This is a genomic window from Alteromonas sp. LMIT006, assembly GCF_024300645.1.
Classification (GTDB): domain Bacteria; phylum Pseudomonadota; class Gammaproteobacteria; order Enterobacterales; family Alteromonadaceae; genus Opacimonas; species Opacimonas immobilis.
In genome coordinates, this window is sequence record NZ_CP101291.1 from 2,479,873 (window position 1) to 2,533,120 (window position 53,248).

Annotated in this window: 56 protein-coding genes (1 of these 56 cut by a window edge); 19 read left to right on the plus strand and 37 right to left on the minus strand. The window is 43.4% G+C overall.

All coding sequences use genetic code 11. The features are described 5' to 3' along the window. On the minus strand, nucleotides 1-50 hold the 5' portion of the coding sequence (locus tag NLG07_RS11600) for a UDP-glucose/GDP-mannose dehydrogenase family protein (protein WP_254855602.1). Its footprint begins 1,291 nt before the window's first position; only the first 50 of its 1,341 coding nucleotides appear in the window; the start codon lies at nucleotides 48-50; the stop codon falls past the left edge of the window. A gap of 177 nt (nucleotides 51-227) precedes the next feature. Here NLG07_RS11600 and NLG07_RS11605 point away from each other — a divergent pair, with 177 nt between their 5' ends. From NLG07_RS11605 to galE, 3 genes are read left to right on the plus strand one after another with little or no spacing between them, the layout of a single operon-like run. Then, nucleotides 228-1,751 carry a peptide MFS transporter gene (locus NLG07_RS11605; RefSeq protein ID WP_254855603.1) on the plus strand — a complete coding sequence of 508 codons (1,524 nt, stop codon included), beginning with the start codon at nucleotides 228-230 and terminating at the stop codon, nucleotides 1,749-1,751. Between the two features lie 15 nt (nucleotides 1,752-1,766). Next, complete coding sequence (locus NLG07_RS11610; protein WP_254856872.1) at nucleotides 1,767-2,063, plus strand: DUF6170 family protein; 297 nt, start codon at nucleotides 1,767-1,769, stop codon at nucleotides 2,061-2,063. A gap of 59 nt (nucleotides 2,064-2,122) precedes the next feature. Next, nucleotides 2,123-3,145 carry a UDP-glucose 4-epimerase GalE gene (galE, locus tag NLG07_RS11615; RefSeq protein WP_254855604.1) on the plus strand — a complete coding sequence of 341 codons (1,023 nt, stop codon included), beginning with the start codon at nucleotides 2,123-2,125 and terminating at the stop codon, nucleotides 3,143-3,145. A 43-nt stretch (nucleotides 3,146-3,188) separates the two neighbouring features. On the opposite strand, the gene NLG07_RS11620 is transcribed toward galE, so the two are convergent. The 12 genes from NLG07_RS11620 to NLG07_RS11675 form a co-directional block, all read right to left on the minus strand. Further along, nucleotides 3,189-3,989 (minus strand): VacJ family lipoprotein, encoded by an 801-nt coding sequence (locus NLG07_RS11620; protein ID WP_254855605.1) that lies wholly within the window; start codon nucleotides 3,987-3,989, stop codon nucleotides 3,189-3,191. Further along, nucleotides 3,986-5,227 (minus strand): c-type cytochrome biogenesis protein CcmI, encoded by a 1,242-nt coding sequence (ccmI, locus tag NLG07_RS11625; RefSeq protein WP_254855606.1) that lies wholly within the window; start codon nucleotides 5,225-5,227, stop codon nucleotides 3,986-3,988. The genes NLG07_RS11620 and ccmI overlap by 4 nt, the downstream gene beginning before the upstream one ends. 11 nt (nucleotides 5,228-5,238) lie before the next feature. Beyond that, on the minus strand, nucleotides 5,239-5,682 hold the full coding sequence (locus tag NLG07_RS11630) for a cytochrome c-type biogenesis protein (RefSeq protein ID WP_254855607.1): 444 nt from the start codon (nucleotides 5,680-5,682) through the stop codon (nucleotides 5,239-5,241). Continuing rightward, nucleotides 5,682-6,275, minus strand: a complete 594-nt coding sequence (locus tag NLG07_RS11635; protein WP_254855608.1) for a redoxin family protein — start codon at nucleotides 6,273-6,275, stop codon at nucleotides 5,682-5,684. The genes NLG07_RS11630 and NLG07_RS11635 overlap by 1 nt, the downstream gene beginning before the upstream one ends. Beyond that, nucleotides 6,265-8,271 (minus strand): heme lyase CcmF/NrfE family subunit, encoded by a 2,007-nt coding sequence (locus NLG07_RS11640; RefSeq protein WP_254855609.1) that lies wholly within the window; start codon nucleotides 8,269-8,271, stop codon nucleotides 6,265-6,267. The genes NLG07_RS11635 and NLG07_RS11640 overlap by 11 nt, the downstream gene beginning before the upstream one ends. Nucleotides 8,272-8,273: 2 nt before the next feature. Beyond that, nucleotides 8,274-8,738, minus strand: a complete 465-nt coding sequence (gene ccmE, locus NLG07_RS11645) for a cytochrome c maturation protein CcmE (protein WP_254855610.1) — start codon at nucleotides 8,736-8,738, stop codon at nucleotides 8,274-8,276. Nucleotide 8,739: 1 nt separating this feature from the next. Continuing rightward, nucleotides 8,740-8,943 carry a heme exporter protein CcmD gene (gene ccmD / locus NLG07_RS11650; protein WP_254855611.1) on the minus strand — a complete coding sequence of 68 codons (204 nt, stop codon included), beginning with the start codon at nucleotides 8,941-8,943 and terminating at the stop codon, nucleotides 8,740-8,742. After that, entirely contained in the window at nucleotides 8,943-9,689 is a 747-nt protein-coding gene (locus tag NLG07_RS11655; RefSeq protein ID WP_254855612.1) for a heme ABC transporter permease, read from the minus strand. The genes ccmD and NLG07_RS11655 overlap by 1 nt, the downstream gene beginning before the upstream one ends. Continuing rightward, on the minus strand, nucleotides 9,689-10,354 hold the full coding sequence (gene ccmB / locus NLG07_RS11660; protein ID WP_254855613.1) for a heme exporter protein CcmB: 666 nt from the start codon (nucleotides 10,352-10,354) through the stop codon (nucleotides 9,689-9,691). The genes NLG07_RS11655 and ccmB overlap by 1 nt, the downstream gene beginning before the upstream one ends. Further along, complete coding sequence (gene ccmA / locus NLG07_RS11665; protein ID WP_254855614.1) at nucleotides 10,351-10,953, minus strand: cytochrome c biogenesis heme-transporting ATPase CcmA; 603 nt, start codon at nucleotides 10,951-10,953, stop codon at nucleotides 10,351-10,353. The genes ccmB and ccmA overlap by 4 nt, the downstream gene beginning before the upstream one ends. A 179-nt stretch (nucleotides 10,954-11,132) precedes the next feature. Continuing rightward, entirely contained in the window at nucleotides 11,133-12,161 is a 1,029-nt protein-coding gene (recA, locus tag NLG07_RS11670; protein WP_254855615.1) for a recombinase RecA, read from the minus strand. A 198-nt stretch (nucleotides 12,162-12,359) separates the two neighbouring features. Further along, nucleotides 12,360-12,857 carry a CinA family protein gene (locus tag NLG07_RS11675; RefSeq protein ID WP_254855616.1) on the minus strand — a complete coding sequence of 166 codons (498 nt, stop codon included), beginning with the start codon at nucleotides 12,855-12,857 and terminating at the stop codon, nucleotides 12,360-12,362. 88 nt (nucleotides 12,858-12,945) lie between these two features. On the opposite strand from NLG07_RS11675, the gene mutS reads away from it, so the two are divergent. The 10 genes from mutS (at nucleotide 12,946) to NLG07_RS11725 (ending at nucleotide 25,154) form a co-directional block, all read left to right on the plus strand. Continuing rightward, nucleotides 12,946-15,504, plus strand: a complete 2,559-nt coding sequence (mutS, locus tag NLG07_RS11680) for a DNA mismatch repair protein MutS (RefSeq protein WP_254856873.1) — start codon at nucleotides 12,946-12,948, stop codon at nucleotides 15,502-15,504. A gap of 141 nt (nucleotides 15,505-15,645) precedes the next feature. Then, the gene (locus NLG07_RS11685; protein WP_254855617.1) at nucleotides 15,646-17,277 is read left to right on the plus strand and encodes a CTP synthase; all 1,632 of its coding nucleotides are present in this window, start codon (nucleotides 15,646-15,648) and stop codon (nucleotides 17,275-17,277) included. A gap of 21 nt (nucleotides 17,278-17,298) precedes the next feature. After that, a complete protein-coding gene (eno, locus tag NLG07_RS11690; RefSeq protein ID WP_254855618.1) occupies nucleotides 17,299-18,591 on the plus strand; it encodes a phosphopyruvate hydratase in 1,293 nt (430 codons plus the stop codon). A gap of 65 nt (nucleotides 18,592-18,656) precedes the next feature. Beyond that, the gene (locus NLG07_RS11695; protein WP_254855619.1) at nucleotides 18,657-19,064 is read left to right on the plus strand and encodes a YchJ family protein; all 408 of its coding nucleotides are present in this window, start codon (nucleotides 18,657-18,659) and stop codon (nucleotides 19,062-19,064) included. Nucleotides 19,065-19,101: 37 nt separating this feature from the next. Then, nucleotides 19,102-19,707, plus strand: coding sequence for a hypothetical protein (locus NLG07_RS11700; RefSeq protein ID WP_254855620.1), 606 nt, complete (start codon nucleotides 19,102-19,104; stop codon nucleotides 19,705-19,707). A gap of 246 nt (nucleotides 19,708-19,953) precedes the next feature. Continuing rightward, nucleotides 19,954-21,507, plus strand: coding sequence for a 2-isopropylmalate synthase (gene leuA / locus NLG07_RS11705; RefSeq protein ID WP_254855621.1), 1,554 nt, complete (start codon nucleotides 19,954-19,956; stop codon nucleotides 21,505-21,507). Beyond that, nucleotides 21,508-22,602: a 3-isopropylmalate dehydrogenase gene (gene leuB / locus NLG07_RS11710; RefSeq protein ID WP_254855622.1), complete on the plus strand. Its 1,095-nt coding sequence runs from the start codon at nucleotides 21,508-21,510 to the stop codon at nucleotides 22,600-22,602. A gap of 4 nt (nucleotides 22,603-22,606) precedes the next feature. Next, on the plus strand, nucleotides 22,607-24,007 hold the full coding sequence (leuC, locus tag NLG07_RS11715; RefSeq protein WP_254855623.1) for a 3-isopropylmalate dehydratase large subunit: 1,401 nt from the start codon (nucleotides 22,607-22,609) through the stop codon (nucleotides 24,005-24,007). 3 nt (nucleotides 24,008-24,010) lie between these two features. Next, entirely contained in the window at nucleotides 24,011-24,610 is a 600-nt protein-coding gene (gene leuD / locus NLG07_RS11720; RefSeq protein WP_254855624.1) for a 3-isopropylmalate dehydratase small subunit, read from the plus strand. 55 nt (nucleotides 24,611-24,665) lie between these two features. Further along, on the plus strand, nucleotides 24,666-25,154 hold the full coding sequence (locus NLG07_RS11725) for a DUF3391 domain-containing protein (protein WP_254855625.1): 489 nt from the start codon (nucleotides 24,666-24,668) through the stop codon (nucleotides 25,152-25,154). Here the strand turns inward: NLG07_RS11725 and hemW are convergent. Genes hemW through NLG07_RS11895 form a run of 4 tightly spaced genes read right to left on the minus strand, consistent with a single transcriptional unit; the run spans nucleotide 25,151 to nucleotide 29,272 of the window. After that, nucleotides 25,151-26,290: a radical SAM family heme chaperone HemW gene (hemW, locus tag NLG07_RS11730; protein WP_254855626.1), complete on the minus strand. Its 1,140-nt coding sequence runs from the start codon at nucleotides 26,288-26,290 to the stop codon at nucleotides 25,151-25,153. The genes NLG07_RS11725 and hemW overlap by 4 nt on opposite strands. Then, nucleotides 26,283-26,882 (minus strand): RdgB/HAM1 family non-canonical purine NTP pyrophosphatase, encoded by a 600-nt coding sequence (gene rdgB, locus NLG07_RS11735; protein WP_254855627.1) that lies wholly within the window; start codon nucleotides 26,880-26,882, stop codon nucleotides 26,283-26,285. The genes hemW and rdgB overlap by 8 nt, the downstream gene beginning before the upstream one ends. A gap of 2 nt (nucleotides 26,883-26,884) precedes the next feature. Beyond that, nucleotides 26,885-28,126 carry an ATP-dependent RNA helicase SrmB gene (gene srmB / locus NLG07_RS11740; protein WP_254855628.1) on the minus strand — a complete coding sequence of 414 codons (1,242 nt, stop codon included), beginning with the start codon at nucleotides 28,124-28,126 and terminating at the stop codon, nucleotides 26,885-26,887. 42 nt (nucleotides 28,127-28,168) lie between these two features. After that, on the minus strand, nucleotides 28,169-29,272 hold the full coding sequence (locus tag NLG07_RS11895; RefSeq protein WP_303049210.1) for a CCA tRNA nucleotidyltransferase: 1,104 nt from the start codon (nucleotides 29,270-29,272) through the stop codon (nucleotides 28,169-28,171). 132 nt (nucleotides 29,273-29,404) lie between these two features. On the opposite strand from NLG07_RS11895, the gene NLG07_RS11750 reads away from it, so the two are divergent. Both NLG07_RS11750 and NLG07_RS11755 read left to right on the plus strand, forming a co-directional pair. Next, nucleotides 29,405-30,319 (plus strand): ExeA family protein, encoded by a 915-nt coding sequence (locus tag NLG07_RS11750; protein WP_254856874.1) that lies wholly within the window; start codon nucleotides 29,405-29,407, stop codon nucleotides 30,317-30,319. Continuing rightward, nucleotides 30,312-31,391: a general secretion pathway protein GspB gene (locus tag NLG07_RS11755; RefSeq protein WP_254855629.1), complete on the plus strand. Its 1,080-nt coding sequence runs from the start codon at nucleotides 30,312-30,314 to the stop codon at nucleotides 31,389-31,391. Before NLG07_RS11750 ends, NLG07_RS11755 begins: the two co-directional genes overlap by 8 nt. A 24-nt stretch (nucleotides 31,392-31,415) precedes the next feature. Here the strand turns inward: NLG07_RS11755 and NLG07_RS11760 are convergent, their stop codons facing one another. From NLG07_RS11760 to NLG07_RS11855, 20 genes are all read right to left on the minus strand, one after another. Next, nucleotides 31,416-32,087: an LrgB family protein gene (locus NLG07_RS11760; protein WP_254855630.1), complete on the minus strand. Its 672-nt coding sequence runs from the start codon at nucleotides 32,085-32,087 to the stop codon at nucleotides 31,416-31,418. Continuing rightward, nucleotides 32,080-32,463, minus strand: coding sequence for a CidA/LrgA family protein (locus tag NLG07_RS11765; protein ID WP_254855631.1), 384 nt, complete (start codon nucleotides 32,461-32,463; stop codon nucleotides 32,080-32,082). Before NLG07_RS11765 ends, NLG07_RS11760 begins: the two co-directional genes overlap by 8 nt. Further along, nucleotides 32,456-33,610, minus strand: coding sequence for an alpha-hydroxy acid oxidase (locus tag NLG07_RS11770; RefSeq protein WP_254855632.1), 1,155 nt, complete (start codon nucleotides 33,608-33,610; stop codon nucleotides 32,456-32,458). Before NLG07_RS11770 ends, NLG07_RS11765 begins: the two co-directional genes overlap by 8 nt. A 58-nt stretch (nucleotides 33,611-33,668) precedes the next feature. Beyond that, nucleotides 33,669-34,244 carry a hypothetical protein gene (locus NLG07_RS11775; protein ID WP_254855633.1) on the minus strand — a complete coding sequence of 192 codons (576 nt, stop codon included), beginning with the start codon at nucleotides 34,242-34,244 and terminating at the stop codon, nucleotides 33,669-33,671. A gap of 304 nt (nucleotides 34,245-34,548) precedes the next feature. Further along, on the minus strand, nucleotides 34,549-35,124 hold the full coding sequence (locus NLG07_RS11780) for a hypothetical protein (RefSeq protein ID WP_254855634.1): 576 nt from the start codon (nucleotides 35,122-35,124) through the stop codon (nucleotides 34,549-34,551). 162 nt (nucleotides 35,125-35,286) lie between these two features. Then, nucleotides 35,287-35,505 (minus strand): hypothetical protein, encoded by a 219-nt coding sequence (locus tag NLG07_RS11785; RefSeq protein ID WP_254855635.1) that lies wholly within the window; start codon nucleotides 35,503-35,505, stop codon nucleotides 35,287-35,289. After that, nucleotides 35,489-36,577 (minus strand): RHS repeat-associated core domain-containing protein, encoded by a 1,089-nt coding sequence (locus tag NLG07_RS11790; protein WP_254855636.1) that lies wholly within the window; start codon nucleotides 36,575-36,577, stop codon nucleotides 35,489-35,491. The genes NLG07_RS11785 and NLG07_RS11790 overlap by 17 nt, the downstream gene beginning before the upstream one ends. A 203-nt stretch (nucleotides 36,578-36,780) precedes the next feature. Then, on the minus strand, nucleotides 36,781-37,218 hold the full coding sequence (locus NLG07_RS11795; RefSeq protein WP_254855637.1) for a hypothetical protein: 438 nt from the start codon (nucleotides 37,216-37,218) through the stop codon (nucleotides 36,781-36,783). Between the two features lies 1 nt (nucleotide 37,219). Beyond that, nucleotides 37,220-39,796, minus strand: a complete 2,577-nt coding sequence (locus tag NLG07_RS11800; protein ID WP_254855638.1) for an RHS repeat domain-containing protein — start codon at nucleotides 39,794-39,796, stop codon at nucleotides 37,220-37,222. A 2-nt stretch (nucleotides 39,797-39,798) separates the two neighbouring features. After that, entirely contained in the window at nucleotides 39,799-41,886 is a 2,088-nt protein-coding gene (locus NLG07_RS11805) for a hypothetical protein (RefSeq protein ID WP_254855639.1), read from the minus strand. Next, on the minus strand, nucleotides 41,879-42,526 hold the full coding sequence (locus NLG07_RS11810) for a hypothetical protein (RefSeq protein WP_254855640.1): 648 nt from the start codon (nucleotides 42,524-42,526) through the stop codon (nucleotides 41,879-41,881). The genes NLG07_RS11805 and NLG07_RS11810 overlap by 8 nt, the downstream gene beginning before the upstream one ends. 25 nt (nucleotides 42,527-42,551) lie before the next feature. Beyond that, nucleotides 42,552-42,902: a hypothetical protein gene (locus NLG07_RS11815; protein ID WP_254855641.1), complete on the minus strand. Its 351-nt coding sequence runs from the start codon at nucleotides 42,900-42,902 to the stop codon at nucleotides 42,552-42,554. Nucleotides 42,903-43,587: 685 nt separating this feature from the next. Further along, nucleotides 43,588-45,123, minus strand: a complete 1,536-nt coding sequence (locus NLG07_RS11820; protein WP_254855642.1) for an IS66 family transposase — start codon at nucleotides 45,121-45,123, stop codon at nucleotides 43,588-43,590. Nucleotides 45,124-45,196: 73 nt separating this feature from the next. Then, nucleotides 45,197-45,544: an IS66 family insertion sequence element accessory protein TnpB gene (tnpB, locus tag NLG07_RS11825; protein ID WP_254855643.1), complete on the minus strand. Its 348-nt coding sequence runs from the start codon at nucleotides 45,542-45,544 to the stop codon at nucleotides 45,197-45,199. Next, entirely contained in the window at nucleotides 45,541-45,939 is a 399-nt protein-coding gene (locus NLG07_RS11830) for a transposase (protein ID WP_254855644.1), read from the minus strand. The genes tnpB and NLG07_RS11830 overlap by 4 nt, the downstream gene beginning before the upstream one ends. A gap of 36 nt (nucleotides 45,940-45,975) precedes the next feature. After that, a complete protein-coding gene (locus NLG07_RS11835) occupies nucleotides 45,976-46,224 on the minus strand; it encodes a hypothetical protein (RefSeq protein ID WP_254855645.1) in 249 nt (82 codons plus the stop codon). A 120-nt stretch (nucleotides 46,225-46,344) separates the two neighbouring features. Beyond that, entirely contained in the window at nucleotides 46,345-47,502 is a 1,158-nt protein-coding gene (locus NLG07_RS11840) for a tyrosine-type recombinase/integrase (protein ID WP_254855646.1), read from the minus strand. A 67-nt stretch (nucleotides 47,503-47,569) separates the two neighbouring features. Continuing rightward, nucleotides 47,570-48,241, minus strand: a complete 672-nt coding sequence (locus tag NLG07_RS11845; protein WP_254855647.1) for a recombinase family protein — start codon at nucleotides 48,239-48,241, stop codon at nucleotides 47,570-47,572. Nucleotides 48,242-48,504: 263 nt separating this feature from the next. Beyond that, nucleotides 48,505-48,903, minus strand: a complete 399-nt coding sequence (locus tag NLG07_RS11850) for a hypothetical protein (RefSeq protein WP_254855648.1) — start codon at nucleotides 48,901-48,903, stop codon at nucleotides 48,505-48,507. Between the two features lies 1 nt (nucleotide 48,904). Next, entirely contained in the window at nucleotides 48,905-49,216 is a 312-nt protein-coding gene (locus NLG07_RS11855; protein WP_254855649.1) for a hypothetical protein, read from the minus strand. 192 nt (nucleotides 49,217-49,408) lie between these two features. Between NLG07_RS11855 and NLG07_RS11860 the strand changes: the two genes are divergently transcribed. The 4 genes from NLG07_RS11860 to NLG07_RS11875 all read left to right on the plus strand — a co-directional run bounded on the left by NLG07_RS11860 (nucleotide 49,409) and on the right by NLG07_RS11875 (nucleotide 52,853). Further along, nucleotides 49,409-50,917 (plus strand): hypothetical protein, encoded by a 1,509-nt coding sequence (locus NLG07_RS11860; RefSeq protein WP_254855650.1) that lies wholly within the window; start codon nucleotides 49,409-49,411, stop codon nucleotides 50,915-50,917. Between the two features lie 467 nt (nucleotides 50,918-51,384). Further along, on the plus strand, nucleotides 51,385-51,810 hold the full coding sequence (locus NLG07_RS11865) for a hypothetical protein (RefSeq protein WP_254855651.1): 426 nt from the start codon (nucleotides 51,385-51,387) through the stop codon (nucleotides 51,808-51,810). A 30-nt stretch (nucleotides 51,811-51,840) separates the two neighbouring features. Next, nucleotides 51,841-52,389 (plus strand): RHS repeat-associated core domain-containing protein, encoded by a 549-nt coding sequence (locus NLG07_RS11870; protein WP_254855652.1) that lies wholly within the window; start codon nucleotides 51,841-51,843, stop codon nucleotides 52,387-52,389. An 8-nt stretch (nucleotides 52,390-52,397) separates the two neighbouring features. Continuing rightward, on the plus strand, nucleotides 52,398-52,853 hold the full coding sequence (locus NLG07_RS11875) for a hypothetical protein (RefSeq protein WP_254855653.1): 456 nt from the start codon (nucleotides 52,398-52,400) through the stop codon (nucleotides 52,851-52,853). Nucleotides 52,854-53,248 lie beyond the last annotated feature (395 nt).

Here is a 53,248-nt window from a genome sequence, read left to right on the forward strand (position 1 = left end):
GCGGCTTGGACTAGTCCCACATAACCAATACCAAATACGGTAACTTTCATACTCATCCTTAAATCTAAATCCAATAACTTTTGTTATCGGCACATTTCCATCAATTTAAAGACAGTCTGGTTTCACAATTATGAAAGAAAAAAGACAGAACAATTAAACCTACCATCAAATAGCAGTTTCCCCTATTATATGCATTGATTTTTCATGTCATATAAGAAGGTATAAGAATGACAACAAAAAACCTCGACAAATCTCTCGACACCGGCTTCTTTGGCCATCCTATGGGTTTGCAAACCCTGTTTATGACAGAAATGTGGGAACGTATGTCCTACTATGGGATGCGCGCATTACTGGTCTTATATATGACGGCTTCTTTGCAAGAAGGCGGCTTAGGTATTACCGTTGCCATGGCAGGTGCTATTTACGGCCTGTATACAGGTGCTGTATATTTTATGGGATTACCTGGAGGCTGGTTAGCTGACCGCCTCATTGGTGGACAAAAAGCCGTATGGTATGGCGGTATTATTATCATGCTCGGCCATATTATTTTGGCCATTCCTGCCGCAAGTTCATTTTACATAGGGTTGACCTTTGTTGTGGTCGGAACCGGTTTACTCAAGCCGAATATCGGTGCAATCGTTGGGCAGCTGTATAGCGCCCAAGATCGCCGTCGTGACTCAGGATATACCTTGTATTATATGGGTATTAATATTGGGGCCGTGATTGGTTACACTGTGTGCGGTTACCTACAAGTCGAATTCAGTTATCATCACGCATTTGGTGCAGCTGCCGTGGGTATGTTTATTGGTTTAGTGCAATATAAGCTTACTCTAAAAAATCTTGGCTCTGTCGCTGCAGCTCCTATCCAACCACTTACACCAAGTGCGCAACGCAACACCTATGGGGCAATCATGGCATTCTTAATTATCGTCGCGGTTGTCACTGCCATGGCGATGTCTGGTGCAATTGTGATTGACCCAGTTCCGGTGGCCAAATCGGTTGCTGTGATATTTTGTCTGATCTTTTTGGGCTACTTTGGTGCGATTTATTTTGGTGGAAACCTGACCCCGAATGAGAAAAAAGGCATGAATGCATTGTTCTTAATTTGTATCGCATCGGCCTGTTTCTGGTCTGGTTTCGAACAAGCGGGTTCATCTTTGAACTTATTTGGTCGGGATTATACTGATCGTATGTTGGGCGATTTTGAAATTCCAACGGCCTGGTTCCAGTCTGCCAACTCGTTTTTCATCATTATTCTGTCACCTTTCTTTGCGGCATTATGGATAAATCTTGCCAAGCGCATGATCACGCCAAGCTATACCGTCAAATGTGCGATTGGTTTAATCATTATGGCCTCTGGTTTTATTGTGATGTTCTTTGCCTCACAATACGCAGCAGCGGGTCTTAAAGTAGCGCCATATTGGTTAGTGGCAACGTATTTCTTGCACACGGTAGGTGAGCTCTGTTTGAGCCCAGTCGCATTATCCGCTGTATCAAAACTCTCTCCTCAACGTTTCTTGGGACAAATGATGGGCGTATTTGTTTTGACTTACTCAATTGGTAATGTGATTGCAGGTCTTTTATCAGGTAATTTTGATCCTAATAATGTCGAGCAAATGCCGAATCTGTACTTACAAATTTCACTGTTTGGCATCGGCGTCGGCATTATTTTGGTACTCTTAGCATTCAAATCAAAGCTATGGGAACAAGCTGCTGAGGCGGAAGCAGAAGCCAACGCCCAAAAGGCCTAAGTTAATATTTTTATGATGAAATTTTATTTTTCAACACAATCCATCGACAGTCTGCGTCAGTATCCACTGACGCAGCGCATGGCTTATCTCGATGAAGCCGCAAAAAAAATGACAATACCCGAGAAAACTTTATTAAATGTACTAAAGTTAATTGTGATAGTCCCCGTTTTCATTTTGCTGTTACGCGTTGTGAACGATTGGACATCACTTTTATGGGCGGGATTGGTTTTGCTACTTTATCCTCTGCTCGTTCGGCCGATACAACATTCAATGAGTGTAAAATACCTACCTAAGGTGTTGCCCAAAGAGTAGACAGGGTGGCATAGGATGTTCCTTAGGTAGTCTTTTGACAACCAAACAAGGAAGTACCTATGCAGACGATTCTCGTTACTGGTGGAGCCGGTTACATTGGCTCTCACACTGTTTTACAATTACTTGAACAAGATTACCGCGTTATCGTTTTAGATAACCTTTCCAATTCTTCCGCTGAATCTCTCAAACGCGTATGCGAATTGACCCAAAAAGATCTTACCTTTATTCAAGGTGATATTCGTGATAAAGCGTGTTTACATGAAATCTTTGCGCAAAATGAAATTGATTCAGTGATTCACTTTGCCGGATTAAAAGCGGTTGGAGAGTCTGTCGAAAAGCCCCTTAACTATTATGAAAACAATGTCTATGGCACCGTTTGCTTGACCCAAGTCATGGGCACATATGGGGTCAAAAACATTGTATTTTCATCTTCGGCAACCGTATATGGTGACCCAGTTGAACTGCCTTTGCGGGAAGATATGCCAACAGGCTCCCCCACCAACCCCTACGGCAAAAGCAAATTAATGGTAGAGCAAGTCTTACAAGATTTATACATCTCAGATAATCAATGGCAAATCGTCATATTGCGCTATTTCAATCCCGTTGGCGCACATGAATCCGGTTTAATCGGAGAAGATCCGAACGGGATCCCAAACAACCTAATGCCATTTGTCAGCCAAACGGCTATGGGTAAACGAGAACGCGTCAGTGTATTTGGTAATGACTACCCGACTGAGGACGGAACGGGTGTGCGTGATTATATTCATGTTGTAGATTTAGCAGCAGGTCATCTGCAAGCCTTACAGCGATTTAGCCAGGATATTGATCTCGATATTATCAACCTTGGTACCGGTATTGGCTACAGTGTCATGCAAATGCTAGATGCTTTTGGCCAAACGTGCGGCCACCCTGTACCCTTTCAAGTTGTAGAACGCCGACCAGGTGACATCGCAGCCTGCTGGGCAGACCCGAGCACAGCATTAAGCAAATTAGGTTGGGAAGCGAAGCGAGGGATTACCGAAATGTGCGCCGACGCATGGCGCTGGCAATCCAATAACCCCAATGGATACAAATCAGTTTAATGCTATCTGTAATGTCGACGACTTGCGTAGTCGTCGGCATAAGTTATTGAACTGGAGGAGTGTCTTCCAACAAATCATCGAAAGCCTCAAAGTCATCTAATAATTCATCATCCACTTGGGACTCAATCTGTCCATCTTTAACTTGGAACTCTAAGTTCTGGAAGTACGCATCTTTGACTAAGGAATATGGATCTAATGAGCTTTGTAAGTTAGCTTCTTGTTCTAGAGCGCGAGCTCGCCCTTCCAAAACACTAACTAATAACGTGGCAAGATTAAAATTACTGTTCAGCGCCTGCATTGGAAACACTTGTGAATCGACCACATCTCCGGTAGTAGAGCGAATATCCGTTGGACCTCGTGCTGGTAACATCAAATACGGTCCAGTTTCCAATCCCCATACTGCCAGAGTTTCCCCAAAACTTTCTTCCTTGGCTGGTAATTCCATCATGTCAGCCACATCAAAGACACCTAACACCCCCACGGTAGAGTTAATCAAAAACCGGGCAAGTGAGACCATAGTGCCGTCTAATTTACCTTGCGCAGCATTATTCAGTAAGTTTGCTGGCTCTTCAAGGTTCTCGACCGCGTTGCGCAAACCACTGCGAACCGGAGTTGGTGTGATGGCAACATATCCTTGGGTAACGGGCTTCAGGAAAAATCGGTCTAAGACTTCATAATTGAAATCCCACATGGTGCGGTTGAAACCTTCCAATGGGTCGCGCGGATCGCCTTGAACTTGGTTAGTTTGGGCTGAGGATGCTTCCTGCTTTGTCGAGGCACAGCCACTCCCGAGTATCAGTATTACAGCCAATAAAATACTCTTACCTAAAGTTAATCCTTTCACTTAATTTCCTCTTTAATTGTAATAGTCGCAGCTTGGATTTGTTCTTTTCGTACCGGCATCACAATACTTCCGGTAAACTCACCTGGCGCAGGAGCAACGTTATCGTCATAAGACAAACGCACAATTAATTCCACTTCTTCGACGTTTTTGAGTGACCAATTCGCCACCATTGCATCAGTATGAATTAAGTTCACTACGCTTGGCAGCGAAGTCAGGTTTAGTTTTTTAACCGCGACCGGCAAAGGTCTTGACCCAGCGGCATCGCGAGCAAAGACAAACATGGTCGTTGGCGTCAATTGATTGTCCGCTTTCAACCGACGATTAATCATATCAGTTGCATTGATTTTGATGGCAAACCCCGTTGGTTTGACCTTACCTCGCGCGTTGAGCTCATTAATTTTGGTTCGAATTTGCACCACTGCTGGGTTATCTTCAGGTAGCAAACCTGATACTTGCGCCAAATACAACTCTGCTGTTTCAGCATCATCCAATTGAGAAGCCGTTAAGGCCAACATGAGCGCGGCGTTATTATTCTGCGGTTCACGTTCAAGAATATACTCTAATTGGGCTCTCGCTCGACGAAGATAATCAAGTTGATTAGGCATCATCAACGCTTGCGCATAATTTTCACGCGTATCCATGTTATCCGGAGCAATGGCTAAAGACTTATCATAAGCCTGATAGGCCTCTTCGAACATTTGCATACTTGCGTAAAGACGCCCCAATAACATCCACCCAGTGCCGTCTTCATTTTCTGGATCGATGCGTGTGCGGATGGCAAGACTAAAATCGCGAACGTCCTGTAATGTAATCTCGCCCCCCTCACCCATGATGATCTTTTGCGTCAGTTCATCCATGCGCTGATGAACATCATAGACATGGGCTAGTTTATCTACACTATTAATATGCAGATACAGACCGACACTCAGTCCTACTAATATCAAAAAACTGCCCCACACAAGCATCGAGCTTTGGGTAACAGACACCTTGTCTTGAGTATTGCTCTCATCGACTAGAGCAAGTTTTAATTCTTTTATGGCTAGCTTTTTGTGCTTTTCTGTCATTACGCCTTGTGTGACTTCTTCTTCAAGCTCCGCGATGCGTTGTTTAATCAAACGAGTATTAGATAATTGATAATCTGAATCATCTAAAGTTTGACGACGTCGCCATAAAGGGATGGCGAAAAACACACCCGCAAGCATCATTAGGCCTACGCCAATAATCAAAAATGTTTGCATGAAAGATGTTCCTATTTATCTTCGTCAAGCAATGCTTGGGCTTTGGCTAAAGCAGCTTGCTCGTCTTGTGCAGTAAGTTTGTTGGGCTTTCTTCTTAAAATAACCACGATACCTAAAAGAACCACAAATATAGGTAACAGCCACAACCAAATTGTCGTGCGAGTAACTGGGGGTTGATAATAAACAAAATCGCCGTATCGAGATTTCATAAATGCGACGACTTGATCGTGATCCTGACCTTGGGTAATTAACTGATATACTTTGCGGCGCATATCATGGGCAATCATGGCATCTGAATCGGCAATATTTTGATTTTGACACATTGGGCAACGCAAGGTTGCGGTGAGTTCTTTGAACAAGGCTTGCTGTTCGGGCGTGTCAAACTGATAGTTTTCCTGCGCCGCAAAAGAAGATGAGCTTAAGAGAAGGAACAAGGCCACGACCATATATTTCATTACTCGGCCACTCCGTTAATCATTTGCCCCGTCAACTCGAAGTAAACATCGGCAAACTTGTTTTGCCAAACGCGATGGTTGACATCACCAATATGATGCACGCGAATAATACCATTTTGATCAATCAGCAAAGACTCAGGGGCACCGGTAACTCCTAAATCAAGTGATGTATCTCGATACACATCAAAAATATTATAAGCAAAAGGATTGCCAAGACGGTCTGTTATATCAATGACTTCTTGTTGCACTCTTGCGAGGGTTTTAATCCCAAAATCTGGGTCGAGGTCTTGGTCGTAATACAAGCCAACAATATGCACCCCTTGTTCGGATAATGCGGTCAAATAAGGTAATTCTACCTGACACGTTACGCACCAGACGCCCCAAACATTGAGCAAAGTAACTTTGCCTTCAAACACATCCTGTGTATACATAACTTCTGGTTGCATTAGATCAGGTAAAGTAAATTCTGGCATTGGGCGATCTAAGGTCATCGCATCTCGCGCTTGCGGATCAGAATATAGCCCCTGAAACAAAAACACACACAACCCTAAAAAGAACACTAAAGGAATCGCAAATCTCAGCTTATTTTGCATGACTAGGCTCCGCTTGCGCTGTCTCTGATTTCTCCGCAAAAGCCCCTTTTAATTTGGCAATGCTGGCGAGGCGATACCGTCTATCCGCCATTGAGAATACGCCACCAAGTGCCATGATTCCAGCACCTAGCCAGATCCATACTACATAAGGTTTGTAATACACTCGTACTGCCCAGGCGCCGTTGTCTAATGGCTCACCCATGGCAATAAACAAGTCTCGAACGAGATTTGAATGAATCCCAGCCTCGGTCATTGTGGTTTGTTGCACAGGATAAAGGCGTTTTTCCGGTTCAAGATGGACCACAAATTCGCCATTTTTGTACACATCAAAAATCCCCCGATCCGCAGTGTAATTTGGACCCTGAATGGCTTTTACTTCATCAAAGCGCACTTCGTAACCAGCAATCATCACGCTATCACCGAATTGCATACGGACATCGCGTTCTGTCTCAAAATTACTCACCAAGGTAATGCCGATCAAAGATACTGCAAACCCTACATGTCCTAACACCATTCCCCAATGAGAGCGTGTCAAACGTGCAAGACCTGTGAGCAAAGTGACGTTTTGTTGTGCGTTCACCCGCTGATAAATTTCTTGTATCGTCGATACTAAAATCCAAAACGCGAGAAGCATACCTAATGTTGCTAGATATTTTTCACCATCATAGGCATTTACAATCAATAACGAAGCACTTAACGCAAGACCAAAAGCAACCAACAACTGATTGCGCAAAGCGGTTAGAGATTGCTTCTTCCAGCGACTCAAGGGGCCAATCGCTAGGAACATTACAAATGGCACAATCAGCCAAGTGAACATTTGATTAAAAAACGGTGCCCCGATTGATATTGAACCCAGACCCAATTCTTTGTGAACTAATGGAAACAGAGTCCCTAATAAGACTACAACCGTTGCAGCACATAATAGTATATTATTACCCAGCAACATATTTTCACGTGACAGCAATGAAAATTGTGTACGCGACTGTAATTGTGATGCTCGTACAGTGTAGAGCAGTAGTGAGCCGCCGATCACAATCACGAGCAAACCTAAAATAAACATGCCTCGCGATGGGTCAGCAGCAAACGAGTGCACCGACACCAAAATGCCTGACCGTACCAAAAACGTACCAAGCAAGCTCAACGAAAATGCCGCTATTGCGAGTAACACAGTCCATGATTTGAACGCTTTACGCTTTTCAGTAACCGCTAGGGAATGCATTAACGCCGTGCCGACAAGCCAAGGCATGAATGAGGCATTTTCAACTGGGTCCCAGAACCACCAGCCGCCCCAGCCGAGTTCGTAATATGCCCACCAAGAGCCAAGTGCTATGCCGACCGTTAAGAATGCCCACGCAGCAATTGTCCATGGGCGAGACCAGCGCGCCCAAGTTGAATCTAATTGTCCCGATATTAAAGCAGCAATAGCGAAAGCAAAAGCCACAGAAAACCCCACATACCCCATATAGAGCATAGGGGGATGAATGATCATGCCAAAATCTTGTAACAATGGATTTAAGTCTCGTCCATCTACTGGAATGTAAGGCAGCAAGGTATTAAAAGGATTAGACGTCAGGAGCATGAACAAGTAAAAACCGATCGAGACCATACCTAAAACAGACAGAACCCGAGCGAGCATCACTGCCGGGATCCCTTTACTGAATATAGCCACTGCAACCATCCATACCGCAAACGTCAATACCCATAATAAGAAGGAGCCTTCATGCCCCCCCCAAACAGCGGTCACTTTGTAGTACCAAGGCAACATACTATTGGAGTGATTAGCAACATATGCGATGGAAAAATCGTCATTGAGAAAGGCTTGAGTTAAGCAAACGTAGGCAATCAAAGTAAAAAACAACACGCCATAGGCAAGAGGTTTGGCACTTGCAATCATCCATTTTTGTCCTGAGAAACTGCCCCACATTGGGTAAACAGCTAAGCTCAACGCCATCAACATCGCCAGCACACTGGCTAGATTTCCAATTTCAGAAAACATGCTCAATAACCTGCTGCAGATGGCTTAACGTGCTTGATGCCTTTCATTTGCTCAGCTAACTCTGGCGGCATGTATTCTTCATCGTGCTTAGCGAGGACTTCATCGGCAATGATCAAGTTACCCGCTTGCAACACGCCGGTTGCCACAATGCCCTGACCTTCTCGAAACAAGTCAGGCAAAATTCCATTGTAACTCACCGTTACCAGAGGTCCTGTATCGACCAAATCAAACTCTACCGCTAAAGATTCTTGATTGCGCGCAACCGAACCTTCAACCACCATTCCACCAATGCGCAAGCGTTGGCCAATTTGGGGTTTTTGACCGTCCTTACCATTAATGACCTCTGATGGTGTATAAAATAAATCAATATTGTTGCTTAATGCATAGAGCATTAACCCAATCGCACCCGCTAACAAAACCCCTATTGCAGAGACAGTGATTAAGCGTTGTTGACGTCTAGGGTTCATGTTACTTTTCCTGTAATTGCTTTGCTGCCGCAATTCTCGCCTCGCGAGCTTGCTGTGCAACAACATGTTGCGTTAACTGTCTTTTTTGACGTTTCACATAAACGATATAAAGCACGATACTCAAAAAACTGACACCATAAGATAGCCACACAAAGAAGCCATAGCCACCCATTGCAATAAAATCAGCAAAACTATCAAATGCCATTATTTTGTCTCCTGCTGACTTAATAGTTGCTTAACCCAAGGACGATGCAGTTCTCGCTCAATGATCACATTTTTGAGCTGCATTAGAGTCAAGGTACCAATTAATCCCATAAATCCAGTAATTGATACAAGTAATGGCCATTTCATAGACGGGGCAATAGAAGGTTTTCCTATTTTGGTGATGGTCGAGCCTTGGTGTAGGGTATTCCACCATTCGACAGAGTAATGAATGATAGGGATATTTATCACACCGATTAAGGCAATAACTGCAGCAGCCTTGCCTGCTTGATGACGGTCATTGAAGGCATAGTACAACGCCATAACGCCAAAATATAAGAACAATAAAATAAGCTGAGAGGTGAGTCTTGCATCCCAGATCCACCAAGTCCCCCACATTGGTTTACCCCACGCAGCACCAGTAAATAAAGATATGAAACACATTAATGCCCCCACTGGAGCCATCGCAATCATACTCATGTAAGCGGTTTTCCACTGCCACACTAGGCCAACTAATCCAGCAATCGCCATCGCCACATAGGTACCCATAGACAAAATTGCTGATGGCACATGAATATAGATAATGCGAAACGAGTCACCTTGTTGATAATCGGAAGGCGCAAATAGCATCCCCCATACCAGACCGACGCTGAGTCCTAAAACCGCAGCAGATAAAAAATATGGCATAAGCGTATTGCATAGAGCATAAGCTCGCTCTGTTTTTGCATAAGGATGTAACCAGACAAACATTATTGATGACTCACTCTAATCGCATAACTCATCGCCATGGGCGTCAATGCCATAGCGATACACAACATTGCCGCAATAATAGCAAGTTGTGGTAAATAATTTAATCCAAATAAGGCCGTGTCTACCGCAGAAGTGGCGAAAATCAGTAAAGGGATAAATACAGGAATTATGATCAAAGATAATAAAATCCCGCCTTTTTGTAACCCCACGGTCAACGCAACCGCAATAGATCCCAGCAAAGACAAAATCGGCGTACCTAATAATAACGTTGCAAGGAGTGCCCAGTACATTGGCATGGTCAGATTTAAGAACAACGCCAATAACGGTGATATCAGGATCAATGGCACAATAGTAAGTAACCAATGAGTCATGACTTTGGCGAACATAATCCATGACAAGCTCAAGTTAGACAGCTGCATCTGCTCTAACACACCATCGTTAAAATCATCGCGGAATAATCGCTCCATACCCAACAACGCAGATAAAATCGCAGCTACCCAAATGACTCCAGGGCCAATTTTTTGTAACGTTTCAGGTGCCGGACCCACGGCGATTGGAAATAAGGTAAGAACTAACACAAAAAAGGTAAGCGGTTGAAAAATATCCGCTTTCTGTCTCATTGCAAGAGTGATATCACGATGGATAACACTGTACAACGGACTCATATTTGATACTCCAATGCCAGTTCTCTGACCTGATGGGATGATGATAATGCTTGATGAGAAGTCATAATGACACAACCTCCATGAGAGACGTATTCGTCTACACGCGCCTGAATAAATGCAACACCTGTCACATCCAGCGACGTATATGGTTCATCTAAGACCCATAATGGCGCTTGCACTAACTCCGTTCGCGCGAGTGACACCCTGCGTTGTTGGCCTGCAGAAAGTTGTCCGGTGGGCAAATCTTCTAAGCCAACTAATTGATATTGAGCCAAAATGTTGTAAAGCGACTCTACGGAAGGATTCACTCGCTGCAATGCTGCCCAATAAGTAAGGTTTTCTATGGCAGATAAGTGTTTATTTTGCGCGAGTTTATGCCCAAGGTACAGCAACGGAACATCATAAGTATCGGCACTATTAATGTGCACTGAGCCAGTTTCTGGATAGGCTAGGCCTGCTAGAATTCTCAATAGACTTGTTTTGCCAGCCCCATTAGGTCCGGTCAGATGGACGAGTTCCCCTGCACGTAAAATCACATCCAGGTCAGAAAATAACACCCTATCTTGTTTTACACAGGTTAATGACTGGGCAATTAACACGTCCAACAATCAGTTACTCTATCCACTTTAAAAACATGCAGCATATTATCATAAATGAATGTTTTTTGACTATTTGTTGTTGGGCAATTAGTGGTATGTTGGTGTGTATTTAAAGATGCTTAATCGACTTCATACTAAAAAGCCCGAGTAAAACTCGGGCTCTTTTTATCCTACGTGACTTATTCGGCGTCTTCAGTCTCTTCTTCAACTGGCTTGGCCTTACACAACAGCTCTGCGCGGATTTTCTCTTCTATCTCAGCAGATATAGCTGGGTTTTCTTTTAAGAACCGTGTCACGTTGGCCTTACCTTGACCGATGCGGTTACCATTGTAGCTATACCATGCCCCCGCTTTTTCGACCAACTTCTGCTGGACGCCTAAATCGATCAATTCGGCTTCTTTACTGATCCCTTGACCATATAAAATTTGGAATTCAGCTTGCTTAAATGGCGGAGCTACTTTGTTCTTCACCACTTTGACTCGAGTTTCGTTACCAACCACTTCATCGCCTTCTTTAATAGCACCAATGCGACGAATATCTAAACGAACCGATGAATAGAATTTCAGTGCATTACCGCCAGTAGTGGTTTCAGGGTTACCAAACATCACACCAATTTTCATACGAATTTGGTTAATGAAGATACACAATGTATTTGAGCGCTTGATGTTGGCCGTCAGTTTTCGCAAAGCTTGAGACATTAAACGAGCTTGAAGACCGACGTGAGAATCCCCCATGTCACCTTCAATTTCGGCTTTTGGTGTCAACGCTGCAACTGAGTCCACAATCACCACATCCACTGCACCAGAGCGCACGAGCATGTCTGTGATCTCTAATGCTTGTTCCCCAGTGTCTGGCTGTGATACCAATAACTCATCAATATTTACGCCAAGCTTCTCTGCATAGATGGGATCCAGAGCATGTTCCGCATCCACGAAGGCACACGTTTTGCCCACTTTCTGTGCCTCAGCAATAACTTGCAACGTCAATGTCGTCTTACCTGATGACTCTGGGCCGTAGATTTCAACGATACGACCACAAGGCAAGCCGCCTATACCTAATGCGATATCAATGGTGAGTGAACCAGTTGAGACGGATTCAATGTCCATCGCTTGGTTGTCACCTAGCTTCATAATGGAACCCTTGCCGAATTGCTTCTCAATCTGACCTAGGGCGGCGGATAGGGCGCGTGCTTTGTTATCGTCTGACATAGTGACTCAACCTTAATATTCTTAATAATATTCGCTGTAAAAGCGTTGTTATCTACTTAGTGATTCGGATTATAATACTGTATGATTATACAGTTCAAGTTTTTTTACTGTATTTATATACATGCATTCCTATGTGTATCTTTATGCAACACATATTAGATGGATTGACGCCCCTTGTCAGCTGTCCTTTATAACTGTTTACGTAATCAGTGTGTTTGCGATCAGTGTAATGGCGTGTTCAATGGCTGCCATTCTTACCTCACTGCGCCCGCCGGCAAAGACTTGTGAATCAGTTATCAGCTTTCCTCGATAACATAAACCAAACCACACCAAGCCAACAGGTTTGTCAGGTGTGCCACCACTCGGTCCTGCAATACCGCTGATACCAATACCCAGATCACAACCATAACGAGACACTAAGCCTTGTGCCATTGCCTTAACTGTTTGTTTTGACACTGCACCATGCTCTTCTAAAGTTACTTCGGGTACACCAACCAAAATTTCTTTAGCACTATTTGCATACGTCACAAAACTTTGTTCAAACCATGCTGAGGCACCGGGCAGTTCCGTCAAATAGAAGGCCAAGCCACCCCCTGTACATGACTCTGCGCAGCTAATGGTCAATTTCTGAGCATTGCAGTGGCGCGCGATGGCCTCAAGCTGATATTTTGTATTTTCTTTTAGATTGCACCACATTTTTTTAGTATGCTTTAATTAACTAAACAGTCGTCACAACTTATAACAAAAGCCAAAAGTGAGTCAATTGAAAACCACCCATACCCCAATGATGCAACAATACCTAGCTATTAAAGCAGAGCACCCTGAAGAGCTTTTGTTTTATCGTATGGGGGATTTTTATGAGTTGTTTTACGACGATGCGGTTCGCGCAGCTAAGCTCATCGATCTGACTTTAACCGCTCGTGGCAAAGCCAATGGTGCCCCTATTCCAATGGCGGGTGTACCTTATCACGCGGTAGAAGGTTATCTTGCGCGATTAGTCGAGATGGGTGAAGCCGTGGCGATTTGTGAACAAATTGGCGACCCCGCCACTAGTAAAGGTCCCGTTGAACGACAAGTACAACGCATTGTTACCCCAGGTACCGTGACCGATGATGCGCTTCTCAACGCCAAGCAACACACACTCATAGCTGCAGTGTTTGCTCACCAGACTCGAGGTAAAACGCAATTTGGCCTTGCCAGTCTTGCGCTGAGTACCGGTGAATTTACTTTATCTGAAGTATGCTCAGAACAACGTTTAGTCGCTGAGTTGGAACGCTTGAGACCCGTAGAGATTTTATATCCTGAGCAATTCGCATTCGAATCGATACTGCAATCGTACAGCGGTTTACGGCGTCGTCCCGGGTGGGAATTTGATTTAGACTCTGCTCTGCACTTGCTTACACAACAATTTGGCACTAGAGATTTAAGCGGATTTGGGATCCCAGAGGGACATTTTTCACTAACGTGCGCGGGTTGTATTTTGCAGTATATTAAAGATACCCAGCGCTGTGCTTTGCCTCATATCAACAAACTGATGTTAGACAAACCGCAAGATACAGTACAACTGGATGCTGCTACTCGGCGCAATTTGGAGCTCACTCGAAATTTGAGTGGCGGCATCGAGAATACTTTATTTTCTGTATTGGACAGTTGTCAAACCGCAATGGGGTCACGTCTTTTACAACAGTGGATCCAGCGGCCAATTCGCGACCATTTTCGACTCAACCAACGCTATGATGCTGTAGCTGAGTTAAGCGCAAGCGAGTTGAGTGAACTCACGCAACACCTCGACAGCATCGGTGATATACAACGCATTTTGGCTCGATTAGCTTTGCGCAGTGCGCGTCCTCGCGATTTTGCCAAATTACAGGCGTGTTTTAATGAACTGCCTTTATTACATATCACTTTATCTCAATTTTCAGCACCTAAACTGACGGCATTAACTCAACAAATCGGTACTTATCCTGATTTTGCCGATTTGCTCAACCAAGCGATCTGTGACAATCCACCTGTGGTTATTCGTGACGGCGGTGTCATTGCAGATGGTTACAATGCCAAATTAGACGAGTTACGCGCGCTGTCTAAAGGCGCTACTGATTATTTGAGTGAACTTGAAGCTCGAGAAAAACACGCCACAGGTATCAGTACGCTCAAAGTTGGTTATAACAAGGTACATGGATTTTTTATTGAAATCAGTAAAGGTCAAGCGCATCTTGCGCCAAGTCACTACATACGCAGGCAAACACTCAAAAACAACGAGCGTTTTATCATTGAGGAACTCAAAGCCCACGAAGAAAAAGTTCTCAATAGCCAAGCCAATGCACTTGCCCTAGAAAAACAACTCTACGATGCACTGTTTGATGCCTTGCTACCCAAGTTAAACGCCCTCACAACTACCGCTCAAGCACTTGCCGAATTAGATGTATTGTTGGGTTTTGCGCATCTTGTGCAAAATAAACAATTGAGCCGCCCCATCCTATCTGACAAGCGTGGTATTGCATACCAAGATGGGCGTCACATTGTCGTTGAAGAGGTTCTGGCCTCCCCGTTTATTGCCAACCCGCTTACAATCGATGAAACGCAATCCATGCTTCTGATTACCGGACCCAACATGGGCGGTAAATCGACGTACATGAGGCAAACAGCATTAATCGTACTCATGGCGCACATTGGCTGTTTTGTACCCGCAAAAGCGTGTGAAATAGGACCTGTAGATCAAATTTTTACGCGTATTGGTGCCGCTGATGATCTGGCCTCTGGTCGCTCGACATTTATGGTGGAAATGACGGAAACCGCAACCATTTTGAATAATGCCACCGAGTACAGTTTGGTTCTGATGGACGAAATAGGCCGGGGTACTTCTACTTATGACGGATTGTCCCTAGCTTGGGCGTGTGCGGACTTTTTACATCATAACATTCATGCAATGACGCTTTTTGCGACGCATTATTTTGAGCTAACAGAACTCGCAAGCAATACCCAAGGGATGGAAAATGTCCATCTGACGGCCATTGAACACAATGACAGCATTAAGTTTATGCACAATGTCAAACACGGTGCTGCGAGCAAAAGCTACGGCCTTCAAGTCGCTAAGCTCGCTGGTTTACCGGACAACGTCATTAGTGCTGCGCGTTCAAAATTACATGAACTTGAGACCACAAATAACACGCATCCATTACCGACTGGATCACCGGCAAAAGCAGTTACAGAGCCACTTCAGTTACCGCTCGATCAAACTGATTCTGCGCTGTTTGATGCGTTGGACAACACTGATCCGGATGAACTGTCGCCAAAACAAGCACATGAGTTATTGTATTTACTCAAAACATTACGGCAAAAATAACCTTTTTTGATTGTCTTAAAATCCCCTTTTGCGTATACTATTGCTCCATTCAGCATAGACCGAATCAATGCGTTTTGACACGCTACCACTCGTCTTGCTAAAACGTAATCTTACACGATAAATTAACGCCTTGGGTTATACATGACACATTATATATTCGTCACCGGTGGGGTGATTTCGTCATTGGGCAAAGGAATTGCAGCAGCATCACTCGCCGCCATTTTGGAAGCGCGCGGCCTCAAAGTCACCATGTTAAAATTGGACCCGTACATCAATGTCGATCCTGGCACGATGTCACCTATTCAGCACGGTGAAGTGTTCGTCACCAATGACGGCGCAGAAACTGACTTAGACCTAGGGCACTATGAGCGCTTCATTCGCACGCGCATGACCAAGCGCAATAACTTTACCACAGGTCGAATTTATTCATCTGTATTAGAGCGAGAGCGTCGCGGTGATTATCTTGGCGCAACCATTCAAGTGATCCCGCACATTACTAACGAGATCAAACGTCGCGTCATCGACGGTGCCGAAGGAAATGATGTAGCCATCGTTGAGATTGGTGGAACTGTTGGTGATATCGAGTCACAACCGTTTTTAGAAGCAATTCGTCAGTTAGGAACTGAATTAGGTCGTGAAAAAGCCATGTACATGCACCTTACCCTTGTACCTTATATGGCGGCCTCAGGAGAGGTGAAAACCAAGCCGACACAACACTCGGTTAAAGAGCTTCGCTCAATTGGTATTCAACCTGATATTCTTGTCTGTCGCTCTGAAGCGGCCTTGCCAGCAAATGAGCGCGCCAAAATCGCCTTGTTCACTAATGTCCAAGAGAAATCGGTTATCTCAATGAAGGATGTCGACAGTATCTACAAGATCCCAGCACATCTAAAAGCTCAAGGGATGGATGAGATTGTCATACAACGCTTTGGCCTAGATTGCCCTGAAGCAGATTTATCAGAGTGGGAAGCCGTATTATATGCTGAATCCAACCCAACAGACGAAGTCACCATTGGTATGGTGGGTAAATATGTTGAATTACCAGATGCGTATAAGTCGGTCAATGAAGCCTTAAAACACGCCGGATTAAAAAATCGCTTAGCGGTGAATATTGAGTACATTGATTCATCCGACATCATTGCCAAAGGCGACCATATTTTGTCGCACCTTGACGCCATTTTGGTCCCAGGTGGATTTGGTGAGCGTGGCGTAGACGGCAAAATCGAAGCGGCTCGATATGCACGTGAAAACCAAGTTCCGTACCTTGGCATTTGTTTAGGCATGCAAGTTGCACTTATTGAATACGCCCGCAATGTTGCGAATATGCCAGGTGCAAACTCAACAGAGTTTGATCCAGAAACGCCTTACCCAGTCGTTGGTTTGATTGAAGAATGGCTTGATGCATCAGGCAACAAAGAACAGCGCACAGAAGATTCTGACCTTGGTGGCACCATGCGTTTAGGCTCTCAACTTTGTCACTTGATTGAGGGCAGTCTTGCCCATCAATGTTATGGCAGTACTGAGATTTATGAGCGCCATCGTCATCGCTATGAAGTCAATAACACTTTACGTACCCAAATCGAAGAAGCTGGCCTAAGAGTCAGTGGTTTATCTACTGATAAACAATTAGTTGAAATGATCGAGATCCCAGAACATCCGTTCTTCATCGCTGGTCAATTTCACCCTGAGTTCAACTCGACCCCGCGCGATGGCCATCCACTTTTTGAAGGCTTTATTGCCGCAGCAGGTCGTTTTAAGAAAACTAATCACTAAATTTGAAAGGAAAATAACGCAATGGCAACAATTAGCCGTATCGTTGGCCGTGAGGTCATGGATTCCCGTGGTAACCCCACAGTCGAAGCAGATGTTTATTTAGATAATGGTGCGATGGGACGTGCTTGTGCACCTTCTGGTGCATCTACTGGCTCTCGTGAAGCCCTAGAACTACGTGACCAAGATCCTGCTCGCTATTTAGGTAAAGGCGTATTAAAAGCCGTTGCCGCAGTTAATGACAAAATCGCGCCTGCATTAGTCGGCCAAGATGCTGCAGATCAGCGTAAGCTTGACCAAATTATGATTGATTTAGACGGTACTGAAAACAAAGAAGTCTTGGGTGCCAATGCGATTCTTGCTGTATCACTTGCAGCAGCAAAAGCGTATGCCAATGGCGCTGGTATTCCCTTATATCAACATATTGCTGATTTAAATGGCACCTCTGGCGAATACTCCATGCCGGTACCAATGATGAACATCTTAAACGGTGGTGAGCACGCAGATAACAACGTTGATATCCAAGAATTTATGGTACAGCCTGTAGGCGCGAAAAGCTTCTCTGAAGCATTGCGCATGGGTGCAGAAATCTTCCATAACTTGAAAAAAGTATTATCTGCAAAAGGTTTGAACACAGCGGTAGGCGATGAAGGTGGTTTTGCGCCAAACCTGACTTCTAACGCTGAAGCATTAGCAGTGATCGTAGAAGCGGTAGAAAACGCTGGTTACAAAATGGATGAAGATATCACGTTGGCACTTGATTGCGCCGCATCTGAGTTCTACAAAGACGGTAAATATGTATTAAGTGGTGAAGATAAGTCGTTTGATTCAGAGGGATTCAGTGATTATCTTGGAGAACTAGCAAACCAATACCCTATCGTTTCGATTGAAGATGGTTTGGACGAGTCTGATTGGGATGGCTGGGCATATTTAACTAAGCAGATTGGTGATAAAGTACAACTAGTTGGTGATGACTTGTTCGTAACTAACACTAAGATCTTAAAGCGCGGTATTGATAACGGAATTGGTAACTCAATCCTGATTAAGTTTAACCAAATTGGTTCATTATCCGAAACGCTTGATGCCATCAAAATGGCGAAAGACGCTGGTTTCACTGCGGTTATCTCGCACCGTTCAGGTGAAACGGAAGACGCCACAATTGCTGATTTAGCAGTGGGTACCGCGGCAGGTCAAATCAAAACAGGGTCATTGTGTCGTTCTGATCGCGTAGCTAAGTACAATCAATTACTGCGTATCGAAGAAGCGCTAGGTGCAGACGCGCCTTATCGCGGTCGCAGCGAAATCAAAGGTCAGTAAGTAACCTTTATCAACCTAACCAGAATGCACAGCCTTGAGGCTGTGCATTTTTTTAAGTTTTAGATATGAATCAACTTGTTGGCAAATCCCCCTGCCCTTGCACCTCAAATAAAGTCTTAAACAAATGCTGCGGTCGTTTTTTAAATAGCGATGACGCGAAATACCCCAAAACGCCAGAACAACTGATGCGCTCACGTTTTAGTGCTTACAAACTTGGTGGTTATGGGCAATATTTGATTAACACTTGGGCGGTAGAAACCTGCCCGACAGACAATCCAATTGAATTAAATACCCCTGACCTTGACTGGCAACACCTAGATATTTTGGGCAAATCTGTCGATGGTAATTCAGGTATCGTCGAATTTAAAGCTTATTACCTAGAACCAGATGGCAGCTTAGCTTATTTGCACGAACGCTCATCATTCGTGCGTACGCAGGGCAAATGGCTCTATTTAGAGGGAATGATCTACTAAATCCCTTTATTTTTTGTGATTTTCTGTCGATAATAGCATGATGATTAAACAGCATGATATTTTCGGCCATAACCAAGACAGTATCCACTTTTCGGAACTGTGCAATGCGCTGTATCAAAGAGAATGTCAAAACCTCGCCGAATCATCGTCCTCGCAGATTAACCTGCTTAAACGCAAACTCAAGTTTTTACCTCAGTTAGTCCAAGAATGCGCACGTAGCCTTCTCACTACCAAGGCGCCATTGGATATCGACTTTTATAATGCGTCCTATCAGGGAAAACAAGCTGCCAATTGTCCGAGTTTAAAGCAGTCCTCGGAACTCATTGCCCAATATTACTCAAAGATACCCGATATCGGGCGAGTGTTACCGGTTGAAGTCAAAACTATTGATGGCTATCACTTTGAATTAGATTCAGTCGACCGCGTTGACGAAGAAAGTAACCTTTTGCACGTGAATAAACACGGATGGTTTCATCCAGACGGACAATCTCAACAAGCTAACGATGCGATTCGGTTAGTCAAACCCACCAAAGCGATAATGCAAGCAGCCTGTTGTGGACATCTGTGGCGCTGGAAAGGCAAAGGTATTCCACGTGCGCTGAGTTTGCGAGAATTAAAGTTATCTTTTCATATTCAGTGGTAAGTAACACCACAAACCTATTATTCTTTAGTATATTCATCATCATTTCTGGCAAAAAACACTCTTTCGCGCTTGACCTATCACTTTTGACACAGTACATTTGCGGTATGAAAATATTTAGCGCATTCTACACTCTGCTACTCTTATTACTGGTAGGTAAACTGCACGGGTGAGCTTGTCTTAAATTTCACAAAACCCGTGCCTGGCACGGGTTTTTTGTATACGTTTTAAAAACGAAAGGATGGTGTTATGTCACAACAAGTCAAAATATTCGATACCACATTGCGAGATGGTGAACAGGCGTTGCCTGCAAGCTTAACAGTGAAAGAAAAACTACAAATCGCACTGGCACTCGAACGACTCGGCGTTGACATCATCGAGGCGGGTTTTCCAGTCTCTAGCCCCGGAGATTTTACTTCAGTGCAAACCATTGCGCGTGAAATCAAAAATGCCACAGTTGCCGGCTTATCCAGGGCTCTTGCCAAAGATATTGATGCTTGTGGAGAAGCATTAAAAGTTGCTGAGCGTTTTCGTATCCACACTTTTATCGCCACTTCAGATATTCACGTTGGCACTAAGTTGAAAAAAAGCCAAGACGAAGTGGTCGAAATGGCAGTCAAAGCCATTCAACATGCCCGTCAATACACTGACGATGTTGAGTTTTCGTGCGAAGATGCAGGCCGTACCCACATTGATTATTTGTGCCGTATGGTCGAATCTGCCATCAAAGCAGGCGCGACCACAGTGAACATTCCAGATACAGTTGGTTATACCACACCAACTGAGTTCGGTGGAATAATCCAACAACTCTTTAATCGAGTGCCTAATATTGACCAAGCGACCATCTCGGTCCACTGTCACAATGACTTAGGTCTTGCAGTGGCAAATTCATTAGCTGCGGTTGAACAAGGTGCGCGCCAAGTCGAATGTACCATTAACGGTATTGGCGAACGTGCGGGTAATGCGTCGTTGGAAGAAATCGCGATGATTTTACAAACTCGTAAAGAACGCTACCAACTCGAAACGAATATTAAAAGTAATGAAATTTCGCGTACGTCTAAGCTCGTCAGCCAACTCTGCTCTATGCCGGTACAAGCGAACAAAGCCATAGTTGGTGCCAATGCTTTTGCACACTCATCAGGCATTCACCAAGATGGTGTATTAAAAGGTCAAAATACCTACGAAATCATGACGCCGGAAAGTGTTGGTTTAAACAAAAATCAATTAAATTTAACCTCTCGCTCAGGCCGTCATGTGATTAAGCATCGCTTGCACGAACTTGGCTACAGCGACAGCGATTACGACCTAGATGAAGTCTATGCGGCCTTTTTACGCCTTGCCGACAAAAAGGGGCAAGTGTATGATTATGACCTTGAAGCGATCCTCTTCTTTAACCAACAAAAACAAGATGATTCGTATTATTCACTCGAATATTTGCACGCCAGCTCAGGAAAAGAGATCATTCCTAGCGCAACTGTCACGCTAAACGTCGGTGGAGAACCCACGACCCATAGCGCCATCGGTAATGGCCCTGTAGATGCTGCGTATAACGCCATCATGCAAATGATCGGAGAAGATGCGATAAACATCGTGGATTTCAAATTGGACTCCAAAGGCGAAGGTGCCAACGCCCTAGCGCAAGTCAGTATTGTTGTACAATACAACGAGCGCCGTTTTCATGGCATCGGTCTAGCGACAGACATCGTAGAATCAGGCGTTAAAGCCCTGATATTTGTACTTAATAACATGCATTTAGCCGATATGATTGACGAGCAAAAGCTACAATCGGCCACAGGAGCATAAATGTCTACTTATCAACTCGCCGTGCTAGCCGGCGACGGTATCGGCCCCGAAGTCATGGCCGAAGCAAATAAAGTCCTTGATGCCATAGAGCAAAAATTTGACTTAACTTTAAACCGAACCGCCTATCCAGTGGGTGGATATGCCATAGACCATTACGGTGAAGCCCTGCCAGCTGAGACGTTAAAAGGCTGTGAAGATGCTGATGCCATATTATTTGGCTCGATTGGCGGACCAAAGTGGGACTCCCTCCCTCTCGAGAAGCGTCCTGAACGCGCGGCATTATTGACCTTGCGCAGTCACTTTGATTTGTTCTCAAATCTTCGTCCGGCCAAAATTTATCCTGGTCTAGAAGATTTATCCCCACTGCGCAAAGACATTGCAGCCAGTGGCGTTGATGTATTAGTAGTGCGTGAACTGACAAGTGGCATTTACTTTGGTCAACCCAAAGGCCTAGAAGGTGAAGGTGAAGAACAAGTCGCATTTGATACGATGCGCTACACCAAAGCAGAGATTCGCCGCATTGCGATTTCAGCGTTTGAAGCCGCGCGCAAACGCAGTAAAAAAGTCACTTCTGTAGACAAAGCCAACGTTCTAGTTTGCTCTCGTTTATGGCGTGAAACCACTGAAGAAGTCGCCAAAGACTATCCAGATGTTGAACTTGAGCATATCTATATCGATAACGCGACCATGCAGCTGATCAAAGATCCTGCACATTTTGATGTCATGTTATGTTCCAACTTGTTTGGTGACATAATCTCTGATGAATGCGCCATGATAACAGGTTCTATGGGCTTATTAGCGTCTGCAAGTATCAACGGCGATGGTTTTGGCTTATACGAACCTGCTGGAGGCAGTGCTCCTGATATTGCTGGACAAGGGATTGCCAACCCAATTGCGCAAATCCTTTCAGCCGCTATGCTTTTACGCTACTCACTAAATTTGAATGACGCAGCCGATGCCATTGAAAATGCCGTTATTAACACTTTAGGCGACGGTATTTTAACTGGCGAATTACTTGCACCAGAACAGCGCAGTCGAGCAAAATCAACGGCGCAAGTGGGTGACTATATTACGCAACAGATTTTAGAAGGTTAAGGTCATGGCAAAGACTCTGTATGACAAAATCTGGGACGCTCATGTCGTCCCGAATACCGGTGACGATGTATTGTTGTACATCGACCGCCATCTGATCCACGAAGTCACTTCACCACAGGCATTTGCTGGTTTAGATGAAATGAATCGCAAAGTACGCTGCCCAGAAAAAGTGCTTGCGACAATGGACCACAGTATTTCCACTCGCTCCATCGCATTGGATGCTTGTGGGCCTGAAAATCAATTACAACTGCAAACCCTTGCACAAAACTGCGAAAAGCATGGCATCGAGCTCTATCCAGTCGGCCATCAAAAACAAGGTATTATTCACGTTATGGCGCCAGAAGTAGGCGCGATTTTACCTGGTACGACTGTTGTATGTGGTGACTCTCACACAGCCACCCATGGTGCATTCGGTGCTTTAGCTTTCGGTATCGGCACCTCAGAAGTCGAACACGTTTTAGCGACACAAACGCTCAAACAAACCAAAGCCAAAAATTTAAAAGTCGAAGTCACTGGCACATTGCCTATTGGTGTCACTGCTAAGGACATCATTTTAGCCATCATTGGCGAGTTAGGTCACGCCGGTGCCACAGGTTACGTCATTGAGTACTGTGGTGATACCATTGCCGCTCTATCCATGGAAGAGCGCATGACCATCTGTAATATGAGTATTGAAGCGGGTGCGAAAGCCGGCTTGGTCGCCCCTGACCAAATTACATATGATTATCTAGAAGGTCGTGAGAAAGCACCTAAAGGTGAGTTGTGGCAAGAAGCCATTGCCTATTGGCAAACCTTGTTTACCGATGCTGATGCAGATTTTGATAAAGTCGTTACCTTACTAGCCAAGGATATCAAGCCACAAGTCACGTGGGGTACTAATCCTGGGCAAGTCATTGCAGTGGATACGCCGGTACCTTCTCCGGATGATTTTAGTGATCCTGTCACCAAAGAATCTGCCGCTAAAGCACTTGCATACATGGGGCTCAAACCAGGTGATAAGCTTAGTGAAACGCCTGTCTCTCATGTGTTTATCGGCTCTTGTACTAACTCACGTATTGAAGACTTACGCGCTGCCGCTAGCATTGCAAAGAAAGGTAAAGTACAACCTAGCGTAACCGCTATGGTCGTGCCAGGCTCGGCGCAAGTTAAAGTCCAAGCAGAAAGTGAAGGTCTTGATAAAATCTTTATTGATGCTGGTTTTGAGTGGCGCTTGCCCGGCTGTTCTATGTGCTTGGGTATGAACGATGATTTACTTGAAGCTGGAGATCGCTGCGCTTCAACTAGCAACCGTAATTTTGAAGGTCGTCAAGGCCGCGGTGCGCGCACACACTTAGTGAGCCCTGCCATGGCAGTGGCCGCTGCATTAACTGGCACATTTGCCGATGTTCGCGATTTTCAGGAGTAAAACATGAGTGCATTCACCGTACATACTGGTACCGCTGTGCCTTTAGATATTGCCAATATTGATACCGACCAAATCATCCCTAAACAGTTTTTAACGGGAGTTACCCGTCAAGGCTATGGTAAACACTTATTTCACGATTGGCGTTATTTGGACTTACACGAGCAAGAGCCTAACCCTGAGTTCAATCTCAACAAGCCTGAATATCAAGGTGCTTCCATTTTGGTGACTCGCGAGAATTTTGGCTGTGGTTCCTCACGAGAACACGCGCCTTGGGCATTGAAAGACTTTGGGATCCAAGTGGTTATTGCGACCAGTTTTGCTGATATTTTTTATGGCAATGCCATAAATAATTTCATGTTGCCAATTGTATTAGATAATGAACAAATTGACGAAATAATCTCATTGGTCACTGATAACCCTATGAGCGTACTAACTATCGATTTGCCTAACCTGTGTGTAAAAACACAAAATGCAGAGTATTCCTTTGCTATTGCACCTCATCATAAGTACAATCTAGAAAATGGTCTCGATGCTATTGGGTTAACATTGACCTATGCTGATTCCATTACAGAATACGAGATTTCTGCTAAAAACTGGTTATAAGGGAATTGAGACGCTCTTGTGACTAGGCGAAGTCACGTCACAAGAGGGTTTTATCATGCACCAAACCGTTACTATTGCAGAACTCGTTCCGGGCATGTTCGTAGAGAACATCAAATGTTCTGAAAGCAATTCTAATTTTTCCATCATGCCTGGTATGGTGATGTCTAACAAAGACATTGATCAATTTAGAAAATGCGGCATCAAAGAACTCATAATTAATACCGAAAAAAGTCGTGTGGATGTGTTCAAAGGCCCCCGTGTACAAATAGCTTCAAGCACTCCCCAACGGTATGATTATGCAACTGAATTCACCTTGGGTAGTCTACTCAAATTAACCAATCAAAAACTTGCAGTAGTCGCCAAAGCATCAAACGACCCCTCTGAACGAATAGAATTATTGGTCTTTTATGACATGGTCACAAAAACAAATATTCCTCTTGAACGCATTGAAGTTCAAGAGGAGGATGGCTTAATTGATTGCTTAATTAATCCCGCGGATTTTGACGACGAATTAGATCAGTTTTTGAAGCTTGTTGCGCTTTAATCGATAAACTCAGCCAGAAGTGTATTAAGATAGCGTTGGCCTTGTGACGTGAGGGTAATCTGCCTATTAGATTGAATTAAAAAGCCACTTGCTAGGGCGCGTTCAATCACATGACGAGTCTGCTGGGGCAAAGGTTGCAGTGTATGGACCTCATAATCTTCGAGCGTAAATGGTGCAAACAAGCGCAAGCGATTCATAAAATACTCGAACGGCACATCTTCATCATTCACTTGGTTTGAACGGTAAAGGTAATCCTGTTTTAGATCCATATAACCGCGAGGATGTTTGATTTTTTCGGTGCGGATAATCATCCCATTATAAGTCACTTTGCCGTGTGCTCCACAGCCAATCCCTAGATAATCGCCAAACTGCCAATAGTTAAGATTATGCTGACATTGCTGACCAGGCTTGGCATAAGCAGACACCTCATACTGCTGGTAGCCAGCGGCTTTTAACAGCGCATGGCCTCGTTCTTGGATATCCCATAACACTTCATCTTCAGGCAATACAGGTGGTTTAGATGCGAATTGAGTATTCGGCTCAATCGTCAACTGATACCAAGATAAATGTGGAGGAGCAAAGCTTAGGGCTGTTTCTAGGTCAGATAATCCTTCGACAATTGACTGTTGCGGTAGGCCATGCATCAAATCCATGTTGTAGGTACGCAAGCCAACCTCATTGGCCTGTTTTATCGCCGCAAAAGATTGTCGGTTATCGTGAATGCGCCCTAAGGTTTTGAGATGCTTAGTCTGAAAGCTTTGCACACCAATCGAAATCCGAGTAACCCCAGCTTTAACAAACCCTGCAAAACGACCTGTTTCAATCGTTCCCGGATTCGCTTCAAGTGTGATTTCGATGTTTGGAGAAAAAGCGATGCGTTTGCCTATTCCTTGCAGGAGTTGCAGTATCGCTTCTGCGGATAATAAACTCGGTGTGCCTCCCCCGATAAAAATAGACTGTAATGCCCTGCCCTGTACATATTTTAAGTCTTGATCAAGATCAGCGAGGAGGTGGGCTATGTACTCTTTTTCTGGAACGGATTGCTTTAACGTATGTGAGTTAAAATCACAGTAAGGACACTTTTGCACACACCAAGGCACGTGCACATACAAAGCGAGTGGAATATGTTTAGCCACCGAGCACCTTTGTTAACTCAGGGAGCAAAGAAGACAATGCCAGTGCACGATGACTGACCGAAGCTTTCTCGGACTTTTCTAATTCGGCAGCGTGACGCCCGGTTTGGGGACAATAAAAAACCGGATCATAACCAAAGCCCTGTTCCCCTTGTCGTGATAAGGCAATCTGCCCATGCCAACGACCTTGTGCAATAATCGGTGATGGATCATCTGCGTGCAACATGAACACCAACACACATGTAAAATAGGCCGAACGTTCATTCTGTCCTTCTAACCCACTAAGCAATTTATCAATGTTCGTCTCATCTGTAGCATCGGCTCCAGCGTAACGCGAAGAATAGATCCCAGGCGCTCCATTAAGCGCTTGCACCACTAACCCCGAATCATCAGCTAAAGCAGGTAGTCCTGTAACCGACGACGCATTGCGTGCTTTGATAATGGCATTTTCAATAAAGGTTGATCCGGTCTCAGGTACATCTTGAACACCAAGCTCCCCCTGAGCAATCACATTAACACCCAAATCGGATAGAAGGTGATTAAACTCTTTGATTTTGCCTTGATTTCCACTGGCTAGTACGATTTTGTTCAACATGTTTAATCCTTCGCTTTAGGCGACTTTGGACCACGTCCAACTTTCTTTTTCTTCTTCACGACGGTTTTGCCTTTGGCTTTTTTCTTCTTTTTGGTCGCTTTAGGTGGACGGTGTTTAGGCTCTAACCCAGGGATATTACGGGGTTTGATGACTTCGCCCAGGTAGCGCGAAACCCGGCCCAGCATAGCAAAATCATGCGCTTCGACTAACGCGATAGCCGTGCCTTTAGCGCCTGCTCGACCAGTACGACCAATACGATGGAGAAACACATCTGCGCTGCGCGGCATATCAAAGTTAATCACATGCGAGACATTATCCACATCAATGCCTCGTGCTGCGACATCCGTTGCAAGCAAAATATTGATTTCTTTATTTTTGAATCTAAGCATCGCAGCATTGCGCTTGTCTTGAGGCATTTCGCCCTGCAACCAACACACTTCGATGCCGTCTTTCGATAAGTTGTCTTTGAGTTGTTGTAAGCGCTCACGGGTTTTGATAAAGACCACTGCCGATTCAATCTGCTCGGTCAAAATATGTTTCAAAATGGCGTATTTGTGTGCATAGTCATCGCATAAATGGTACCACTGTAAGGTTTTGTTCTTCTCTTTGCGCGATGGATTAGCTTCGATAAATTCAGGATTTTTGAGGATCTCACGAGCAAACTGGCTGATCCCTTTGCCTTCTAACGTTGCAGAGAACAACATGCTTTGTTTACGCCAACGAGCCTCTGCTGAGATTTGATTAACGATCCCACGAAAACCCATATCCAACATGCGATCTGCTTCATCAAGAATGAACATCTCAATGTCACGACAATCAAAGGTCTCTTTTTCAATATGCTCAAACAAGCGCCCTGGCGTGGCAACGAGGATATCTAGATTTTGCTCTAATACGGCTTTATCCGTTCCATAATTGATACCGCCGGTGATCACCCCACACACTAAATCAGTATGTTGCGTAATGGCACATGCTTGTTCATAGATTTGTATAGCAAGCTCTCGGGTGGGGGATAAAATCAGTACCCGACACGCACCATGTTGCTGCCTTGGAAAATCGAGCAAAAATTGTGCAGCTGGAAGCAAGAACGCGGCAGTTTTTCCTGTACCCGTCGGTGCAGTAGCCAAAATATCACGACCGTCCATCGCATGCGGGATCACCGCTTGTTGAATACTAGTCGGGGTAGAAAAACCCATATCGGTGACGGCTTGACATAATACGTCATCCAGTTCGAGCGCTGCAAACATGCAAATTTATCCTGTAATATAAAACGAGAGTAGTCTACCACATCACTGCGCAAGAAAGGACTGAATCTTATTAATGTGAGCGTCTCGTAAAGCGGTTTTGATTGCTGCCCCCTGATGCCCTTGAGCGATAAGATCAGAGGCCTTAATCGACCTCAAAACCTGCTCGGCTTCAGTAAAAAAGGACCGAATGCCTGATAATTCTGGATGACACACCTGAGCGATTGAAATTAAAACTTGTAATCGAGCTGGGCGACGCATCACATCGACTCGATAGAGTAAATCCACTAATTCATCAGCACTTAACTTTGCATAGTCACGCAGTTGATGATTGACCTCTTGGCCTAGGGTAACGATATCAGTGATCTCATTAGGCACCGGTAAACGCTGACAAAAGGCATTCTGCTCAGCTGAATGTAGCGGTGCAAGTAGTACGGGGACTCTGACAATATTATTATGTTCTTGTTGGGCAAGCATTAACTGCGCTTGCCAAGATGGCGAGAGAATGATATCAGAGGTCAACTCGGCAAACCAAGGCGATAGCCCACCAAGTTCATGTAACAGCTCAAAAAACGCAGCCGGCTCAGGCTCTTGTAATACTTTCAATAATTCCTGCCAGACTCGAGGTGCAGCCAACTGATTTAATACGCCTTGCTCAATCATCCCTTTGAGTAAAGCTTTGGTTTCTAAGGCGACGCTAAAACCCAATGAGCGAAAACGCGCGTAAAAACGCGCCACACGCAATATGCGTAAAGGATCCTCACTGAACGCAGGAGATACATGACGCAAGATTTTATTATGTAAGTCAACTTGCCCACCGTACGGGTCAACAATATTCCCGCTGTCATCCTGAGCCATCGCATTGATGGTCAAATCGCGACGTAGCAAATCTTCTTCCAAGGTCACCGAACTGTCTGTGTTAAAGGTAAAGCCGGTGTAGCCTTCCCCGACTTTGCGCTCTTGTCTCGCTAATGCATATTCAGCTTTGGTTCTCGGATGCAAAAATACGGGAAAATCCTTTCCAACTGGCGTAAAGCCTTGTGCCAACATCTCACGCACAGAACCGCCGACCACCACATAGTCGCGGTCAGAAACTTCTAATCCTAATAGTGCATCACGCACTGCGCCACCAACTAAATAAGTTTGCATCGATTTACACCCTCTCAGTATGCGCATTATGCCTCAAAAGCGGATAAAGTCGGATAATTTTTTGATTAACTTTTGACAAACGCCATCAAGATGTTTAGGTTTATGAATAAATCAATGATAAACGATCAAACCATGTATTTATCGTATTTTGGGTTACAGGATAATCCCTTTTCCATCGCACCAAACCCTGCTTATCTTTACATGAGCCCACGCCATAAAGAAGCGCTGGCACATTTAACTTATGGCTTACGCGAAAGCGGTGGCTTTGTGATGTTGACTGGAGAAGTGGGTACGGGCAAAACCACCGTCTCGCGTAAATTACTCGACCAGTTACCTGAAAACACTCAAGTCGCGTTAATTTTGAATCCGACGCTATCGGCAATGGAATTACTCGCCACAGTATGTGATGAATTTGGGATCACGTACGATGCAGACAAAGGCAGTTTAAAATATTTTACCGATTTGATTTTGGCTCATCTGGCCAGCAACCACGCGAAACACATCAACACCGTTTTGATCATTGACGAAGCGCAACACTTGTTACCTGAAGTACTGGAACAGTTGCGATTGTTAACCAATCTAGAAACTCATCGCGAGAAACTACTCAAAGTGGTGTTGATCGGTCAACCTGAACTTCAAGCCTTATTACAACGCAACGAGTTACGCCAACTCGCCCAACGGATTACCGCTCGCTATCACTTATTGCCGTTAAACTCAGAAGAGGTCAAAGCCTACGTCGCCCATAGATTGTCAGTTGCCGGAGGGGATATCAGTGCGTTTCATCCTAGAGCCATGGATACCATTTATCAGATCACTGGAGGGATCCCGAGAGTCATTAACTTGTTGTGTGACCGCGCGTTAACCTTGAGCTTTACGCAGCAATCTCCGGCAGTGAAAAAGCACATGATGCGTCTCGCTGCAACACAAATATTGGGCGAGGATGTAGTCGAACAGCGTTTGCAAAAACAACAGCATCTTTACATGGGATTGACCTTTATCGCTGCTTTGGTGCTCGGTGCACTCATAGCGGGAGGGATTCATGGCTGATTTACGGATTATTCCTATCGAAGAATTGACACCTGGCATGTATGTCGTAAAAATTACCGCGCAAAATGGCCCTGTAAAAATTCGCAAACAAGGTCATATTAATAGCCCTGATATGGTCAAAGGGCTAACCGAAATGGGTGTCACTGAATTGCAAATCGATGTGACGCAAAGTATCGTTCTTGAGCCTGAGTTTTCTGCTGAAATCGACTCAAGCCATGCGCCAAGTCAAACCCAAGCCTTGTTGCAACAAACTCAAGCACGCAATCTCGATAATGAAATGTCTGAGCAATTCAATCGCAGTATCTTTTTGCCCAGTATCCAACGCATGCCTTCTTTGTGGGAACGCTTACGAGGCGATATTGTGCGCTATACGCTAGTGTTTAGTGTAGGTTTAACTTTCGGTTATACAGCAATGTGGGGCTATATCTATCCGCCCAAAGCTATTGAGATAGCGCAGCCTTCCGCTGTTGTTCAAGCACCACAGGCTGGACAAGCTTCTGAGATTGAGCAAACGCCTAAAGCTCAAACCGAAACTTCAGCTGTCCAAAATCCAACTAACGATGCGACACAAGTAGCCGATATTAGCCCGTTAGAAGCCAGTACGGATTTATTAAGTACTCCTTCCCGTACCGCTCTTAAACCTGAAGTGTTTACTGAAGAGTCAAATATCCCTTCAGAGTCTGAAGCAGAGGGTCGTTTACTGACTGGCGCAACAGAAGATAGTGGAATACCCTCTCCAGAAATTCAAGCGCGCCTAGCCGAAGCACTTGCCGAGCTCGATGATTTACCCGCGCCCGATCCTGCCACACAAGTAAAAGTCACTTCCAGTGATGACTTACCTCGTATTGGTCAGCTTCCAGCCAGTCTCTTAACTCAAATGCCTTCCATGGTGTTTGCCCAACACATGTATTCGAGTGAGGCTGATGCGCGTTGGGTACGAGTGAACAATCGTCGATTGCAAGAGGGCGACATGATTGAAGGGAGAGTCAAAATTGAAGCCATTGAACCACAACATGTTGTTTTATCGCTCAATGGCACCCGTTTTACGATGGCCGCATTAACTGACTGGTAACTTTTCAATCTGATTACAAGCGAATTACTGTAATACCAAACTCAAAATAATGGCTGTTAAAACTCCGTTAACGCCTAGCGCCAAAGACGCAAACGCACCAGCCCGTTCAGAGATTTGAATCGCTTTGGCCGTGCCAATGCCATGCGCAAAAATACCTAAAGTTAAGCCTTTCACTGCATCTTCTTCTATGTGAGCGAACTTAAAAATCCATTGACTAAACACCACACCCACAATCCCAGTCATAATAACAACAATGGCTGCAACCGGCGGAATGCCACCAATTAACCTTGCCGTATCCATGGCCAATGGCGTGGTGATAGATTTAGTTAAAATAGTAAGTTGCAATGCGATACTGCTGTCTAAACAATATAAGATTATCCAAGCAGAGAGTGGAGCCACCATACCGCCCACCACAATGGGCAGTAATAACCCAATGCCTAGCTGTTTGACTAATTTGGTTTGCCGATAGATTGGGATGGCTAGCGCAACCGTAGTGGGGCCGAGTAACCAGTGCAGAAGCTGAATATTATCCACGACACTTTTGAGAGGGGCATTTAGGCCATGAATCAATGCCAAGATCACTAACGCACTGACCATGATGGGATGAAGTAACGCGTTGTGTTGTGCGCGTTGATAGATCCATAACGCCATGCAATAAGCAAGTAAGGCAACTCCCAGCCAGAGCAATTCACCCATTGCGTGATTCACTTTTGGTCACTTTAGTGCGATACCAACGCTCAGTCACTGCCCCAATCACGACCATGCACAGCAAAGTCGCAACAAAAATGGTCAAAAACAAGGCCCAAAAATCGGTCATGATTTGTGCTTGATACAAAGGCACACTCACAAACGCCGGTACAAAAAATAGCGACATATGCTTGAGCATAAACTGCCAAGGTAAGGCGATACATTTGGGCACATCGCCAATCACGAAGAACCCTGCCAGCAAAATAAGTAAACCTATCAGAGCACCGGGCAATGGCAGCCATTGACTGAGCCAAACGCTGAAGCCAAAGATCCCAAAGACCATTGCTAAACCAAAAACAGATTGAGCCAAATCGCGTTTAGTCATGGTTTACCAAAAAATCAGGCAGCATAGAGGAATGGGCACATTTTAACTGAGAAAGCACCTGAGTGTATTGTTTTAATAGCATATTTATTGCGTGTTCACCGCCTTTTTCTCCTAAAGCGGCAACCGCGTACACAAAAGTACGACCCAAGAAGGTAAAGTCAGCCCCACTGGCCATCGCCGCAGCGATATCAGTACCGGAACGAATACCACTATCAAACAACAAGGTAATTTTGTCTTTGTATTGTTGGCGAATCGCTTGCAACCCGGCGATGGAGGATTCACCACAATCGAGTTGACGCGCACCATGATTAGAGATCACTACGCCATCTGCCCCAAGCTCAACGGCTTTTTGTACGTCATTTGGGTTGACTACTCCTTTGATGATGAAGTTTCCTGGCCACAGGTCGCGAAGCTCTTTTAACGCCTCAAAGTCAACGGCCCCCATCACGGTTTTATTCATAAACGCCGCCAATTGATCAGTTGGCATATTGGGTGGCATGTATGGGAGCAACGTTTCCATTTTGGGTTCACCGGCCATTGCCGTTTCCAATAACCAGCGCGGCGATAAGGCCATCTGTGCAATATTGGATAAAGACATCTTGGGTGGCATAGAAAGCCCGTTTTTAATGTCATTCACCCGATAACCAAAGGTAGGTACGTCCACTGTGACCATCATATTTTGATAACCACTGGCTTTGAGCCGGTTTATTAAATCGATTCGAGTTTCGGTATCCGTAGGGTTGTAGAGCTGATACCACGCTTTGCCTTCACTAATGTCTGCAATATTTTCCAAACTGGCTGAAGATACTGTACTAAGTACATAGGGAATATTCATTTGCGCAGCACTTTTTGCCAATATCTCAGGTGCTTTGGGCCACATTAACCCCTGCAAACCTACCGGCGCAATCCCAAATGGGGCTGCGTACGTATGGCCAAATAATTCAACCGAGGTATTCACGTTCACGCTAGGTTGGAGTAACTCACTGCGCAAACGCACTTGGACGAGTTCTTGGTTGTTGCGGTCTAAACCGTGTTCGTCAATACAACCGCCTTGTAGGTACTCATAGGCAAAGCGCGGCATACGGGCTTTTGCTTTGTGACATAAACTTGCAGAATCAGGGTATTGAGGAGCGAAAAAATCGTGCATGACTGGTTATCCTTACATCTTTGCTGTAAGAATAAGAGGTCATGGATCAAATGAGAAGTTAGATTTTGGTGTTAATCTTGTGAAAAAAATGCAGTAATTCCTCTACGCGTGACGAGTAATGCAGGCCTTTCAAGGCCGTTGATGATGAGCAATTGGTGGTTCGCCTCCTAAATATCACACAGATAAACAGCAAGAGAGACCAAAGGCCACTATAGACTCCACCGCTGGAGTTGGCAGAAGCTGTCTCAGCTTGAACTGGCGCAGGGTTACTCGTGGTGGGGGTTGAATTTTGATTCGAGTTATTTAATGAAACGGTTTGAGTAGCGGACACTTTACCTCTTGTGGAAGTTATCGTGACATCAAAACGAATATTTTCATCTGTAGCGAGTTCCGGCATCGTAAAAGAAATACTGTCTTGGTTCACCATTGCCACCTCAATGTCCCGCTCGGTAGTTTGTTCCCACTCTACCATTTTGCCAAACCCTCCAATATCTGGCGCAGTCAACGTCACGGTTTGTCCCGCATCGACAAACACTTCTTTGTTTTGCTCAGAGGATGGTAAACTTGGATATACATACTCAAAAATGTCACTTTCCGTTTGCGTAAACCGATATTCATTCACGAATATTTGCATTTCATAAGGCCCAGGATTGGGATTAGTATCAAAAATGGATGTGTAATCCCCCCTACTTGAACGGGGGACCTGCCGATTATTAGCTAAGCTGAATGTAAAATTAAATCATTGATTAATAATAACTTTTCCAAAAAAACCTTCCTTTTTCCGCTTTAAGCCCTGCGGAAAGTAACGGAATTCAGCTGAAAGCCCAGAAAATAAAAGGGGGCGATTAAGCGGAAGTTTTACGGAAATATGATGAGCAAAAAAAAATGATAAAATCCCCCTACCCACCCATAGCAATATGAGTAAGTAGGGGGTAGTTTTATTGCGAAACACATCCTGACAACTTATTATCAGTGAGTTCACATGCTGTCTCAAATGGCCATGAAAACACCTTACAAGTATTTTCTCCAAGCAAATCACAGGTTGAGGTTTCATTAATACGTTGTTTCATTTGGAGCAAACCACCAACTGACTTACCAAGTGTATCTTTGACATCACTAGATAGCTGACGTGTACCATCTTTAAACTGCTCAAAATACATGTCACTTACCCCTTGAATATTACTGAAAATACCTTCTGCACTAGCCTGAGATACTTGTTTAATTCTCTTACCACAAACTTTAACTTTATCTGGGGTAAAACTATCGAAGAACCCTTTCTCCTCAGTGGGTTCAAAATCCATGTTTTCCATCAATAATTCGAGCTCATTTAAGTCTTCGCACATCTCTGCTAACTCAACCATATCAAGCATTACGGAACCAGCAATAACGACATTAGCACCTGCGGGTATAAATACTGCAGCAGACTTGAACGTACTATCGGCAACTTTACGAGTTGACCTCTTAACTAATTTTGTCTGTTTCTTTTTAGCATAATCCCTAACTCCTCTTTTCATATTCGTAAGCGTACGGTCATTACATCTTTAAACGCCTCATAAATCTGTCATCCTTTCATTTTTAACGTTAAGGTGATTATGTCAGATATTAAAAAGCCCTCTTTTCCTCAATGCCATACTAAATAATAAAGCCACGACTAGCGAGGCTTGTGAATTAAAAGGTTATTTTAATAATAGACGTTTTGCTTCCTTAAGGGCTTCGATAAATATATCTAAATCGACAGGTTTATCTGAAACCTGCCCTTCAGGAGCTTCATAACAAATTTCTTTCGAAGGTTCATTCGTTACTAAGCCTACAAAGTTACCTTCTATTATTACTTCCGCGATTAAATTTTCGTAATCCAAATCACTGCTAATATTTATATCAATTTTGCTTGTCACGTTTAGGCTCCAAAAATCCTCTAAATTTACCATCCTTATCAAATCGCACTCCACGACCGTCCGATGACGTTACGTCAGTACCACCAAAACGATTTCCTTCCGTAGAAGTAGAGTCAGGATCATTTACTATCCCCTCCAGAACTCCTTGCCCCTGCTGATTTTTACTATCTGAGTTTCCTGTTGCAGGAGGAAAGGCTGAACCTGCTCTGCTACCATGCTTTTGAAGTGCCCTACCAGACTTAGTCAATTCGCCACTTTTATCAGCAGGATCAGGTTCATTTCCCGATTCAGGATCAGGTGTTGCTGGCGCATCATCGGACATTTCATTGTATACAAATACACCCACGGCACCAATCAATGTACCTGCAACTGCACCAACAACTGCCCCTGCCGGACATGCTGGTCCTGTCAAAGCGCAGCCTGCTGCGGCACCAGCAGCTGTTGTAGTCTTTCCTGTAGGGTCCAAATTGTTTACTGGGTCATTCCCCACATATGCATACAGATTCATCTGATCTTCATAGCCCACAGGGTCTGTTTGCAGGAATCGCCCAAGCTTTGGATGATAAATCCGTGCTTTGTAGTAGTATAATTGTAACTCGTTTAAATACAATTGCCCCGTGTAGGCAAACAAGGTGTTATTAATGCCAGCAGGCACACCAAAAGCATCGTATTGATTGACCTGCGATACTTTGTTATCGCTCAGATTGCTCACCGCAATGACACTGCCTTGGTAATTGGCATGTAAGTATTGAGTGGCACTGTAACTTGCTGCTGCGCCTTGGTATTGGATGAGCGGCTCATCGATTTGGTCGGAGTGAATAAATCGCGCGGTGATGTTGTTATTGCCATCCGTTGTGGCAATTAGCGCATCCCCTGCAAATACATAGTAACTCGTTTTGCCATTGATAACGGTCTTATATAAACGCCCATTGGGGTCGTAGGTAATACTCGCGGTGTTATTGCCATTGACAGCAATTAAACGATTTTCACTGTCGTAACTGTAGCGGTTGTTATCGGCATCACTAGTGAGGTTACCATTTTTATCGTGGTGCAACATCGCACCTTCAATCATAATGTACTGATTGAGATTATTAACCTTATATTGGCCTTGACGCTGCTCATTACCTTGATAGTGATAGCCGGTATTACTGGTACTAATCTCTTGGACTTGCCCAATCTTGTTGTAGGCAAAGCCTTGGTCCTTATGAATTTTCCTTCAATGCCATACTATATAATAAAGACCCGACTAGCGAGGCTTTGGATTCAAAAGTTAAACTATTTAACTAAAAGCTCATGACTATCTGTGAAAGTTACAAACCATTCATAGTCCTGATATGGAGAGTAGCTATCTGGCGTCACCGACCATACTTCCTCTGAGCTATCTTCATCTGGTAGGATATAGATTGTCAAATCATTAAGTTCAAACGAAAGTTGGCCTTCTTCAATTACATTAATACTTGCTATTGTGCTTCCAATCAAGCTGTATATTAACGATAAAGATTTACCTCTTTGCTCAAAAAAATCCTCCTCTGTTAATAAATTACTAGATGACACCCTTCCACTAGTTGTTAACCAAATTTCAGTTCTAGGGATAGTTTCACTTATAAAGCACATGTTCAATTCTATGCTTGAAATCACAATTCTATCAAGTTGCGCCCCTAGAAGTAGCGCAGTCAATTTTTTGTTTGCTGATTCGATATCCGTTTGCACCATGTTATTTATCAACCTCCAAATGACTTTTAGCTCTTTGTTCCGCTTTTTTCATGTTACCAAAATTTTTGCCATTTGCAGGATTTACTGGCTGAGAAGAACCTTGCCTAGACGTTACTACTCTTGGTGGATGATTTGGACCACCATCCATGACTCTAACATCCATCTTCATATCAGGTACATTATGAATAGTTCCGGCTTCTGTTCCCGCTTTGTTCGTTACTGCTGTTCCAGACATTCCAGCGCCTTCTAATGACTCTCTTACCGCTGAAGTAGAATTGCGCACTACAGCACCATCAGCTGAAGCTATAAAATCAGCCCCTTGACGATAGCCACTGATCGCCGTACTAGCACCGCCCGGAACAAATGGAATTGCTAAAGCAGCTCCATCTGCAATTACTCCAATCGCATCAATGCCAGCAGCAGACCAGTTTCCTGCAGCTAAATTTTTTCCTAAAGAAACTAACCCTACGCTGAGGCTAGACGCATCCCAGATCGACTCAGCAACTTTACCCGTGGGGTCAACCATATTAATAGGATCATTCCCCACATATGCATACAGATTCATCTGATCTTCATAACCAATAGGGTCAGTTTGCAGGAATCGCCCAAGCTTTGGATGATAAATCCGTGCTTTGTAGTAGTATAATTGTAACTCGTTTAAATACAATTGCCCCGTGTAGGCAAACAAGGTGTTGTTAATGCCAGCAGGCACACCAAAAGCATCGTATTGATTGACCTGCGATACTTTGTTATTGCTCAGATTGCTCACCGCAATGACACTGCCTTGGTAATTGGCATGTAAGTATTGAGTGGCACTGTAACTTGCTAATGAGCCTTGGTATTGGATGAGCGGCTCATCGATTTGGTTGGAGTGAATAAATCGCGCGGTGATGTTGTTATTGCCATCCGTTGTGGCAATTAGCGCATCCCCTGCAAATACATAGTAACTCGTTTTGCCATTGATAACGGTCTTATATAAACGCCCATTGGGGTCGTAGGTAATACTTGCGGTGTCATTGCCATTGACAGCAATTAAACGATTTTCACTATCGTAACTGTAGCGGTTGTTATCGGCATCACTAGTGAGGTTACCATTTTTATCGTGGTGCAACATCGCACCTTCAATCATAATGTACTGATTGAGATTATTAACCTTATATTGGCCTTGACGCTGCTCATTACCTTGATAGTGATAGCCGATATTACTGGTACTAATCTCTTGGACTTGCCCAATCTTGTTGTAGGCAAAGCCTTGGGTTAGGTTATATTGGCTTTGCCCAAAGGCTTGTTGGTGTTGTGTAAATTGCCCAATATCATTAAACGCATAATGCGTGTGGTTTCCATTAGCACGCCATAGTTGTTTTCGACGACCTTGCGCTGAATAATCAATGCGCAGCAGTATTTGGTTATTGGCATGCACAATGCTTTTTAAGCGATTGTGTCCGTCCACAGTAAAGGCAAAACGCTGGCCATCAGGATGGGTAATACTGCTGAGATTACTGTTCTTATCATATTCCATCGACACCGTGCGCACTCGCGTAGTGCCATAATAGCCTTCTGCCGTGGTAGTACTTTTCAGGTTTCCTCGTGCATCATAGGCATGCGTTAAAGTGATTTTATCATTGTAGTTGCCTTTACTTGCTGAGAGTTGCAAACCTTGAGCATCATAGCGATAGCGCACTGAATCTTGACTATCAGGTGCTATTTTAGCAACGAGTTGATTGAGATTATCGTAACGATACTCAAATTCATCACCACTGCGTTTACGCTCATGACGTAAATTTCCACGTGCATCGTATGTAAAGGTGGCATATTCATTATCCGAGCGATATTGATTGTAATGACTTGGTCCGTAGTAAGGATAATCAATGCGCGAGATATTTAAATACCTATCATAGGTATAGCGGGTTTCGTTGCCTTTGGCATCTTTTACCGAAGCAAGTAATCCTGGTCGTGATGGTACATAAATATTTTCGCGATACGCTTGGGAAAGGGGCGTATCCCACGCGCGATATTCAACCAATACCTGATTATATTTATCATATTCAAAGCGCGTAATCCTATCGTACCCGTAATCTGGATGATAGCCGGCCTTACAAGCATCAATGGTTACGTTATCAAACTGACTGGGGATAATACGCCGCGCTTCACACACAACGCGGTCAAAATTATCATAGCTCGTTTGAACAAATTGCCGTGTCGTGTTGCTCGCATCCCGAATGGCTTTGCCCACTAAGCGTCCTTTGCTATCGTAATAATGCATGACACTGGAATGACGGGTAAAGTGTGACCAATTAGCAGGGGCAATGGATTCTGATTGCCATCTTGCAAGTACACCTTGCTCAATTAACGACACTAAGCCGATTGCATTGTAAGTGATTCTTGTTGCAGCATAGGTCAATGGCCCGCGACCATCAGGGTCTGGCGATATTGTACCGGTGACTCGTCCGGCAATGTCATAACGCGTTGCAGTGGTAAATTCACTGGCAACTTGCGAGGCATTTACCGTGCTTATCATATTGAATAAAAATACAATGACTAAGCTTTGAAGAATGAAGGTTTTATGTAAATTAATCATGATTAAAACCCTCGTTTTGTATTACAGGCACTCACTGATATGCCTGATTTGGGTTGGGATTCACCAATAACGCGTCCGTATTTATCATGCTCATAACACGTCACAAAACTGCTGCGCTCTCTATGAGAAGAATAGGTGCTTGCAATTAACCATAAATTATTAGCACCACTTCCTGTACCGTAGTGATAATCGATGGTGATTTGGTCATTGCCTTGACAGCGCTCACTTACCATGGCGGAGTTTTCACAACTGATTGCTCGCGTTAACATGGATATGGGTGTTGTCGCTTTGACAATACTACCAGCAGCATTTTTATATCGCGCAGATAACAAGGTATATTTATAGACTGACATCGGATTGATATTGCTGGCATTTTGGGGATGAGTAATGCTTATGAGTTGTCCCGTTTGGTGGCTGTACTTTGTATACGTCCACACCGGTGCAGGCTCGTCCCTATCATAGCCGAGAAAAGTGCTGTATGGACTGCTCGTTGCACTGGGTTTATTGCAATTAACGCTATTACACATATAGGTGTTAAATTGCGCTTGCGTCACTGCACCATTGACAGTGGATTGATAGAGGCGCCCTTTATTATCGTATTCAAATAAGGAATAATGGTCGGTTAACTTATCTTCTATTTCTGTCACACGATTAGTCGCATCTTTGGTCAAATGAATAATCTTATCCCACGTTTCAATGTAATACGGTACCGTGATGACCTTACCCCAGTGACTTTTTGGTGAATGTGATTGAGCTGTTAATACATTGGAAAAATAAATTCGTTCTACGCCACGGTCAACATTGGTAGTTGTTGCAATGGTTTCTCCACTATAAGCATCTTTGGAGGCTTTATTGGGACCGACCCAATATTCTGTAGTTCTGCCATCTTTGGTTGCTGCGCCTAATACTCCAAGAATATAATCTTTGACATAAGGGGGTTGCATTGAGCCAGGAGGAAATGTTTGCAGTATTGGGAATAAACTGTATCCATAAGTAATAGATTGTCCGTTAGGCAATGTTATTTTGCTGATCACAGAGCCACTTTTATACGAATAAAGTGGATGCGTCGCTTGAGAAGTGTGAAACACTGTCTTCAATCCTCCCATGTCGGTGACGGTGAAGGTATCTTGACCCACATACATTGCCCGCGGCATGCCATCCGGCCAATCAAATGTTGCTGTCGGCCAATCATGACTTAATTGACAAGTGTTATTTTGAATAGGGCATACCTCTAAAGCATTGTTTAGTGCAACAATTTTACTAGGAAACGCACTTGACCATGAGCCGGATTCGGAAGGTATCTGCGCCATGTGTGGATTATCACGCTTATCCGCTGCAATAGGACGATGGTGCACGTCATAAATGTATTTGAGCTGTAAACCATTATTGGTATTAACACTCATGATGGGGCTAAAAATACTATTGTGGCGCTTGTGAATATCAATTGTAAATCCGTCTGGCTTGACGATTTTTACCATCACCGCATAGGTTTTGAGGTGTTCTTGTGCATTGGGTTTGAAATAACCTTTGAAATATACTTTTGTTCCATCGGCTTTGGTTAACAGATATTGCCCGTTACTTTGATAAACCAGTGTGACTTGGTCATCGCGAATATTGGTAAAGGTATTTGTAGATGCATCTAAATCAAAATCGTAGCTGCCTTCATGGTCAAACACGTGTGTTGTGTAGTAAATATAAGTGGTATCACCATAGGCACCACCATCGGGGGCACCACTGACAGTTCTTTCACTGAATTTTTGCGTGATGATGCCCCCACGAAATTTATCTTTATAACCTGGCGCTTGTGATTGATGATAATTGACTAAATCATTGTTAATCACCGAAATACTATGAGCTAGCCCATGCTGTCCTTGCCCAATAGACACCGTTTGTATTGAGTGAGATATCGCCCCTGAGGCCACATTAATCAAATGCTCATCGGTAACAGAATAGTGTGGCAAACCCAAAGCGGGACCTTCATAGGCACCACTGTCACCCATACCTGTACTTTCAGTCGTAGCTAATGCACTGCTTGGAACACTAATAAAGAATATGAGTAGTCCATAAAATATTAGCGATGGTTTATTCATGACACTCTCCTATGCGCATTTGCTCACGATTACCTGCCTTATCATAGGTATATTGTCTATCACCATTGACGGCATCTTCGGCGCAGACTAAGCGATTGAGAGAGTCATAATGAAAAGTAGAAGTCGTACTGGCGGATGTATTAGCAAATTGCACATTATCAATAGCAATATCGCCGCGATATCCACCTGCAGCGATAGCCACAAAACGAATGGATTTTCTTCCCGGATAAAACGCAAGACTCACTTGCTGACGTGTCCATGGAGTGGAGGAATTTTTATGCTGCTGATGCGAAGCTTGCCAGACGCGATGCCAAGCATTCTCAAAATACACCTCAAGCCCAAGGGTACCAGTCTGATCACCATGCATGTGATAATCAAAGATAATCGTGTTACTGCTGACATTGCTTTTTTGCAGCATGGCGGTATTGCCTTTATGATATGCACCACCGAAGGAAGTCTCTAAAAACACATAATAAGGACTGCCATTTGCCCCTGAAGCAGGCCCAGTTCCAGAAGAAGGCGTTGCCCCTTGACGACGAAAAAAAACTTTAGAGCCGGTATTAATAAAACCATCCCAACCGGATTCAAAACCATGGACTGATGCAACACTGGCTGTCGTAGTGAATCCAGACAGTAACATAAGCAGTCCACTACATACAAAAGACTTAACCTTCATTATCATCCCCTTCTAATGTCACAGCTTGATAGGGATCACATAATTGTTTTGCAACGTCATTAAGATCATTCGAAGAATGACTCACGCAATGATTGACTTCAACCACATCAACTCCGTTAGGTAATTGCTGATAATGACGAAGCACACACATGTCATACATTTGCGATTCTTCAGAAAACTCAAACGCAATATGCGCTTCAACCTGATTGTGGCATTTTACAAGGTACGATTGGTTTTCTTGCTCTATTAATGTGAAGTCAGCCGCTTGGCTTGATGCTGATACGATAGTTATTGCACCGAAGAGTAAAAAAATTGAAGGTTTTGGTGATAATGAAGGCATGAGGCGGCTCCTGTTTCGTGCATCTTATTTCGTGGGACCTGTTTTTATGAATTAAGCGGAATAGACAAAATATTGACAATTAGACATAAGTATGAGGATAATAGGTGGTTAAATTATTTGTAATTAATTATTTATGGTAAATATCCATTTTGAAAAGTTAACGTGTTATTAGCTAACAGTATTTATTTTAGAGCTGTATATTTCAAACTAAATTGCAATGACTTCTATTTGTTATTTTTTATTACTACCAGCTAAAAGCTTTTCATCACCTAAATACTGCAAAGCCTTTATGTTTGATTTTTATTAGTCGTAAATTCATATAAATAAGTGCACCACTCTTTGATGAAGCATAGCTAGTAACCTCTTTCCGTAGTTTTGAGCAATTAACCCCAAAATAGTTTCCTACCAAGTTTTGCATAAAACGGCGCTTTATTAAGTATTAGCAAAAAACAAATATCCAACTATATTTTGCAAATTGCTAGGTTTGAAAAAGTGAGAATCTTGATTAACTCGTTACGCTTATTCTCACCTTTTTGCTATGATCTATGTGAAAACTAATAAATCGCCTTTACGTATTGATATTTAGGGTTTGTCTCACGTTTCATAGCAACCAAAAGTGTGAGGGTGTATGATAAATAATCACCCTGAAAGTTATCTTTAAATATCTTCTAGTGGACACTTATTTTTAAATAGCCTGTAGTGATGACTTATCGTCTAGGTCGATATTCCACGGCAAGAGTTTATCAATCTGATTGATAGGGTGCTGACTGATGCGTTTGAGTACCGCTGTCAGATACTGTGTTGGATTAATGTCATTGAGTTTTGCGGTGCCAAGTATCGAGTACAGTACAGCTGCCCGTTCGCCTCCCGCCTTTGAGCCTGCAAACAGATAGTTTTTACGCCCGAGTGCAATGGGTCTGATAGAGCGCTCTGCCGAGTTGTTATCGATTGCGGCTCGACCATCTTTTGTGTAGGCATAGATACCGTCCTTTTGCTTTATCGCATAGGCAATGGCTTTCGATATGGCTGAGCCTTTCGATACGGTGCGTAAGCGATTGTCTAGATATTCATATAGTGTATCTAGTATCGGGATAGCCTGTTGTTGTCTTATCTTGACTCGTTTATCGGGTGGTTGATTGCGGATATTTTTTTCAATGGCATACAGTCTTTGGATATACGCGATGGCTTGTTCGGCAATCGGAGCAGGACCTGATTGCGTAATATCATAAAATTTACGCCTGACATGTGCCATGCACGCTACAAAGGTCACATTATTGCGATACACATCGTTGTAGCCGGCATAAGCATCGGCTTGCAGTGCGCCTTTGAAGTGACGCAAGTGTGAAGTGGGATGAATGCTTTTTCTATCTTCGCTGTATTGTAGCCAGACCGCAGGCGGTGCTTGCTCGCTCCATGCGCGTCCATCTCGAACATACGTCCAATAGCGCCCGACTTGCGTGCGACCTTTTCCTGGGGAGAGTGTGGGGGCGGTGGTGTCATCAGCATGTAAGTGAGAAGCTTGTTTGACATGCTTGCCAATGGCTTCAGCGAGTGGGCTAAGTAATCGGCTTACCTGACCGACCCAATCCGCTAAAGTAGAGCGCTCTACATCGATGCCTTCGCGTACCATCTTTTGAGCCTGACGGTATAGTGGTTGATGGTCAAGGTACTTGTCCACCATGACTTGGGTGAGCACATTCGCACTGGGTAAAACCTTGTTAATCACACGCTCAGGCGCTGCATCTTGTACGAGAGTCTCACACTGACTACAGCCATACTTAGGGCGAACGATTTTAATCACACGGTAGCTGACTGGCACGACATCGAGCATTTCAGAGACATCATCCCCAATGTGCATCAGCTTACCGTTACAGCATGGACAGCTTTGATGGCTGTCGAGGCGTTTTTCATCACGTGGTAAAGATTCGGGTAATTTCACTCGACGCTTAGGAGTGCGTTTCCCCATCGACGATGTATCATCAGCAGAAGCTGCTGTTTGCGCTATCTGAGTTTCTAGCTCTTCAAGTTGCAACTCGGTTTGATGGATGTTTTTCTCAACTTGTTCGGATGAGCGACCAAAGCGATGACGTTTGAGTGCATTGAGTTGCTGATACAAGTCCTCGATGACAGCCGTTTTTTGAGACAGCTGAGCCGCTTGTTGCGCGATGATTTCACGCAAGGCGTTGGTGTCGTCGGGTAAGGCGGAAGGGCTTGTTTTCATGGGCTTTATTATACCACTGAGCCCAGATGAACACACGTTTTAATCCCTTTTTTAAGGCCTTTTTTCACTCTTTTTAAGCGCTGTATTGTGGGCGAGAACGCCTTGCCGGAGGACGCCAATCGATGCCTTCTAATAACATGGATAATTGCGCATGAGACAGATGCACCGCACCCGATTGTGCACTAGGCCAGACAAAACGACCTTGCTCCAAACGCTTGTAGTACAGACACAATCCTTGGCCATCCCACCACAACAATTTGACTCTATCGCCACGCTTACCACGAAACACAAATACATGGCCATTAAATGGGTCTTTGTCTAAAACATGCTGGGCAATGGCGGATAAACCATCAAAGCCTTTACGCATATCCGTGTGTCCTGCACATAACCAAATGCGCACATCGTGTGACAATCCAATCATGTCAGCGCCTCAATAACGGTTTTGATGAAGCCAGGATGATTGTCATGAAACACAATCCGATGCCCATTACGTAACTCAATGTGCATTGATGCAGCAGTTGGCGGTGGGGGGACTGAGGGCTTAACTGGCTCAGACACAACAGTGACAGGCAATAAAGACTCTGATACAGCCGACTCAGGGGCAACTAATTCCGTTGTTTGCTTGGCTTTTGTGACCCAAGAGGCTTTACCATCTCTCGCTTCGCGCACCCAACGAAAAATCTGATTGTGATTGATATCAAATTGTCGTGAAATGACAGATACAGACAATGTGCCTTGTGTAACCTCATTGACGATGTGCATTTTATACTCAGGGGAAAACACCCTGCGCGAAGTTGTTTGCTTGATTCCTGACATAATCAACTCAACTATGAAAATGACAGGATGACAGATTTATGAGGCGTTTAAAGATGTAATGACCGTACGCTTACTCATATTCTGATTTTGCTTTTTTAATTTTTGATTCTGCTTTTTTATGTTTTGATTATCCTTTTTCATCTGCACAACAGGGGGATTTAACCCTAAGTTATCCAATAAGCCAGTTAAAAAATTAAATCCCGCTTTTGAGACCAGCAGCAAACCATTTACTACAAGGGATAAAACAAGAAGTAATGTTAAAAATGCCTTGATCAAGATTTTCATAAATTTCCCTCACTCGCTTACGTTTCTATATTACACACTATCATATCCCCTCCTAGATAACCTTTTAAAATCTAAATCCCCTACCCACCCATAGCAATATGAGTAAGTAGGGGCGTTATTTTAAAGCTCAATGGCGGCCACTTGGCAGGCGTTTCTAAGAGTCTCCTGAGATATTTTTGCATATCGAAGGGTGGTGGTATAACAGGCATGATTCGCTAACTGTTGAACACTCGCTAATGAAACGTTGCTCGATACAAGATTACTACAAAACGTATGACGTAGGTCATGTATACGCACAGTCTGAGGTATATCAGCCTCCCTTAAAGCACTCTTAAACGACTTTTTAAAATCGTTATATGGCTTTTGCGTCACAGGATTAATAAACACATAAGTACAATGCATTCCTAACACTCGGGATAAGATATCCATGGCGGTTGTGTTGAGTAAGATCACATTTTGCTTTTTATTCTTAGCGACACTAGGTGGAACCGTTATTGTGCAGCTATTCATATCGACCCAAGACCATTGAAGCGCTTTTGCTACCCCACTTCTTACTCCCGTTACCAGTAAGAATATCATCAATAGGTTAACCGGGCGATCAGGGTGCTGCATGAGGACTTCGATAAAACGCTGTTGCTCTTGAGGCGTTAAAAAGCGCTCTTTTTGATTATCAAACTTAATGTACTCAACCTTATCACATGGGTTCTTAGTGACAAGCTCCCATTGTATTGCCAATGTAAACATGCGACTCAATAACTTTAAGTGTCCGGTAATATGACTACCTGATAAATTTTGCTCTAACAAGTTAGTTTGAAACCGCTCTATATCTATTACCTTAATCTCCTCAAGCTGCTGACGACCAAAAGTTGGCTTAAGACGCAGTCGCCACATCGACTCAATATTCCTAAATGTGCGCAATCGGGTTTTGACATGTGGCCAATAATACTGCTCCCAAAACGCATTCAAGCTCAACATTGACATATGACTCGTCTGGGTAATGGGTGGTGAAAAGGGGGAATGAGGGGATTGGCTGGATTGAGGGATGAGCTGAGCCACTTTTTGTAATGCCTCTTCCAATGAAAGCCTATCGGAACGTCCTAAGTTATGGTCTTTTTCTTTGGTGCGATAGCGATATGTCCCCACCCCTTTTGACGTCTGACGTATCTCGATGCGAAAGCCTTTCGGTAAATTGTCCGCTCGATACTCCGCCTTAATCTTGTCCTTTGGTGTGGGTAAATTATCAATAAAAGTTTGGTCAATATATGAGTATTTCATCATTATCTCCGGTATAAAATGTTGTTTAATGCTTTGAATGAAAAGGCAGGGGTGAGCCTGCCTTGTATGATTAAGCCTGACGCAGTAGTCGTGACACGATGGCACTGCTGAAAGGCTTGTTACGATAACTGCATAACCCACGTTGATTGAGCAAGTGGGCCAGTTCGACCGTATTGGCTTGCGGGTACTGAGCTTGCAGATGATGGATGACCTTGATGATTTTTTGTCGCCAAGCGCCTTGAGCAGACGTACGGGCTTGAGTTGCAGAAATAGTGTCAGTATTACGACAACGCTCAAGTTGGGGGTTACCCAATTTCACACCACGCAACTTTGCCGCACTAAGGGCTGCTTTAGTTCGTTGCGAAATCATCTGCGCTTCATGTTGGGCCATTGCAGCCAAGATATGAATCGTCAGTTGGTCGATGTCAGGGAAATCAGCGAGTTTAAAGCGGACCCCTTTTTTCTGTAAGTCAGTAATAAAGTGTAAGTCTCGGCTTAGCCTATCTAGTTTAGCCACTAACAAAACAGCATTAGCCAGTTGAGCATATTCCACAGCCCTTTCAAACTCTGGACGGTCAGAGGCTTTGCCCGAACCAACCTCTGTATACTCAGCCACTAAGATGCCATTGTGTAGCCTTAGAAAATCACTTATGGCCTGTTTTTGAGCTTGCATTCCTAAGCCAGCTTTTCCTTGCTTCACCGTCGAGACTCGGTAATAAGCCACATAGTTAATTTGACTCATGCCTTACTCCTTTTGGCACTCTTATAAAATCGATGGATTTTCGTAATGAGCAAAATAAGCAAGCTGAACATACCAAACATGCACTGGCTTAGACGCTCTAGTGCGAGAGGTTTGGTACAAATGAGGTAAATAGTAAATAATGATAGTATCAAGAACATCTTTGGTTTCCTTTGAATGTGATACACCCACACCAAACAAATGCATAACGCTAAAAGGACATTTAGTGATATGTATTGATTGGGGTGGGCAAGTTTATTGATGATTTAAGACGTCGTCTTGTTAGGGACAACTGCGTGGTTTTTACAGATGGCATCGAGGTTGCCAATTTCGTGTCGATAAACATGCTTTGAGGATGGGCAAAGCATGCCTTCTTGGCGTAATACTGCTGCTAAAAAAGAAGCGTTATTTGCGCTTTTTCCAACAAACAAGCAATTGAATACCGTTGAGCTAAATACTTTCTCTGTTGGGAGTTTCTGCAAAACATCTTTGATTGCTGTTATAGCAATGATGTCCGGGCTAAAAAACCCACCTCCAGAGTTCGATACGAAGCGCAAATAGATATTCTGTTTGTCATCATGCAGGATGTCGTAGTTAAGCTTTGCATGCGAACGTGCATTGAGTAGAGGGCATTGTCCCGATGATATTAGAGTATAACCCTCCATGTTAGACCTCCTCAGCGTGCAAGATGAGTAAAAACACACCGCCCCCGGCATTACCGGTGATCTGACAGTAAAGTGAACATCCATCATCATGCTCGACAAAGTCCGGCTCTAATAAACAGCGAGTTTGAGCATCCGTCAAAACAGTTGGATAATCCGATAACTGAATATGCAAGCAGCATTTGGTGTCATGCCAGAATGCTTTTGACTCCTGCAAGTTATCAAAAGGCGTTACGATGACATCATGTAATAACCGATGCGCATGACTAGAGATTGCCATAGGGGTATCCCATGGCCACGTGTATGTTGTATACATAAGGTATTCCTATAAATGAATAAGATGGAGCAGTGCACGTAATGAAATACCGTGCTCTGTTTGGAAGGAGTTTTCCGATATAGATACTGATTTTTTCTCAGTTTAAATAATCAGTTTTTGCGAGCATCTCTGATTATGTTTATTCTATAGCGATACCTATTTTGTAATGTGCATGAACAGTAAGGAGCTGTGTTGACTGATAAACTCGATAGACGCTTTGATTGGTACCCAACTTTTACCAACAAGAGTATCAATAAGCTGGTGGATGAGTTAGCCAATACCAGTGTTGAACTATTGAACAAATCTCAGCAAGGGGGTAATGCACAAAAGCGACGAGTTGCATTGGAAGACATTGCCAGACATCTGATATGCGCACTATTTATTAACTACCAAGAAAAGCAATACCACAGGCATGAAAAGCTCATCAGTATTCCTTTGCACAAGCGCCATTACCACCTCACTGACCCCAACAAAATTCCTTATGTATACCCCAACAAAGTCGAAGCGGTCTTTAAGGCGCTTGATAGATTAGATTGGATAACGATACAAAAAGGTCAATATCGCTCCTCAGGTCAATCCAAAGTCACGGTTTTTAAAGCAACACAAATACTGGAAACGGCCTTTTCTCAGTTAAACATACACTGGCTTGCACAACAGCCCATGCCAATGCAAAGAGGCGTTGAAATCAGAGACAAAGACAAAACAGATAAGGCCGTTGCTATTGCTCATACCCACCCCAATCTTGACCATGAAAAATTGCACACATATCAACAAAATTTGGCGAAGATAAATGGTCACCTTGTACAACAGTGCATCCACCTTGATGCCACGGACGAGCAGCTCAGGCAAATACTGACACGTGAGCATGTTGACCAACGCACTCAACAACCTTACCAACACCATATAGATATCAATATGGTGCAATTACGACGCATATTTGCAAAAGGACGTTTAGATAGAGGGGGGCGATTTTACGGAGGCTGGTGGCAAGGGGTATCATCAGAGCACCGCCCAGTCATTCGGATCAACAACCGCAAGACCATCGAAATAGATTTCAGTGGAATTGCCATCAATATAATATATGCACTTAATAAGACATGCCTGCTTCCTAAAATAGATGTATATGATATTGGATTACCAAACTGGGAGGGGAAAGAGGATAGACGTCGCCCTGTGGTAAAAAAGGCCTTTAATGCGTTTATCAATGATGAAAAGGGACATTATCGATTAAGTGGAAAAGACATTAAGGCCCTCGGGTGTAACACTCAGGAACTGAAAGAAAAAATCATACTCACCCACCCTGTTATAGAATCTATATTCAGTACACAAATAGGCCTAGAGGCTCAGTATTACGATAGCTGTGTGGCAGAAGATATCATGCTGTCCCTCTTGGCACTTGGGATAACCTGCTTGCCCATTCATGACAGCTTTATTGTGACAGCATCACACTGGGATATCCTACAAACACAGATGCAACAAAGCTTTAAGAAAATAATGGGTGTGGAGATAACAGTAAAACCAGAGGTCATCAAGTCACACCGCACTTTGCATATCCAGAATAAAGATATGGCACTCAGGCCACCCCATGAGGACATCCTATCAACACAAGAACTTCATCAAGCATTCCTATTTAAGCAAGAGGGAAACCTCATGCAGAGATATTATGATAGCTATACTGATATCAAGGGAGAGGATATTTAGTATTCATCTTCTTTAAATACTATTAAATATTAAAGAGAATAATAAGAATAACCCCCTAATGTTCTCTAAGTAGCACTAAGGGTCTACTAATGGTCCCTAATGAAAGCCTAGGGGTGCCTAGGGCTACCTCATTAGTGGCCCCAACTTTGTAATAAGTACCATTAGGTAGTTAAGAGTATTTTATGATATGTTCGATATACTAATCATAATCTAAGAAATTTTCTTATAGTTATGACATCAGTGCTGGATTATATTTGGGCAAAGTAAAATACTTACATAAAAGGATATCCTATGTTGCCTTTATTAGCAGTTCCCGTTTTACATTCCTCTGGCGCATTCATTGCCTATAGTGGCAGTGGTTATTTAGCTGGCTACCCATCAAAACTATCTATTGGCTTAATGATCTCAGGTGCTAGAAATTGTCAGTCGTGGGTTTCCGACGTTCTTATAGAAGCTAAGATAAACCAATGATAGAATTTATAAAAATATTATTTTTATCAAAGTTTATATTGCTAACAATAGACCCAGTGACTATAGATGAGAGATTTTCAATAAATACACCTGAACCAATTTACGCAGTTAACTATCATGCAGAAATAGTTATCGATGTTACAAATATGCTGCCTAATGTTTTAGGTTTAGGTGTGGTTAAAGAATTAGATTTTATAAAAGAGAAGTTCCCTCAAGGATGTGTATTAATAGAATTAAAAAATAGCAATACAGGAGAGCTTGTGGTTTTAAAAAAAATGACATACTCAACAAGTCCGACAAACTTAGAAATTTCATTTAAATATCCAAAAAATTATAAGTTGAACAAAGTTTTCGATGTTGTTATTGTTAAACCTAATATCAAACTTGAGAATGTGATTATTGGCTGGAGAAATTCAAAGTAGTTATAATGGGTTATTCATTTTGACCGGTCAGTGATTTATGTATCATCCGCCATTGAAGAATTTAACCTCGGTTTTCCAAGGCAGTATTACGATAAAGAGACTGAGCTGTGGTATAACATTCATCGCTATTATGATGCCAGCACAGGTAGATATATTACCAGCGACCCCATTGGTTTAGCTGGTGGGATGAATACCTATGCTTATGTGGGTGGAAATCCTGTTTCTAAAATTGATCTGATAGGGCTTCTAGAGGTATGTCGTCGGGGGCTTGGTGGAGGTCCTATGCTTGGTGTATTGAGACATGACCAATTATTTTTGGATGATGGGACTAATGTAGGTTTATTTAAAGATGGTAATAAAAACGGCGTTATTCGTTCCGACGTGGAGTTTAAAAAAAGCGAGTATAAAAGCTGTGAAAAAATAAATATTTCTGATAACGAAATCAGACAGTCAATCAAAAATCTAAAATCATCTTTCGAGGGGAAATACAGCTTATTTCTTCCATCAAATCAGTGTCAAGATTTTGCAACTGCGGTAGTTAGAGATGCACTTTTTAGATCGGTCATTAATAAACTTTGAATCCTAAAATGAAACTTCTATTGTATTCGTTGATTGTTATAATCTTGATGCTAATTGCTTTTCCAGTCTATGTTAAATGGCATCTGAGAAATTTTGATGAGGGATTTATTTATACTGTATTAAATATTTCTTCTCCACCATCAAATTACTTTGATGAAATAGTATCAATAAAAATTAACCATAAAGGTTATCAAAAATTAAATTTATCTCATAGTTATGCTGGAAAGTATATCGTTAAAGTTGTAACTGATAAGGAAGCCAGTTTCTTTGGGGATATGAAGTGCAGCAATATGGTTTTAGAGTTTTCTAGCAAAGATTATCTGGAGTATGTTGAAAAAGATAAAGAGTATTGGTTAAGCTCATATTCTGTGCCTTCAGAGATTCCATTTAATAGTCAATGTATATTGAAATTTGATACATCGAAAGCCGTAACATTTAAAATTATTAAGCTTTCACATTCATAGAATGTATATAATGAATTTTAAAGCTTGTAGCGTAAACTTACCCTAAAAAGGCACAAGCAATAATTAGAGGTTTCTGCCATAATGTAAATGAATTCAAAACGGGACACAGCCGAAACTATACTCGATCTTTATACAACAATTCACAATGGTGGTTGAAGGAACAAAAAATAGAAGAGAAATGGTGGCCCGACCCCGACTTGAACGGGGGACCTGCCGATTATGAGCTAAGCTGAATGTAAAAGTAAAGCATTGATTAATAATAATTTTTCCAAAAACCCCTTTCTTTTCCGCTCTATTCTCAGCGGAAAGCAACGGAAATCAGCTGAAAGCCGAGAAAATAAAAGGGGGCGATTAAGCGGAAGTTTTACGGAAATATGATGAGCAAAAAAATAATA

Bases quoted from the DNA above. Each gene is read 5' to 3' on its own strand.
- NLG07_RS11605 (WP_254855603.1), top strand. From the start codon at position 228: ATGACAACAAAAAACCTCGACAAATCTCTCGACACCGGCTTCTTTGGC.
- NLG07_RS11610 (WP_254856872.1), top strand. From the start codon at position 1,767: ATGAAATTTTATTTTTCAACACAATCCATCGACAGTCTGCGTCAGTAT.
- galE (WP_254855604.1), top strand. From the start codon at position 2,123: ATGCAGACGATTCTCGTTACTGGTGGAGCCGGTTACATTGGCTCTCAC.
- ccmI (WP_254855606.1), bottom strand. From the start codon at position 5,227: ATGCAAACATTTTTGATTATTGGCGTAGGCCTAATGATGCTTGCGGGT.
- NLG07_RS11630 (WP_254855607.1), bottom strand. From the start codon at position 5,682: ATGAAATATATGGTCGTGGCCTTGTTCCTTCTCTTAAGCTCATCTTCT.
- NLG07_RS11635 (WP_254855608.1), bottom strand. From the start codon at position 6,275: ATGCAAAATAAGCTGAGATTTGCGATTCCTTTAGTGTTCTTTTTAGGG.
- NLG07_RS11640 (WP_254855609.1), bottom strand. From the start codon at position 8,271: ATGTTTTCTGAAATTGGAAATCTAGCCAGTGTGCTGGCGATGTTGATG.
- ccmE (WP_254855610.1), bottom strand. From the start codon at position 8,738: ATGAACCCTAGACGTCAACAACGCTTAATCACTGTCTCTGCAATAGGG.
- ccmD (WP_254855611.1), bottom strand. From the start codon at position 8,943: ATGGCATTTGATAGTTTTGCTGATTTTATTGCAATGGGTGGCTATGGC.
- NLG07_RS11655 (WP_254855612.1), bottom strand. From the start codon at position 9,689: ATGTTTGTCTGGTTACATCCTTATGCAAAAACAGAGCGAGCTTATGCT.
- ccmB (WP_254855613.1), bottom strand. From the start codon at position 10,354: ATGAGTCCGTTGTACAGTGTTATCCATCGTGATATCACTCTTGCAATG.
- recA (WP_254855615.1), bottom strand. From the start codon at position 12,161: ATGTCAGACGATAACAAAGCACGCGCCCTATCCGCCGCCCTAGGTCAG.
- NLG07_RS11675 (WP_254855616.1), bottom strand. From the start codon at position 12,857: ATGTGGTGCAATCTAAAAGAAAATACAAAATATCAGCTTGAGGCCATC.
- mutS (WP_254856873.1), top strand. From the start codon at position 12,946: ATGATGCAACAATACCTAGCTATTAAAGCAGAGCACCCTGAAGAGCTT.
- NLG07_RS11685 (WP_254855617.1), top strand. From the start codon at position 15,646: ATGACACATTATATATTCGTCACCGGTGGGGTGATTTCGTCATTGGGC.
- eno (WP_254855618.1), top strand. From the start codon at position 17,299: ATGGCAACAATTAGCCGTATCGTTGGCCGTGAGGTCATGGATTCCCGT.
- NLG07_RS11695 (WP_254855619.1), top strand. From the start codon at position 18,657: ATGAATCAACTTGTTGGCAAATCCCCCTGCCCTTGCACCTCAAATAAA.
- NLG07_RS11700 (WP_254855620.1), top strand. From the start codon at position 19,102: ATGATGATTAAACAGCATGATATTTTCGGCCATAACCAAGACAGTATC.
- leuA (WP_254855621.1), top strand. From the start codon at position 19,954: ATGTCACAACAAGTCAAAATATTCGATACCACATTGCGAGATGGTGAA.
- leuB (WP_254855622.1), top strand. From the start codon at position 21,508: ATGTCTACTTATCAACTCGCCGTGCTAGCCGGCGACGGTATCGGCCCC.
- leuC (WP_254855623.1), top strand. From the start codon at position 22,607: ATGGCAAAGACTCTGTATGACAAAATCTGGGACGCTCATGTCGTCCCG.
- leuD (WP_254855624.1), top strand. From the start codon at position 24,011: ATGAGTGCATTCACCGTACATACTGGTACCGCTGTGCCTTTAGATATT.
- NLG07_RS11725 (WP_254855625.1), top strand. From the start codon at position 24,666: ATGCACCAAACCGTTACTATTGCAGAACTCGTTCCGGGCATGTTCGTA.
- rdgB (WP_254855627.1), bottom strand. From the start codon at position 26,882: ATGTTGAACAAAATCGTACTAGCCAGTGGAAATCAAGGCAAAATCAAA.
- srmB (WP_254855628.1), bottom strand. From the start codon at position 28,126: ATGTTTGCAGCGCTCGAACTGGATGACGTATTATGTCAAGCCGTCACC.
- NLG07_RS11895 (WP_303049210.1), bottom strand. From the start codon at position 29,272: ATGCAAACTTATTTAGTTGGTGGCGCAGTGCGTGATGCACTATTAGGA.
- NLG07_RS11750 (WP_254856874.1), top strand. From the start codon at position 29,405: ATGTATTTATCGTATTTTGGGTTACAGGATAATCCCTTTTCCATCGCA.
- NLG07_RS11755 (WP_254855629.1), top strand. From the start codon at position 30,312: ATGGCTGATTTACGGATTATTCCTATCGAAGAATTGACACCTGGCATG.
- NLG07_RS11760 (WP_254855630.1), bottom strand. From the start codon at position 32,087: ATGGGTGAATTGCTCTGGCTGGGAGTTGCCTTACTTGCTTATTGCATG.
- NLG07_RS11765 (WP_254855631.1), bottom strand. From the start codon at position 32,463: ATGACTAAACGCGATTTGGCTCAATCTGTTTTTGGTTTAGCAATGGTC.
- NLG07_RS11770 (WP_254855632.1), bottom strand. From the start codon at position 33,610: ATGCACGATTTTTTCGCTCCTCAATACCCTGATTCTGCAAGTTTATGT.
- NLG07_RS11775 (WP_254855633.1), bottom strand. From the start codon at position 34,244: ATGCAAATATTCGTGAATGAATATCGGTTTACGCAAACGGAAAGTGAC.
- NLG07_RS11780 (WP_254855634.1), bottom strand. From the start codon at position 35,124: ATGAAAAGAGGAGTTAGGGATTATGCTAAAAAGAAACAGACAAAATTA.
- NLG07_RS11790 (WP_254855636.1), bottom strand. From the start codon at position 36,577: ATGATTGAAGGTGCGATGTTGCACCACGATAAAAATGGTAACCTCACT.
- NLG07_RS11795 (WP_254855637.1), bottom strand. From the start codon at position 37,218: ATGGTGCAAACGGATATCGAATCAGCAAACAAAAAATTGACTGCGCTA.
- NLG07_RS11800 (WP_254855638.1), bottom strand. From the start codon at position 39,796: ATGATTAATTTACATAAAACCTTCATTCTTCAAAGCTTAGTCATTGTA.
- NLG07_RS11805 (WP_254855639.1), bottom strand. From the start codon at position 41,886: ATGAATAAACCATCGCTAATATTTTATGGACTACTCATATTCTTTATT.
- NLG07_RS11810 (WP_254855640.1), bottom strand. From the start codon at position 42,526: ATGTTACTGTCTGGATTCACTACGACAGCCAGTGTTGCATCAGTCCAT.
- NLG07_RS11815 (WP_254855641.1), bottom strand. From the start codon at position 42,902: ATGCCTTCATTATCACCAAAACCTTCAATTTTTTTACTCTTCGGTGCA.
- NLG07_RS11820 (WP_254855642.1), bottom strand. From the start codon at position 45,123: ATGAAAACAAGCCCTTCCGCCTTACCCGACGACACCAACGCCTTGCGT.
- tnpB (WP_254855643.1), bottom strand. From the start codon at position 45,544: ATGATTGGATTGTCACACGATGTGCGCATTTGGTTATGTGCAGGACAC.
- NLG07_RS11830 (WP_254855644.1), bottom strand. From the start codon at position 45,939: ATGTCAGGAATCAAGCAAACAACTTCGCGCAGGGTGTTTTCCCCTGAG.
- NLG07_RS11835 (WP_254855645.1), bottom strand. From the start codon at position 46,224: ATGAAAATCTTGATCAAGGCATTTTTAACATTACTTCTTGTTTTATCC.
- NLG07_RS11840 (WP_254855646.1), bottom strand. From the start codon at position 47,502: ATGATGAAATACTCATATATTGACCAAACTTTTATTGATAATTTACCC.
- NLG07_RS11845 (WP_254855647.1), bottom strand. From the start codon at position 48,241: ATGAGTCAAATTAACTATGTGGCTTATTACCGAGTCTCGACGGTGAAG.
- NLG07_RS11850 (WP_254855648.1), bottom strand. From the start codon at position 48,903: ATGGAGGGTTATACTCTAATATCATCGGGACAATGCCCTCTACTCAAT.
- NLG07_RS11855 (WP_254855649.1), bottom strand. From the start codon at position 49,216: ATGTATACAACATACACGTGGCCATGGGATACCCCTATGGCAATCTCT.
- NLG07_RS11865 (WP_254855651.1), top strand. From the start codon at position 51,385: ATGATAGAATTTATAAAAATATTATTTTTATCAAAGTTTATATTGCTA.
- NLG07_RS11875 (WP_254855653.1), top strand. From the start codon at position 52,398: ATGAAACTTCTATTGTATTCGTTGATTGTTATAATCTTGATGCTAATT.